Annotated in this window: 49 protein-coding genes and 6 pseudogenes (2 of these 55 running past the window's edge); 12 read left to right on the forward strand and 43 right to left on the reverse strand. The window is 33.7% G+C overall.

Annotation, left to right across the window (positions count from 1 at the left end):
• On the forward strand, positions 1 to 750 hold the 3' portion of the coding sequence (locus tag ILS93_RS04510; protein WP_064475903.1) for an FAD-dependent oxidoreductase. The gene continues 702 nt to the left of window position 1, outside the view; the window shows 750 of its 1,452 coding nt (coding positions 703–1,452); its start codon lies beyond the left edge, outside the window; the stop codon is at positions 748 to 750.
• A 230-nt stretch (positions 751 to 980) separates the two neighbouring features.
• Here ILS93_RS04510 and ILS93_RS04515 read toward each other — a convergent pair.
• The 5 genes and pseudogenes from ILS93_RS04515 to sigI all read right to left on the reverse strand — a co-directional run bounded on the left by ILS93_RS04515 (position 981) and on the right by sigI (position 7,806).
• Positions 981 to 1,360: pseudogene (locus ILS93_RS04515) on the reverse strand (hypothetical protein).
• Positions 1,361 to 1,744: 384 nt separating this feature from the next.
• On the reverse strand, positions 1,745 to 2,011 hold the full coding sequence (locus ILS93_RS04520; protein ID WP_048560064.1) for an ArsR/SmtB family transcription factor: 267 nt from the start codon (positions 2,009 to 2,011) through the stop codon (positions 1,745 to 1,747).
• A 241-nt stretch (positions 2,012 to 2,252) separates the two neighbouring features.
• Entirely contained in the window at positions 2,253 to 5,600 is a 3,348-nt protein-coding gene (locus ILS93_RS04525; RefSeq protein WP_149173737.1) for a trifunctional glycoside hydrolase family 18/polysaccharide deacetylase/glycosyltransferase family 2 protein, read from the reverse strand.
• Between the two features lie 204 nt (positions 5,601 to 5,804).
• Positions 5,805 to 7,094 (reverse strand): anti-sigma-I factor RsgI family protein, encoded by a 1,290-nt coding sequence (locus ILS93_RS04530; RefSeq protein ID WP_149173734.1) that lies wholly within the window; start codon positions 7,092 to 7,094, stop codon positions 5,805 to 5,807.
• Positions 7,084 to 7,806, reverse strand: a complete 723-nt coding sequence (sigI, locus tag ILS93_RS04535) for an RNA polymerase sigma factor SigI (protein WP_064475907.1) — start codon at positions 7,804 to 7,806, stop codon at positions 7,084 to 7,086. Before sigI ends, ILS93_RS04530 begins: the two co-directional genes overlap by 11 nt.
• Positions 7,807 to 8,315: 509 nt before the next feature.
• On the opposite strand from sigI, the gene ILS93_RS04540 reads away from it, so the two are divergent.
• Entirely contained in the window at positions 8,316 to 8,522 is a 207-nt protein-coding gene (locus tag ILS93_RS04540) for a hypothetical protein (protein ID WP_088047108.1), read from the forward strand.
• A gap of 68 nt (positions 8,523 to 8,590) precedes the next feature.
• On the opposite strand, the gene ILS93_RS04545 is transcribed toward ILS93_RS04540, so the two are convergent.
• Entirely contained in the window at positions 8,591 to 8,860 is a 270-nt protein-coding gene (locus ILS93_RS04545; protein WP_257133803.1) for a hypothetical protein, read from the reverse strand.
• 558 nt (positions 8,861 to 9,418) lie between these two features.
• On the opposite strand from ILS93_RS04545, the gene ILS93_RS28640 reads away from it, so the two are divergent.
• Positions 9,419 to 9,715 (forward strand): hypothetical protein, encoded by a 297-nt coding sequence (locus ILS93_RS28640; RefSeq protein ID WP_002142559.1) that lies wholly within the window; start codon positions 9,419 to 9,421, stop codon positions 9,713 to 9,715.
• A 1,049-nt stretch (positions 9,716 to 10,764) separates the two neighbouring features.
• Here the strand turns inward: ILS93_RS28640 and ILS93_RS04550 are convergent.
• Positions 10,765 to 10,911 carry a hypothetical protein gene (locus ILS93_RS04550; RefSeq protein WP_179194442.1) on the reverse strand — a complete coding sequence of 49 codons (147 nt, stop codon included), beginning with the start codon at positions 10,909 to 10,911 and terminating at the stop codon, positions 10,765 to 10,767.
• Between the two features lie 205 nt (positions 10,912 to 11,116).
• Entirely contained in the window at positions 11,117 to 11,860 is a 744-nt protein-coding gene (locus ILS93_RS04555) for a M15 family metallopeptidase (RefSeq protein ID WP_088047176.1), read from the reverse strand.
• A 280-nt stretch (positions 11,861 to 12,140) separates the two neighbouring features.
• Between ILS93_RS04555 and ILS93_RS04560 the strand changes: the two genes are divergently transcribed.
• Complete coding sequence (locus tag ILS93_RS04560; RefSeq protein WP_088047107.1) at positions 12,141 to 12,395, forward strand: SunI/YnzG family protein; 255 nt, start codon at positions 12,141 to 12,143, stop codon at positions 12,393 to 12,395.
• A 177-nt stretch (positions 12,396 to 12,572) separates the two neighbouring features.
• Here ILS93_RS04560 and ILS93_RS04565 read toward each other — a convergent pair whose 3' ends face one another.
• The 6 genes from ILS93_RS04565 to ILS93_RS04590 all read right to left on the reverse strand — a co-directional run bounded on the left by ILS93_RS04565 (position 12,573) and on the right by ILS93_RS04590 (position 22,620).
• Positions 12,573 to 13,205, reverse strand: a complete 633-nt coding sequence (locus ILS93_RS04565; RefSeq protein WP_064475910.1) for an ATP F0F1 synthase subunit alpha — start codon at positions 13,203 to 13,205, stop codon at positions 12,573 to 12,575.
• Between the two features lie 834 nt (positions 13,206 to 14,039).
• On the reverse strand, positions 14,040 to 15,062 hold the full coding sequence (locus ILS93_RS04570; RefSeq protein ID WP_064475911.1) for a sensor histidine kinase: 1,023 nt from the start codon (positions 15,060 to 15,062) through the stop codon (positions 14,040 to 14,042).
• On the reverse strand, positions 15,059 to 15,730 hold the full coding sequence (locus ILS93_RS04575) for a response regulator transcription factor (protein WP_000720526.1): 672 nt from the start codon (positions 15,728 to 15,730) through the stop codon (positions 15,059 to 15,061). Before ILS93_RS04575 ends, ILS93_RS04570 begins: the two co-directional genes overlap by 4 nt.
• Positions 15,731 to 15,811: 81 nt before the next feature.
• A complete protein-coding gene (locus tag ILS93_RS04580) occupies positions 15,812 to 17,794 on the reverse strand; it encodes an FtsX-like permease family protein (protein WP_098102792.1) in 1,983 nt (660 codons plus the stop codon).
• Positions 17,784 to 18,551: an ABC transporter ATP-binding protein gene (locus tag ILS93_RS04585; protein WP_064475912.1), complete on the reverse strand. Its 768-nt coding sequence runs from the start codon at positions 18,549 to 18,551 to the stop codon at positions 17,784 to 17,786. Before ILS93_RS04585 ends, ILS93_RS04580 begins: the two co-directional genes overlap by 11 nt.
• 799 nt (positions 18,552 to 19,350) lie before the next feature.
• Positions 19,351 to 22,620, reverse strand: a complete 3,270-nt coding sequence (locus ILS93_RS04590; RefSeq protein ID WP_098102791.1) for a VaFE repeat-containing surface-anchored protein — start codon at positions 22,618 to 22,620, stop codon at positions 19,351 to 19,353.
• A 1,032-nt stretch (positions 22,621 to 23,652) separates the two neighbouring features.
• On the opposite strand from ILS93_RS04590, the gene ILS93_RS04595 reads away from it, so the two are divergent.
• A complete protein-coding gene (locus ILS93_RS04595; RefSeq protein ID WP_064475914.1) occupies positions 23,653 to 24,909 on the forward strand; it encodes an ATP-binding protein in 1,257 nt (418 codons plus the stop codon).
• 1,343 nt (positions 24,910 to 26,252) lie between these two features.
• Here the strand turns inward: ILS93_RS04595 and ILS93_RS04600 are convergent.
• A complete protein-coding gene (locus ILS93_RS04600) occupies positions 26,253 to 26,420 on the reverse strand; it encodes a hypothetical protein (protein WP_002137499.1) in 168 nt (55 codons plus the stop codon).
• A gap of 267 nt (positions 26,421 to 26,687) precedes the next feature.
• Between ILS93_RS04600 and ILS93_RS04605 the strand changes: the two genes are divergently transcribed.
• On the forward strand, positions 26,688 to 27,320 hold the full coding sequence (locus ILS93_RS04605) for a lysozyme family protein (RefSeq protein ID WP_048565956.1): 633 nt from the start codon (positions 26,688 to 26,690) through the stop codon (positions 27,318 to 27,320).
• An 832-nt stretch (positions 27,321 to 28,152) separates the two neighbouring features.
• Here ILS93_RS04605 and ILS93_RS04610 read toward each other — a convergent pair.
• From ILS93_RS04610 to ILS93_RS28645, 9 genes and pseudogenes are all read right to left on the reverse strand, one after another.
• Complete coding sequence (locus ILS93_RS04610) at positions 28,153 to 28,539, reverse strand: NUDIX hydrolase (protein ID WP_098103463.1); 387 nt, start codon at positions 28,537 to 28,539, stop codon at positions 28,153 to 28,155.
• Between the two features lie 798 nt (positions 28,540 to 29,337).
• Complete coding sequence (locus tag ILS93_RS04615) at positions 29,338 to 30,315, reverse strand: DUF4179 domain-containing protein (RefSeq protein WP_098103464.1); 978 nt, start codon at positions 30,313 to 30,315, stop codon at positions 29,338 to 29,340.
• A gap of 3 nt (positions 30,316 to 30,318) precedes the next feature.
• On the reverse strand, positions 30,319 to 30,849 hold the full coding sequence (locus ILS93_RS04620; protein WP_098103465.1) for an RNA polymerase sigma factor SigX: 531 nt from the start codon (positions 30,847 to 30,849) through the stop codon (positions 30,319 to 30,321).
• 403 nt (positions 30,850 to 31,252) lie between these two features.
• Positions 31,253 to 31,597, reverse strand: a complete 345-nt coding sequence (locus ILS93_RS04625) for a hypothetical protein (RefSeq protein ID WP_064475918.1) — start codon at positions 31,595 to 31,597, stop codon at positions 31,253 to 31,255.
• A gap of 765 nt (positions 31,598 to 32,362) precedes the next feature.
• A pseudogene (locus ILS93_RS04630) lies at positions 32,363 to 32,458 on the reverse strand (YjcZ family sporulation protein); the annotation flags it as partial.
• A gap of 293 nt (positions 32,459 to 32,751) precedes the next feature.
• Positions 32,752 to 33,732 carry an alpha/beta hydrolase gene (locus ILS93_RS04635; RefSeq protein ID WP_064475919.1) on the reverse strand — a complete coding sequence of 327 codons (981 nt, stop codon included), beginning with the start codon at positions 33,730 to 33,732 and terminating at the stop codon, positions 32,752 to 32,754.
• A gap of 182 nt (positions 33,733 to 33,914) precedes the next feature.
• Positions 33,915 to 35,282 (reverse strand): sensor histidine kinase, encoded by a 1,368-nt coding sequence (locus tag ILS93_RS04640; RefSeq protein ID WP_064475920.1) that lies wholly within the window; start codon positions 35,280 to 35,282, stop codon positions 33,915 to 33,917.
• Positions 35,279 to 35,953 (reverse strand): response regulator transcription factor, encoded by a 675-nt coding sequence (locus tag ILS93_RS04645; RefSeq protein ID WP_001142154.1) that lies wholly within the window; start codon positions 35,951 to 35,953, stop codon positions 35,279 to 35,281. The genes ILS93_RS04640 and ILS93_RS04645 overlap by 4 nt, the downstream gene beginning before the upstream one ends.
• 386 nt (positions 35,954 to 36,339) lie before the next feature.
• Positions 36,340 to 36,543, reverse strand: a pseudogene (locus ILS93_RS28645) (hypothetical protein); the annotation flags it as partial.
• A 114-nt stretch (positions 36,544 to 36,657) separates the two neighbouring features.
• Between ILS93_RS28645 and ILS93_RS04650 the strand changes: the two are divergent.
• Positions 36,658 to 37,400 (forward strand): annotated as a pseudogene (locus ILS93_RS04650) (NAD-dependent epimerase/dehydratase family protein).
• 1,049 nt (positions 37,401 to 38,449) lie between these two features.
• Here the strand turns inward: ILS93_RS04650 and ILS93_RS04655 are convergent.
• The 3 genes from ILS93_RS04655 to ILS93_RS04665 all read right to left on the reverse strand — a co-directional run bounded on the left by ILS93_RS04655 (position 38,450) and on the right by ILS93_RS04665 (position 41,873).
• Positions 38,450 to 39,388 carry an alpha/beta hydrolase gene (locus ILS93_RS04655; protein ID WP_064475922.1) on the reverse strand — a complete coding sequence of 313 codons (939 nt, stop codon included), beginning with the start codon at positions 39,386 to 39,388 and terminating at the stop codon, positions 38,450 to 38,452.
• A gap of 51 nt (positions 39,389 to 39,439) precedes the next feature.
• Positions 39,440 to 40,513: an LLM class flavin-dependent oxidoreductase gene (locus ILS93_RS04660; RefSeq protein ID WP_064475923.1), complete on the reverse strand. Its 1,074-nt coding sequence runs from the start codon at positions 40,511 to 40,513 to the stop codon at positions 39,440 to 39,442.
• A 100-nt stretch (positions 40,514 to 40,613) separates the two neighbouring features.
• Complete coding sequence (locus ILS93_RS04665) at positions 40,614 to 41,873, reverse strand: MFS transporter (RefSeq protein ID WP_064475924.1); 1,260 nt, start codon at positions 41,871 to 41,873, stop codon at positions 40,614 to 40,616.
• 274 nt (positions 41,874 to 42,147) lie between these two features.
• Between ILS93_RS04665 and ILS93_RS04670 the strand changes: the two genes are divergently transcribed.
• A complete protein-coding gene (locus ILS93_RS04670; RefSeq protein ID WP_002066413.1) occupies positions 42,148 to 42,729 on the forward strand; it encodes a TetR/AcrR family transcriptional regulator in 582 nt (193 codons plus the stop codon).
• 353 nt (positions 42,730 to 43,082) lie between these two features.
• Here the strand turns inward: ILS93_RS04670 and ILS93_RS04675 are convergent, their stop codons facing one another.
• The 5 genes and pseudogenes from ILS93_RS04675 to ILS93_RS04695 all read right to left on the reverse strand — a co-directional run bounded on the left by ILS93_RS04675 (position 43,083) and on the right by ILS93_RS04695 (position 45,945).
• Complete coding sequence (locus ILS93_RS04675) at positions 43,083 to 43,241, reverse strand: hypothetical protein (protein ID WP_002137521.1); 159 nt, start codon at positions 43,239 to 43,241, stop codon at positions 43,083 to 43,085.
• 582 nt (positions 43,242 to 43,823) lie between these two features.
• Positions 43,824 to 44,102, reverse strand: a pseudogene (locus ILS93_RS04680) (hypothetical protein); the annotation flags it as partial.
• Positions 44,103 to 44,611: 509 nt separating this feature from the next.
• A pseudogene (locus tag ILS93_RS04685) lies at positions 44,612 to 44,818 on the reverse strand (isocitrate lyase); the annotation flags it as partial.
• 243 nt (positions 44,819 to 45,061) lie between these two features.
• Positions 45,062 to 45,319, reverse strand: coding sequence for a DUF3963 domain-containing protein (locus ILS93_RS04690; RefSeq protein WP_098101905.1), 258 nt, complete (start codon positions 45,317 to 45,319; stop codon positions 45,062 to 45,064).
• A 146-nt stretch (positions 45,320 to 45,465) separates the two neighbouring features.
• Complete coding sequence (locus ILS93_RS04695; protein WP_098101903.1) at positions 45,466 to 45,945, reverse strand: GyrI-like domain-containing protein; 480 nt, start codon at positions 45,943 to 45,945, stop codon at positions 45,466 to 45,468.
• Positions 45,946 to 46,054: 109 nt separating this feature from the next.
• On the opposite strand from ILS93_RS04695, the gene ILS93_RS04700 reads away from it, so the two are divergent.
• Positions 46,055 to 47,017: a helix-turn-helix transcriptional regulator gene (locus ILS93_RS04700; protein WP_098101902.1), complete on the forward strand. Its 963-nt coding sequence runs from the start codon at positions 46,055 to 46,057 to the stop codon at positions 47,015 to 47,017.
• Positions 47,018 to 47,166: 149 nt separating this feature from the next.
• On the opposite strand, the gene ILS93_RS04705 is transcribed toward ILS93_RS04700, so the two are convergent.
• From ILS93_RS04705 to bla2, 6 genes are all read right to left on the reverse strand, one after another.
• Positions 47,167 to 47,916, reverse strand: a complete 750-nt coding sequence (locus tag ILS93_RS04705; RefSeq protein ID WP_064475929.1) for an ABC transporter permease — start codon at positions 47,914 to 47,916, stop codon at positions 47,167 to 47,169.
• Positions 47,917 to 48,678 (reverse strand): ABC transporter ATP-binding protein, encoded by a 762-nt coding sequence (locus ILS93_RS04710; protein ID WP_064475930.1) that lies wholly within the window; start codon positions 48,676 to 48,678, stop codon positions 47,917 to 47,919.
• Positions 48,679 to 48,833: 155 nt separating this feature from the next.
• Complete coding sequence (locus tag ILS93_RS04715; RefSeq protein WP_000891990.1) at positions 48,834 to 49,175, reverse strand: DUF1048 domain-containing protein; 342 nt, start codon at positions 49,173 to 49,175, stop codon at positions 48,834 to 48,836.
• A 75-nt stretch (positions 49,176 to 49,250) separates the two neighbouring features.
• Positions 49,251 to 49,571: a PadR family transcriptional regulator gene (locus ILS93_RS04720; RefSeq protein WP_064475931.1), complete on the reverse strand. Its 321-nt coding sequence runs from the start codon at positions 49,569 to 49,571 to the stop codon at positions 49,251 to 49,253.
• Positions 49,572 to 50,037: 466 nt separating this feature from the next.
• Positions 50,038 to 51,324, reverse strand: coding sequence for a hydroxylamine reductase (gene hcp / locus ILS93_RS04725; protein WP_222660056.1), 1,287 nt, complete (start codon positions 51,322 to 51,324; stop codon positions 50,038 to 50,040).
• A gap of 690 nt (positions 51,325 to 52,014) precedes the next feature.
• A complete protein-coding gene (gene bla2 / locus ILS93_RS04730) occupies positions 52,015 to 52,785 on the reverse strand; it encodes a BcII family subclass B1 metallo-beta-lactamase (protein WP_222660058.1) in 771 nt (256 codons plus the stop codon).
• 201 nt (positions 52,786 to 52,986) lie between these two features.
• On the opposite strand from bla2, the gene ILS93_RS04735 reads away from it, so the two are divergent.
• Complete coding sequence (locus tag ILS93_RS04735) at positions 52,987 to 53,277, forward strand: DUF3784 domain-containing protein (RefSeq protein WP_064475933.1); 291 nt, start codon at positions 52,987 to 52,989, stop codon at positions 53,275 to 53,277.
• A 29-nt stretch (positions 53,278 to 53,306) separates the two neighbouring features.
• Here ILS93_RS04735 and ILS93_RS04740 read toward each other — a convergent pair whose 3' ends face one another.
• On the reverse strand, positions 53,307 to 53,588 hold the full coding sequence (locus ILS93_RS04740; RefSeq protein ID WP_064475934.1) for a hypothetical protein: 282 nt from the start codon (positions 53,586 to 53,588) through the stop codon (positions 53,307 to 53,309).
• 132 nt (positions 53,589 to 53,720) lie between these two features.
• Between ILS93_RS04740 and ILS93_RS04745 the strand changes: the two genes are divergently transcribed.
• Positions 53,721 to 53,915 (forward strand): hypothetical protein, encoded by a 195-nt coding sequence (locus ILS93_RS04745; protein ID WP_064475935.1) that lies wholly within the window; start codon positions 53,721 to 53,723, stop codon positions 53,913 to 53,915.
• A gap of 111 nt (positions 53,916 to 54,026) precedes the next feature.
• The gene (locus tag ILS93_RS04750) at positions 54,027 to 55,064 is read left to right on the forward strand and encodes a serine hydrolase domain-containing protein (protein ID WP_064475936.1); all 1,038 of its coding nucleotides are present in this window, start codon (positions 54,027 to 54,029) and stop codon (positions 55,062 to 55,064) included.
• A 36-nt stretch (positions 55,065 to 55,100) separates the two neighbouring features.
• On the opposite strand, the gene ILS93_RS04755 is transcribed toward ILS93_RS04750, so the two are convergent.
• From ILS93_RS04755 to yeiL, 4 genes are all read right to left on the reverse strand, one after another.
• A complete protein-coding gene (locus tag ILS93_RS04755) occupies positions 55,101 to 55,349 on the reverse strand; it encodes a hypothetical protein (protein ID WP_000666939.1) in 249 nt (82 codons plus the stop codon).
• Between the two features lie 264 nt (positions 55,350 to 55,613).
• Positions 55,614 to 56,657, reverse strand: a complete 1,044-nt coding sequence (locus ILS93_RS04760; protein ID WP_088047453.1) for a flavin-containing monooxygenase — start codon at positions 56,655 to 56,657, stop codon at positions 55,614 to 55,616.
• 208 nt (positions 56,658 to 56,865) lie between these two features.
• Positions 56,866 to 57,216 carry a glyoxalase superfamily protein gene (locus tag ILS93_RS04765; RefSeq protein ID WP_000632414.1) on the reverse strand — a complete coding sequence of 117 codons (351 nt, stop codon included), beginning with the start codon at positions 57,214 to 57,216 and terminating at the stop codon, positions 56,866 to 56,868.
• Between the two features lie 13 nt (positions 57,217 to 57,229).
• On the reverse strand, positions 57,230 to 57,671 hold the 3' portion of the coding sequence (gene yeiL / locus ILS93_RS04770; protein ID WP_064475987.1) for a transcriptional regulator YeiL. It continues 251 nt past the right edge of the window; only the last 442 of its 693 coding nucleotides appear in the window; its start codon lies off the right edge, out of view — the gene reads right to left on this strand; its stop codon occupies positions 57,230 to 57,232.

A 57,671-nucleotide genomic window follows, 5' to 3' on the forward strand; every position in this document is an offset into this window, starting at 1 on the left:
AAAAAAGAGTTTATAGATAGTATTTATAGTATTACAGGTGAACATCTTCAAATTAAGAGCACAATATGGCTTTCTCGTTTTGGTAATGCAACCAAACTAGCAAATACTTATCAACATAAGCGTGTATTCTTAGCAGGGGATGCAGCACATATTCATTTCCCTGCTGGAGGACAAGGTTTAAATGTAGGTCTACAAGATGCTTTTAATATAGGCTGGAAATTAGGACTCGCAATAAAACAAAAAAAATATGAAAGCCTATTAGAAAGTTATCATATTGAAAGACATGCTGTGGGAAAACAATTTTTCAAGGAAGTACAAGCGCAAGAACAATTAATGATAAACTTTTCAAACGCAGGAATGGAATTAAGGGATTTATTTTCGCACCTACTTACATACCCCGAGATAAATCACGATTTATCTGAAAGAGTAAGTGGCTTAGGGATAATGTATTCGTCGATGCACGATACAGAAAGGCATCCATTGATAGGAAAAAGATGTACAAATCTCACTATTTCTTCTCTAAATAAGAAAAGTTATAGACTCTTTGAATTAATGCAGGATGGTAAATTTATCTTATTAATACACCCTTCTTATATAGATAAGATAAATAAAATAAATATTGATTCACACATAAAGGTGATAGTAGGAGAAATACAAGATCCCAAGTTAAAAAATATAGATACCGTTTTGATTCGACCGGATGGTCACATAGCCGACATTGAGTATAACAAGGTAGATAATTGCGAATAGTCCAGAAAAATGATTATCAATTGTATTAGTGATATAAGATAAATTCACTTTTATAAAACGAAGAGAATCCTATTTATTTAGGACTCTCTTCGTTTTGCCCATCTCACTATTTATAAAAACATATCTACAGGGGAAGAAACACTACATTTACAGTTAACTATAAAATCCCGTTCCAAAGGACTACCCAAAACTCCCCACCTATATACTCTCATGATCATAAATATTTGTCTCTATTTCATATAAAGTATTATAAGCATCCATAAAGATAAAGCACCAAGGATAGCAAGCACTATACGAGTAGATAGTACCCTTACTTCGAAATCGGTTTTCTTGGATGGTTCAGGATATGCAATTACATAAATCCCTTTTAATAGTGCGAGCCATGCAATCAGTGTAATGAGTCCCTGCCAATTAAGTGTCCAAACATTATGCAGGATAACAGTACCTAATCCTAGGAAAATTGATAGAAAGCCATACATAATTCCAAATCCTCTGTCTTCTACCACTAATTTTTTCAGTTCACGTAGTACAGATGGTCGCACAAAAAGTATTCCTGTGATGATAACCGTTACCCATCCCCAAAAAAACCTAAAAAAAGGCTTACCTCCATTGTTATTCCACTCCTTTCAATTACATTTATATTTCAGTTATTTTCCCTTTAGTATTAGATCTATAGATGAAAAAACTAAAAATGTAACTTTGGAGTAAAGTCGTACTCTTTATAAAATATTTCATGTGTACATAAATAATCCTTCACCTTACTAATTTTTAATAAAATAATATTAAATTTAACAAGGTGAAGATCATACAATATTATTAAATAAATAAAATAAGCTAATTAAGAAGTATAACAAATTAATAACCAGTCTACATACAACTTATGTTAGTAAGAAAATCACATACACTTATACATATTACTTTTGTATAAAATCTTAAAAATTGTAGTCATAAACTTACTTTAGCATCCTCTTCTTAATGTCTAGACAATCAGTATTTAAACTAAACATGCTAGTATTGATTTTGTGCGATTGTCAGTTACCTCATAATAAATTTCTAACCCTTTCCGAGTACCTGTAACGACTTTCGTAGCTTTTAGTTTAGATAAATGTTGACTAATTGTACTTTGAGGCATTTGTAACATTTCATACATTGTCGTTACGTTAATAGGACCTTTTGCAAGCATTATTTTTACTAATGATAAACGGACAGGATGTGCTAATACCTTCAATATTTCAGTGATTTCTTCATACATTTCTTTCATGTTTTTTCTCCCCTTTTATATACATATTTATGTTATCCATATATATAATTCGAAGGCATATACGATTTTATGTCCGTCATTTTAAAAAAAAATAAAAAACTTTAGTCCGAAACTAAAGGTGTATCTTAGCAGAGTGTCTCACTATCAGTAATCATTAGAAATTTCGTTATAGAAGCGAAAGCTTTATATTACATATAACTTACTAAAAACAATGAAAAAAGAGAGCAGGTAAACTGCCCTCTTATGATGCCTCCTTATGTTCGGTAGAATGCTTAACACTCCCCATTCTCTTTAATTTATTCCATCCTACCGCTACTCCTCGAATAGATGAGAATATAGATTTAATTACAACATAAGTCATAAATTGACGATAAATAAAGCGTTGTAAAATTAACCACATTAACGGTTTAGGGTCCTCTTTCTCTAATTTAAATGCAAACAGAGATGCGAGAAGGTCTAATAAAAAGAATACAAGATAAAATCCTAAAACTTTTAGCGGATCGCTACCAAATAGCCCCATGATCATTAATATATCCGCTAAAGGAGCAATGAATTGCAGAACATATTGGAATAACCACATGTTAGGCAATGCAATAAATCCTAACGTTTTATGTTTTGTATTAAACAATGCCTTTCGATGTTTCCAAAGACATTGGAGTGTACCATATGACCAACGATATCGCTGTTTAATGAGACTTTTCACATCTTCAGGTGATTCCGTATAAGCATACGCCTTTTCTTCATATACAATTCTATATCCTTGACGTACAAATGTAATAGTAAGATCCGTATCTTCTGCCAATGTATCTTCACTTAAATAACCAGATTCCACTACATTTTTTTTACGCCATGCCCCAATAGCTCCTGGAACTACTGTAATACAATTTAACTCATCAAAAGCTCTACGTTCTAAATTAAACCCTGTAATATACTCAACATGTTGCCAAGTAGTTAACAAGTTTCGTCTATTCCCCACTTTGACATTACCTGAAACTGCCGCTACATTCTGATCTTCAAAGTGTCTAATCATGAGAGAAATAGCGTCTTGCGCAATAATAGTATCCGCATCTAAAGTGACAATGATCTCTCCTCGCGATTGTTGAAACGCTAGGTTCATTGCCGATGATTTCCCGCCGTTTTCTTTCTGAATGAAACGAACTTTAGGGTGTTTATAAAATGTTTCTTGCATTACTTTTAATGTACCATCTGTCGATCCGTCATCCACAACAATAACTTCAAACTCCCTATAATTACTATCCAAAATTGAGCGAATCGTCTTGGCTATCACCTTTTCTTCATTATATGCTGCTATGACAACACTTACAAAAGGTTGATAGGACGAATTAATGCAACGAGATAGCGTTTTTCTTTTCTGCTTCCATGCAAAATAAATTAAGAATAAGAATCGAAAAATACCTAATCCAATGGCAATATAAAAAATAGTTGTTACTATATGTTTAAAGTATCCCACTCCTGAAAAGACAGCTTTATTGTAAAGTAAATATTGCTTTCCTTCAGAAGAAACAGGAGGCATAATTTCATCTCGTTCTTTATTCATTAAATCTGAAATTGTTACAAAACTATATCCATGTTTTTTAAGTTCTTTAATAATAATCGGAAGCGCTTCTACCGTATGGGTACGATTCCCTCCCGCATCATGTAGTAGAACAATATTTCCCTCTCCCTTATAAACGGGAGTAAGAGCACGATTTACTAATTCATTTGTTGATGGCGTTGCCCAGTCTTCAGGATCAACTTTTTCCGCTACCATTGTATAGTTCATATTTTGTGCACGCAAAATAGGCAATATTTCATTTGATGAATCTGGGTTAGCATCCGCTTCATATGGTGGCCTAAATAAAACCGTAGAATGTCCAGTTATTTCCTGAATTAAACGTTGCGTCGTATTAAGCTCTAATTTTGTTCGTAGTAAAGACGTATCAGCGACGTTAGGATGCTTGAAAGTATGATTGCCAATTTCATGCCCTTCATCGTATATTCTTTTCACAATACTAGGATTTAGTTGCGCGTTTTCACCAAGTACAAAAAACGCTGCATTTATTTTATTCTCTTTTAATATATTTAAAATTTCCGGCGTATATTTCGGATCTGGTCCATCATCAAATGTTAATACTACTTGTTTCCCATTTGGTTTGCCATATCGTTGCACTTCGTATGCAGATGGTAAGGATTCATATACTTCATCTGTAAGATAACCATCTTTTCCCACTTTAAAATCTCTCATACCATTTTTTCTTTCATTCTCAATCTGTAAAATTTCACCTTGTCCAGAATAATTCACTTCATCTAAACTAGTAATTTTATGTAATGCATCAAGATTTTTTTGTGCCTCAATCGGATTTTTTAAAACCTTCCATATTGTAGGGTCTTCTGCTCCTAATCTCCATAGTGCAAACCCCTTTGCATTGTTGTCCAGTGCGATTTTCACTTGATTATAGAGAGTAACACTGTCTAAGAACCAAGCAGTATGTTCTTTCTCTCCTTTTTTATATCTAAAATAAGGATTTCCACTAATCTTATCCCATTGAATTTTCATATTTGAATTATGAGCCATTGCCATAACTTCTGAAAAAGTTAAAGACTTCGCAGGTTCTTTACTATTCACTTTCCAATCATATCCATAGTTACCGAAAGCAACTACAAGTTTATTAGACGGAATATTCAGTTCTTTCAATGTATGTTGGAACCATTTATTCGAAGCAATTGGCCCTGGTTCCCCCGCTCCATAGTGCTCATCGTACATCATTACAATCATTCGATCTATTACCTTCGCTAACGCACTATAATCAAAAGCCTTATCGTTAGCTGGAACATCTTGTGTAACGAGCAAACCATGTTTATGAAAGACCGTAGTAAGTTCTTTCATAAAATTTGTTAAGTTTTCTCTATCACTTTCAGGTATCGCCTCAAAGTCAATATTAATACCCGCAAATCGATTCTTTTCAACTTGCTTTACTAAATCATTTATAAACTTTGTCTTTACATCATTTGGGGAGTTCAGTAACTTATGAATTAGCCCACTATCAGGACCAGAAGCTTCCTCTGTATAGTTAGTAAGTAACGGCATAATTTTCACTTGATTTTTTTCTGCTAGTTTTACAATCTCAGGTTTTATCTCACTTCTAATCGTTAAATCTTCTTTTAAATGATACCATTCTGGTACTAACGTGGTTAATGAATTGATATTTTCTTTTAAAGACGCTGTACTATTTTCATCCCAATTTACATAAAAACCATACACTTCTTTAGGTTGTTTACTATCGCTCGTCGAACTCACCAAATTTTTATTATCCCTCATTTCGGTATTCGGTTTGAATTCTTCCTTTTTTAACTGCTCGTCACTAAGTTTTTGATTAATTGGTACAAGTTTCGTATCTTGTTTTACAGTAGGATTCATATTTGGAATTTCTGGTGTTGAAAAAATACTTTGAAAGAAAAAATATAATACAATACTTACGCTAACTATTGAGATACATAGAAACGAGATAAAAGCTATATTTCTCCTTCCTTTAGGATCATAAAAAATAGGTTTTGATTTATCTTTCTCTTGTTGAATGTTTTTCTCCATTATATTTTTCACATACTCCTTCTTAATAAAACTATAGAATAATAAAATGCAACTTTAACCAGCCCTCACCAATTGGGCATTTACAAGCAGCCCAACTCCCATCTAACTTCTTTGCCCCAGCCAAAATTAGAGATGGGAGTTTTACTGTCCACAATAGCGAGATAAATCCTTTTAGCTTTGAATTGAATCTCTTACTTCCATATTCTATTGATTCTTCTTTTCATTTCCTTGTTGGTGGCCTCTATTTTCTTGTTGAGACCCCCTCCCATTGTTCCCTTGTTGATTTCCATTATTTCCTTGTTGCGATTCTCTACCGTTGTTCCCTTCCTGTTTTCCATTATTTCCTTGTTGCGATTCTCTACCGTTGTTCCCTTCCTGTTTTCCATTATTTCCTTGTTGCGATTCTCTACCGTTGTTCCCTTCCTGATTCCCATTATTTCCTTGTTGCGATTCTCTACCGTTGTTCCCTTCCTGTTTTCCATTATTCCCTTGTTGGGATCCCTTACCGTTGTTCCCTTGCTGATTCCCATTATTTCCTTGTTGGGATCCTCTACCGTTATTCTCCTGCTGATTCCCTCTATTTTCTTGTTGGGATCCTCTACCGTTATTCTCCTGCTGATTCCCTCTATTTTCTTGCTGAGATCCTCTACCATTGTTTTCTTTTATTTGCCTCGATGGCTGTTCCTCTGTTTTCTTTTGTTCTTCATGCTCTGGCTTCTCATATTTTTTTTCTTTTACAGGAGACAAATCTGGTGATGCATCAGAAGCTGACTCCTGCTGCGATTGCACCTCTTCTTCGTTTTCCACCGGATTAGACGGCGTGGCAGGTGGAGTAAGCGAATTGTTCTTCTCATTCTCTTGCTTTATATAGACTCCTGTGCCAATTCCAGCTTTTCTAGCATCCTCTCGTACTTGCATCGTGCTACTTTGATATTCGACTGTAATATGTTTTAGCTCATATTCTTTCGTTAATTCTTTCATTTCCTTTATCAACTGTGGTGCTAGTGACTTATCCTTTGCAACAGCCGTTAGCATAACTTGCTTATCATTCGTTAAATACTTATCCTCTTGACTTTGCTTTATAATCGTACGTATTACGTCTTGCAGATGTTTATTTTCCCATCTTTTCATTTCTTGTAAAATACGCCTTCCATCATCATTACGAGCCCGCAAATCTATAACACGAAGATCCTCCGTTACGCTCGCCTCTAAACTTGGATTTATATCAACTGAGACATAAGCAAACACTTTTTCTTCTGGTTGATTGTAAAAAAACAGCAATACGCATAGAAAACCAGCAACAATTACTGTTGTAGGCTTTAAGAAAGGTAGTATGGAAAAACGCGACGCTCTTTGTTCTTGTTTGTTAAACGAGATTTCCTCTCCTATCATGTATGGGTGCGCTTTTCTTTTAAATGTAATAAACTCTCCATTTGGAGTCAAAACAACTACGTTATGCTTTTTTATATCCATCACAATTCCTTTATTCATCATGCTTTTCCCCTCTTATATAATCAAGAATGTATGTATAGTTGTTTGCAAAAATAATACTCATCGCAATAATGTATTTTCTATGTCGTTCCAACGTTTTACGACTTACCCTAACAAGTGGTTCAATATGTTTTAGGGGTAATCTTTTCTTACGGAACAGCTCTTCCATCATTTCCTCTTCTTTTATAATAATCTTCACAATTTCTATTAGGTGCTCACGCGTATCACGATGCTTAGGAGATTCTTTAGCAAGCTCTGAAAATGTAATTTTAAACTCAGCTAACACACTTTGAAAATGAAGAATTTCCTCCTTACGGTTACTATTTTCGATTTCTTTCATATACTCCGTAAGCGATACTTGCCTTTCTAACATTTCCTCTTGCTCATCTTCTTTTAAAAAGACAAAGTTATGCTTAGACTCCTTGCGTATATAGTCAATTACATCTCTTTTTATAAGAAGATCAGCAAACGCTAGAAAAGATTTCCCTCTTTTATATGAATACTGTTCAATTGCTTCGTTAAACGCAAACAGTCCAATACTATATTCATCATCCTGTTCTGTAATATATCGGCGACAGACAGACGATATGGATTTTCTAATAAAAGGCTGATACTGTACGATAAATGCTTCCTTATCTCCTCCGTTGTTTTGTATGTTATATACGATATCTTCTATTTTCGGTTTTCTTAGGATCTTCATTACTAAACTCAACACTAGTAATCTTCCAGCCTCCTTCTGCTTCAAATAGCAAAATGACCACTAAACAAGTGACCATTTAACCACATTTTCTTAGTACTTTTCTTTGGGCTTGTCTACTTGCTATTACTCATATTTTTCGAGGCCGATTTTTTATATGACTATTTTTTCCACTTGTACTAAAGTGAAGTCTGTATTTTGTACTGCTTTCTTGTTTTCTTTTGCAATACCACTTGCTCTTTTCTATTTTAGCCGCAATCTTTGAATAACTCTTCGCTATATTTTTGGTAATTTTAGCTTTTTCTTTCATTTATTTTCTTCTACTTTACATATATTCGAAGGAACAAATAATTTTATGGGGGTCAAAAAAAATTTTTTTATAAAATAGTTATTTTTTCAAAAATAAAAACCATCAATTGGAAGAAAATCGTTATAACTCCTCCTTATGGTAATTCCTTTGTAAACCTTTTTATTTAAATGTATAATTGTATCAAAAGTCTAAATTTTCAGAATCAGAGGACGGCGTCATGAAAAGTTTTGGTACGTTAGTAATCTCTACCGTCATTTCAGCAGGCTTAGTGTATTATAATATCGATTCCTTTTATAATACATTTACATCCGGGAATACATATTACTGGGTAAACGGTATCCTAGCTGCTGGATTCCTTATATCCTTAATTATCAACATAAAAGATATCATCAAGAAAAACTACACAACTTCTGAATCAAATTAAGGGGCCTATTATGGTTCCTTTTTCTATGCAAAATAAAAAAGCAGCTGTTAAGCTACTTTGAATTCTTCTTATCCCCAAATGAAATGATATATATATTCTCCCGTTACACGTTCATTAATTCTAGCGAATCTCATTAAGTCCGCCCCTTGAAGAAAATACACCGAGATCGTAACTGGTACTTGTGACCACATGAATTGATAAAGCTCATTCATTCTCTGATTCGTCGAAACGATTAAATCATTTACAGGTCCATGATTCCATGCAGAGGTTTGAACTGAAGTGAACGGAAGGTCTTTCCCATTAACCACTATTCTTACCACACTTTGAGTTATGTCCATAACAATCCCCTCCACCATTACAGAATTTAGACCTGTTTCTATACTCATATTCTTGATTAATAATAAATGTTTAAGGCAACCCCCTATTTTCATTTCTACTCAAGAACAATGTATTTGATAAAATAAAAAAGCAGCGCATTCGCTACTTTAAAATGTCCATTTTGTTCAAATTCACGTTTAATGTGTACTAATTTATGTTTTTTCTTCTAAATAGACCAACGATATATTATAATCCTCTATATACCCAAAGAGGTTTACCATGCTTAATTTTCATAAAACATTCCCCATCTTAGGATTCTTTTGGTTTTTATACGGTTTCATTGGCCTCATCTTTTTATTACTATTCCTTAGCCTGTCGTAACAGCGCTTATAAATATATGTTTAATGTATAATTTCTATATAACAAAGAAAAAAGCATTCATGTCCCATTGTTATTCCTCGCTTTTTATTAAAAGGATTATTTTGTTAAAAAATTGATTCTAATTTATAACCTCTATCTTTTTCTTTTATTTCCCATTAATATTGAGTAAAACTATTTTGAAAACATAGGAGAAAGCTATGAAGCATAACCTCAATCTATGGTCCTTTATATGCTCTTTGATTTGCGTTGGACTATTCCGTTTATATTTTGAAATTCCACTTGAATTATTCAAATTTTTCACGGATTCATTACACATTCACCCTTTATTTATATTACTAGTTTTAACAATAGGAACTTTTTTTGCTGGCATTATAGGATTTTCTAAGATGAATAATTGGATTGCGATGCTTAGGAGTGTAGCAACAGTCTTACTAACATTGTTATTATCAGTGTTTTTAACACTAACTTTGATTGTGGGTTATGCATTAAGTTAAACGTAGTTTTTTATGAGTAAAACTCAATATTCCGTCAATAATATAGATGACATTAGATTTTTCTCCTTGTTCCCCCTTGGAGATGAGCAGTTAGTTTTTGCTAACTGCTCTTATATTTATAACAAAGATAAGATTCTTTAGAATGATTCTTCTTTATTTCTCAATATAAGGAGCCTTGGATTTTCATTAAAACTCCTGTAGTATATGAACAAAGAGTAAGGTAAGAGTTACTCTTTGCCATTTTAGGAAAGGTTCTGTTGGAAACAACAGGGCCTTTTTTTTGTAAAGAGATGGTTTTGTTAAATTTCTCACCACTAACCACAAAAAAATATCTTATAATCGTTATATAATAAATTAAAATAATTGATTAGGAGTAGATCAAATGCCAGTTACACTAGAACTTATTCTTTTCATTCTTCTAGCAATTAGCGCTATTGGCTATTTAGTAAAAGAATTTCAAAAAACTAGGAAAAGAACACTTGGAATTTCACTAGAATTCTTGGTTCTTTTCTGGTCAATATGGAGAATATCGACTATCATAATCTGATTTGTAAAACATGAATTCCTTCGAATAAAAATCAATATTATGTCCATAATGTTGATAGGCTGTATGCCAAAATCCATTTAGTTTTCTCTGTATCTCCTTGTATTGAGCAGTTAGTTTTTGCTAGCTGCTCTTTTATTTATGAAAAAAGATAAAATTTTTTATAATGATTCTTCTTTATTTTTCAATATAAGGAGCCTTGGATTTTCATTAACACTCCTGTAGTATATGAACAAAGAGTAAGGTAAGAGTTACTCTTTGCCACTTTAGGAAAGGTTCTGTTGGAAACAGCGGAACCTTTTTTCGTGATTTAAAGGCACTAAGGCAAAATGAAATATTTACCACGAAGGTAATTGTTAAATATTTTACGCTTATACAGTATAATGGGATAGTTATTGTGTATTGGCATTAAGAGGAGCGTCCTGATTAAGCGCTTCTCTTTTTTTATAAAATAGCTCCAAATTACTTGGACACATTTACCAGTTTATTCAACACAAATATCATGTTAAAATCCCTTTTGAATACGACATAACTCAACTTGGTGAAGCCCTGTAATATTTCCTGTAGGGCTTCTTTTTTTACAAGCAGTTATTTCATTAAGCTGGCTACCTTGTTGTGCAAAATAACGATTTTGTTCACTTTTTTGATACATTTATAAAACATTCATATGTTATCTTCAGTAAGTTCTATTTCCTTTATAATATTGTGTGAAGTATACCAACGAACGAAGCCTAAAAAACTCTAATAAAGTGATGAAAAAAACTAATTTCTCTACAAAACATTGAGAAATTAGGCTTTTTAATAGAAAAAGTAGCATTCATAAACAATGAATACAGTTTAACTCTTCAATTCTATTTTCACAGATTCATATATTCTTCTAAAGTTAGTTTTTCTTTATATATATTTTTAGCAATATCTCCTACGTAGCGTACATGCCAAGGCTCATAAGCATATCCAGTAATATTCTCTTTACCTTTTGGATAACGGATGATAAATCCTGCACGATGTGCGTTATCTTTTAGCCATTTTCCTTCCTTCGTATTTGCAAAGGCTAGCTCTAGTTCATTGTTTGCACTTTTAGAAGAAACATCCATCGTTAATCCTGTTTGATGTTCACTATGCCCTGGCTTTGCAGAGAAGCGATCCGTATGCTCTTGCCCTTTCTTTTTAACATTGTTGGCATACAGGCCTTTTTGATACTCATAGGAACGAAATCCTGAAACAGCATTCAACTGGATCTCATCTTGCTTAGCTAAAAGGAATAGTTTTTCTAACGCTTCTGCTGCTTCTTTACGAAGATGACTCTTTTCTACCGTTCCACTAAATGAGAACGGTACATTTGGTACAACTAAATCCTCTGGCATATAGTCTTCGGGTAAACCATATTCCTTATTTACTACAGCCTGTACACTAGCAAAAGAACTTGCTATCTTATTTGAAGTCCTATTTTGCTTACTATTTTTTTCTTTATTTATGGAGTTTTCACTAGTTTCATAGTTTGTCTTATATGGTTCTTTACCAATAGATATATTGGTATAAATGATAAAGATACCTAACATTACTACTATACAAGTTAAGGTTCCTACTAATTTAAGTCTCATCATTCATTTCCTTCCTGCAACTCCTACTGTTACTGTTACTGTTACTGTTACTGTTACTGTTACTGTTACTCATTCATCATACTTCAACCATATCAAATCCATATTAATTCCCTGTGAACTTTTCTTCATAACGTATTCCTTAATAGATTGATAGTATATCTTCCCGTTCTTTTGGCACCCTTAAAATATCCGCTCTATTCATACATGTAGAAATATAATCTAAAAATTTGTATAATAAGATAAGAAGTGTAGCATTCTATTATAGAAAGGTCTTGGTATAATGCTAGGTATTGATGTCAAAAAAACAAAAGAAGAGTTAATTATTTCATGGCAGTTTGCGGAGGTCACGATTCCATTACGTGATGTAATCGAGGTTACCGAAGATGATACCTATGCGGGTGTTGAAGAACCAAGTGCAATCCGTATCGGAACAGCATATGGGACAACTGATCGTATATTAATTAGAACTGTAAAACAAAATTATGTATTATTTACTACAAACAAAGTGTCAATTTTAAAAGCTATTCTTGCTTAAATATGGTCATATAAATAGACTCAAACAAAGTTCGAATAAAGCAAAAGAGAGAAGTCATAGAATAGACTCCTCTCTTTTGCTTTATTCGAAATAAATTTTATAATCCATACTCACTTCAGTATAGATTTTACAACATAAGTACGTCTTACTGTTTCGATTCTAATATTACTAATCTTATTAAGACCAAATCCACACATCATCATTATTTTGAGTGCTATTGTTTATCTCATGCACTTTTTCGATATGATCAACTGTGTTGTAATTAATAGAAATGCCGCCCCAACCTACATACTTCATATCAATTTTCACTTTCTCACCTGTTTTAAATACTTGCCCCTTTGTTAAGAACACGTCAATAACATCTTTCTCCCCATTTTGTGATGGATACTCAACTACGACATATGTAGTCGCACTGTCTTCCATCGTACCTACTTCTGATACTTCACCAATCACATAATCAGGTGAGCCATTTTCTTTTAAATGCATACCTAATTTGTTTGTCGTATTCTCAACTTCTGTTGCAACCATATATTCCGTGAAGTTACGCATCATAGATCCAGTTGCTTTTACTTCGTCTCCTACTTTCACATTTGAAAGATTTTCTATATACACACTAACTGGTTCTTCGTATTGTTTAGATTTCACAACAATCACACCATGGTCCACTTCTACTACGCGTCCTTCTAACGTCGAGAAATTCGTTTCAATAGAAGCTGCACTCGCTTTTGTTGCTTCTAATCCTGGTAGATTTGTTCCTGATAATGCTGCGAATCCTAAAGCACCTGCTAAAATTAATTTTTTCATACCCATTCTATAACATCTCCATTCATGATAATTGTATTTGTTTGATTGGTATCGTCCAACCCGTAACTATTATAGTTACAGGTTGGCCAGAATTGCAACCATTTTATTGATGCAATCTTACATACTACATTTTCGCAATATATCTATGTAATTTTCTTATGCCTGCTTCTAACTAACAAAAAATAACTTGATAAGGTAATTAAAAGACCTTCTATTTACAATATAATCCTCGTTAGAACACAATAATGCAAACAAAAATATGCCCCCCAGATTTGTCCTCAGGTTTTGTTGAGTTTAAATTAAAGCCTACTTCTCCCTGATGTTTCCCCTTTTTATTAAGTACTTCAAATCTACCATGTTGTGTATCTAAAGCATAAAGATATTACATTGTCTAAAAAGGGCGTAGTACTGGTGTATTCAAAGGAAAGTTAATTAAAAACAGATGGATTCTAATGAATTGTGTACAGTTTAGCAGTATATTCTGAACATTATCTTAAGGATAATGGTATCACTTTATTCAGTATGTTGTTTCTTGTTTTTTCGTTGGTAGGTTTACAATAAAGAGACGATAGACATGTCTCACCTGCATATGAACATAATCGGACCCTGTTTTACTGTAGAAGTTTAAACAGGCGAAGTAACACCCTCGAACAATCGCGGGTGTTTTTTTATATTGTATGAAATGGATAAAGAGCATAGCCTTTAATTAAATATACCAATACATTAATTGGCTAAATAATACAAACGGTATGAAAAGAATAGAATTTCTACTCTTTTCATACCGTTTTACATTTGTTCATAAGTATCATATGAAATTCGTGGGAAGATGGCAGCATTTCTTTATAAATAAGACTCAAAAGTTACCATACCTGATAAAGGAAATATTAATGTAACTCTAGTTCCTTTATTCATTTCAGATTCAATGCCAATTTTCAATCCTAATTTTGAACACAGTTTTTCGCATAGATACAAGCCCATTCCTGTACTTTTGCTAAATCTCCTTCCATTCTCTCCAGTAAATCCTTTTTCGAAAACTCTATTTATATCTTTAGGTATTATCCCTACTCCATTGTCCTCTATGGTTACTATTACTGAGTTAGCTTTCTTAATTGAATATATACGTATCATTGATTTTTTGTTATTTGAGTACTTTATGGAATTTCCTATTATTTGATTAATAATAAATTCAATCCATTTCCCATCACTATATACAATCTCATCAATATCCTGTATATCTAATTTTATTCTCTTATGAATAAAATCTCTATAATTTCTTTTAATTACAGTTCTTACTACATCATCAAGGTTGATTGGTTTTATAATATAGTCCTTACCGACATTATTGCTTCGAGAATAATACAGCACCTGTTCTACAAACCCTTCGATTCGATCCAATTGGGAGTCTATTTTATTAGTTACTTCATTTTGATTATTTTCAATTATTAGCTTTGTAGAAGCTATCGGCGTCTTAATTTCATGTACCCATGTTTCTATATATTCCCTATAATCCGATTGCATATCTCTATAATATTTTACATTTTCATGCATATCTCTACTTACTTCTTTCAGTATAGCGTTAAGCTTTTCCCCATGTATAAAGTTTGATTCCTTTACTACCTCTGGAAGTAGGTATTTTTTCTCCAACTTTTCTAATATGCCATTAATCTCATTATAATAATTTTTACATTTTATAAATTCTATAGCCATATATATAATCAATGGAAAAAACCAAATACAAAAGACAAAGAATATTATAATGAACTGAACATTCACAGTCAGCAATATACCTGCTAGTATAATAAATAACAGTACATTAAATAGTATTACTACCATTTTATCTTTAATAAATTCACCTATATTCATGGCATTATATACCCTAAGCTTCTTCTTGTTGCAATTGGATTTTCTATACCTATCTCTTCAAGCTTTTTTCTTAATCTATTTATATTAACAGTTAAGGTGCTATCATCCACAAAATAATCAGATTTCCATAAGGTTTCTATGAGTGAATCTCTTTTTACAATATATCCGCGATTATTTATTAAGCATGAGAGTATTTTAACTTCATTTTTAGTTAACTCTACAGACTTGTCTTGATAAGTAACTGTTGCATTTGAGAGATTTAAATTAAAATCTCTATAAATTAAGATATGATTCGTCTTTAAATCTCCAGATGTTCTTCTTAAAATGTTTGTTACTCTTGCTAATAGTATTTCTGTATTATAAGGCTTTGTTATAAAATCATCTGCTCCTAAATTCATACTTATTAGTTCATCTACATCACTATCTCTGCTTGTAACCATGATGATTGGAACATCTGAAGTTTTACGTATTTCTCTGCATATATAATAGCCATCGAACACAGGAAGATTTATGTCTAGTAATATAAGGTCTACATTCTCACTTTCTATATGTTTGATAATATGATTAAAATCTGTGGGAGCCTTTACTTCATATCCATACTTTATAAAAAAATGTTGTAATTCTTCTCTGATGATTTCGTCATCTTCAATCAGAATGATTTTTTTCATGACTTTTCCCTCCCTATACAGAATATAAGGCTATTACATCTTGAGAAACAAAGTGTAATAGCCCTAATAAGCATTATAAAATCAAGTATTACTTTTTACAATATTTTTATAACCGACATATGTCGTGTAGAAATATACTACATAAACTACAAGAAATACTAAGCCCGTCATCAATGCTGGTAAAATAATGTCTGTTTGTTGAAATCTGTTAATATAATAATTGACTACATAAATTCCAACTATAGAATGAATTATGGCAAGAAAAACTGGAAGACTAAAGTATACGAACGTTTGAATGAAAATCGCTTTGTCGATCATTGTTCCGTTTGAACCAATTCTCTTCAAAGATTTATATCGATCTATGCTATCACTGGCTTCTGATAATTGTTGAAGAGCTAATACAGCCATACTCGTTATTAAAAATACAATACCTATATATATCCCAATAAACAGTACGATAGTTTTCAATCCCTTACTTCCTGCACAAACTTCATCCTTTGATTTGCCTGCTATACGATTAATATTTAATTTCGGGCCATTTTCGTCATAAAAGCCCCGTGCAACGTTATCATATTTTTTATTATATTCTTCTCTATTTCCATCTAAATAATTTACATTAAGTACGGATTCAGTAATTTTGTAGCCTGATAAAAACTCATCATTTATAACGATTGTGAAGTAATTAGTTCGCACATCATAAGTGTAAAGATTCTCTTGTATAACTTTAGCGTTTTTTACCAAATATTCTTTTTCTTTAATATTCACCTTATTGCTATTTTTTAATCTTTCATTTGTCGAATTAGCCAACCGGCTTTCATTTGATAAAAGTAAAATTTCATTGTTATTTAAAGTGATTTCCTTTTCACCTTTAAGATTTAAAATTTTATTATAATCAGATACTTTAATGAAATCTATATCGTTATTATAATCTTTACCTTCTGGTACAAAGTCCACCACTTCCATCCCTGTTCGATATACATTATAAGATACATATTTTTCGTTATTACTTATTTTAAAATTAGCTTTATTTAATACTTCTTCTATAGTGTAACTTTCATCCTTATTCTCCAACGTAATACTGGCATCAAATGGTGTTATTTCTTTCGTTGTGGCGTCCATCATTCTGTTAAAGCTGATTCCTGTAGATAAAGCCACCATTGTAAGGAATAACATTAAACAAATTACAGACATGGATATAAAATTTGTATTAACCTTACTATTTATTTGTTTGATGATAAATATATTTAAACCTTTAAAATAGACTTTTTTATTCTTCTTTACAACATATAATATAAATCCAGATAAACTAAAGAAAAACAGCAATGTACCTAATATGCCAAGAATGATTGATACCACGAGCATAGGATTAGTAAAATTCAATCCGATTTTTAGTACAGTCACATATGCATATCCAAGTGATGCTACACACATAATAAATGTGATTACATAGATAAGAGGATTTCTAAATTTTACATCTTCGTTTTTTCTACCTGCTGTTAACAAATCAATTATTTTGTATTTAGAAACAACATATACATTAAATAACATAACAAGTAAAAACATGATTCCAAAGTATAATACGCTTTTACCTATAGCACCTGTTGAAATTGCAAATTTATATTTATTGATGGGCAAGTCAAATAGCTTTAATGCAAATGTAGATAACCCCTGCGATACTCCAATACCTATTATAAGTCCACTCACTAAAGATATAACGCCAACTAGAAATGTCTCTGTTACTAATATTCTGGATATGTTTCTTCTTCCCATACCTAAAGTCATGTATATTCCTAATTCTTTTTTACGTTTTTTAATTAAGAAATTATTTGCATACAATATTAAACCACCTAATATTACGGATACAAATACTGACACATTTGAGATAGCGTTCATTACTGTAGGCACATACTTTCTATCTGAAGCGTTAATTTCCATAAGTGCCTTTTGTGATTCTATTGAGTTAAAGCTATAAAATATACAAACAGCCAGTGTTAGTGTTAAGAAATATATTGCATAATCTTTAAAACTTTTCTTTACATTCCCAATAGCAATCTTAGAGTACATTATTATCGTCACCTCCAAGAAGGGTTATAACTTCGATAATTTTAGTAAAGAATTCTTTTCTAGAATCATTCCCTCTTACCAACTCAATAAATATTTTTCCATCTTTAATAAAAAGAATTCTACGAGCATAGCTTGCTGTAAATGCATCATGAGTAACCATAAGTATTGTAGCTTTTAAATCCCTATTAAGACTTTCAAATCTTTCGAGTAATAATCTAGCTGATTTAGAATCTAGCGATCCTGTTGGTTCATCTGCAAGTACTAAAGATGGATCTGTTACGATAGCTCTTGCCGAAGCAACCCTTTGTTTTTGTCCGCCTGATATTTGATAAGGGTATTTGCTTAATACTTGTTCAATGTCTAAATATTTTGCAACAGCTTGTATTTTGCCATCAATTTTTGAACTTTCCTCACCTTTTATAGTTAACGCTAGGGCAATATTTTCATAAGCAGTAAGGGTATCTAATAAATTAAAGTCCTGAAATACAAACCCTAATTCATTTTGTCTAAACTTATCTAGTGACTTTGATTTTAACCGAGTAATGTCACTATTATTGATTATTATTTTTCCCGTAGTAACATTATCAATAGTTGATATACAGTTAAGTAATGTAGTTTTTCCGCTTCCTGAGGGGCCCATTATCCCAACAAATTCTCCCTCATCTACCTTAAAACTAATATTATCTATAGCCTTTGTAACATTATCTTTATTACCATAATATTTTTCGATTTTTTCTACATTTAATATATTTCGCATTAATACTTCTCCTTTTTCATTATAAAAATTCTTTAACTCTCCTTCATTTTATATAATTTCATTAATAGTATCGGTGGAATTACATTTCATTAACATTACATTTTTGTTATATTGAGTGATACCTCTATATGTAAGTTATCAGGAATCGCAGTGGTATACATAAGGTTTATTCGATGCCTTACCAAATGGACAGATAAATATAGGGATATCGGTTCTGGTGCAAAAACGATAATCTTTATGTATGTCGAACAATTAAGATGGCTTCCTGCCATCCCTTGTTCGAAGCCAATTCATCTCCCACCTACTCACTGGGCTGTAACCCTTCACGCTCATTGAGAAAGGAGTTTTCTTGGCTAAAATGATAAAAAATAGTTACTAAAACATCTTTTTAAAATGTGTTTGCTCAATATAACATATAAGCTTTATGTATCCTTAAGTTCAATCATATCGAGAATTCAACTAGTCCTTTATAGAATAGAATGTTATGGAAGTTTTCCAAGTAATTTTGAAATCCCTGTCATTGCCATGTATTTCTGTAGCTTTGAAATAAAGTCTTATCAAAAATATTGAACAAGATCATATTTTACAGCATGAAAAAGGAATCTATTTTGACAAAAGATTAATCAAAACTCAATTGTTTTTTTGAAGTAATGCAATATCGCCACTTTTTTCAAAACCTCGCGTCTTTCTTAAAAACATCGTGACTTTATTTCAAACCCACAAATACTGTAAATAAGACTAAATTACTAACATAAAAAAGCACATCTTGTAAAAAACAGATGTGCTTTTTTTAAAATTTTTATGCGTTTTTACGTTTTAAGAAAATAACTCCACCAACAATTAACAGTAATGCGCCTGCAGCCATAGAGATCCAACTTGTAAGGTCTGCACCTGTTTGCGGTAACCATCCAATTTTAGATTGAACTTCTTTCTTAGGTTGTGGTTGTTCTTTTGGTTGTTCTGTAGTTGGAGTATTTTTATCTTGATGCGGCTGTTCTGGTTTTGGTTGCTCCGGTTTTACTTCTTTAAATTTCACTGTCTGACCCTTATCTTCGATGTCAACGTGAATAGCTACCAAGACATTATCTTGATACAATTCTTCAAACACTACCACTTCTTTACCTTGTAATGTAGAAGCATTGAATGTGAAATCGAGTGTGATAGAACTATTCTTCTCTTTAGCAGTAAACTTAGATTCTACTGTTACTTCTTTACCACTTACTAATAATGGTTTTTTTGTTGCTTTATCCATTAGTTTACCTTTTACTACGTACTCTTTACCCACGATTAAGTCTTTGTATTCAACTTTATCTTGGATAGTTACTGTTTTAGAAGCGTCTAACTCTTTAGAACCATCAGCTTTATTTGTAGCTGTCGTTTTAATTGAAGGCTCTACAAATCGAACTGTTTGACCTACATCGTTAATGTCAGCGTGAGTTGCAATTACTTGCCCTTCATGCAATAAATCTTCGAACACAACTACTTCTCTTCCTTGCTGTTCAGCACCAACGAAAGTAAAATCTAATATTACAAAACCATTCTTTTCTTTTGCAATAAATTTAGTCTCAGCTGTTACTTCTTTACCATCAATTAATAATGGTTCGTTAATAGCTTTGTTCATTAATTTTCCTTTTACAGTGTACTCTTTACCAACAACTAAGTTAGTGTACTCCACTTTATCCTGGATTGTGATAGAATCCTTTGAATGTATCTCTTTTCCACTATCAGCTTTGTTTGTAGCTGTTGTTTTTACTGATGGCTTAACGAACTTAACTGTTTGACCTTTATCATTGATATCAGCATGTGTAGTAACAACTTTTCCGTCTTTCAGTAACTCTTCGAATACTACTACTTCTTTTTCTTCTAAACCAGTTGCATCAAAAGTGAAATCTAGTGTAATAGAACCGTTTGCTTCTTTTGGTGTAAACTTAGTTTCAGCAGTTACTTCTATACCATTTACAACTAATGGTTTATTAGTCTCTTTATCCATTAATTTACCTTTTAAAGTGTACTCTTTACCTACTTGTAGGTCTTTGTATTCCACTTTATCTTGGATTGTTACAGACTTAGAAGTGTGCATTTCTTTTGTACCATCGGTTTTATCAGTAGCTGTTGTTTTTACTGATGGAATCTTTTCATCTTTGACAATATGTTTAATGATTTGACCATTCTCTTTGATCTCAAAAGAGAATATTTCTTCATTCAATACATAACCTTTTGGTGCAACAGTTTCTTTATATGTGTATTTTCCAAATGGTAACTTTTCAAACTTCGCGATACCTTTATCGTCTGTTTTCCCTTTAACTACTTCTTTTCCTGCTTCATTATAAATAGTAAACTCTGCATTCGGAAGCTTATTGTTTCCATCAGCTACATCAACTTTTGTAATTTCTAGATCACCTTTGATAAGATGATTAACTGCTAATAGCTCAATAATTTTTCCGTGTTCCTTTATTTCGAATACAATTGGTTCTGTAATAAGAACGTAACCATTTGGAGAAGCCTTTTCTACAAATGAATATTTACCATACGCTAAATCTTTGACGTTAACTTCACCATTTTTATCTGTCTTATATTCCCCAATTACTTTCCCGCTTGCATCTTTTAGCTCGAATACTGCACCTTCTAATTTTTTACTGATATCTTCATTATCTACTTTTAGTAATTTCACACTACCTTTCACTTCTGTATTTTCCACTGTAAAAGTAAGTGTTTTATTGTGCTCTTTAATTTCAAAAGGATACTTTGTTTTATTTCCAATATATCCATTAGGTGTTTTTGTCTCTAAGAAATAATATTTACCATACGTAAGACCATCAACATTTGCAATTCCATTTTCTTTTGTTACTACTTTTTTCACTTCTGTTCCATCTTCAGTAAAGACCGTGAATTCAACATTAGGTAACATCTTACCTGAATCACTAAGTTTTTTTATTTCGATGTTACCTTTTACTTTGTTGTTTACTACTTGAACAGCTCCTATTTCCCCTGTCTTAACTTCAATAGTTTGTGGTTTATCACCTGAAACATAACCTGTTGGTGCTTTAATTTCTTTTACTGTGTAGGTACCAATTGGTAGGTTATTTAATTCTGCAGTACCATCAGCACCCGTCGTGATTTTTCCAACTGATTCATTATTTGCATTAAAGACTTCAAATATTGCACCAGCTAATATTTCTCCATTTTCCCCAACCTTTTTAATTTTTAAAGAACCAGCAGCTTCCCAATTTACTGCAAGGTCACTACTAAGCTTTTCCTCATTTCTTTCTAGTAGCACTGTAGCATTCTGAACAGTATCAGTACCGCGATAAGCAATTGCTTGAACTTTAGTTAAATTTGCAGCAACACTTAGATTAAATTCACCTGTTTTTGTATCTTTAGGAATTTGGATACGGAATTTTTCCCCAAGTGAAAGCTGATCTTTCACTTCTCCATTTTCACTAACAATTTTAACTCCATTAGGTGCATTTTTCGCTACTACTTTATAAGAACCACTCTTAGCATTTGTTTGTACTGTGTATAGGTTTGTTTCAAAAAACTCACCCTTTAATTCTGCCTTTTGCTTTTCAGCAGGAATCACATTCATAAAAATATCCTGAGTATCTTCACTTGTATTTGCAGCATTAATAATTGTCTTAGCCGCTTTTTCAACATTTTTATTTTCATGCTTTAATTCATTTACATCAAGTTGACCTAATGCATTCCAAACCGCAAGCTGAGTTGCATAATGTGCTTCATTCTTATTAGCTACTCCCAGTTGTTCTATACTTTTTTGTGGGAAACCATTTAATAGAACCCTATATACTACATTATCTGTTTTCCCCATTTCAGGAAGATCTTCACCATTTGGTGATTTTAAGCCAAGAGTTAAACAATAAGCAATTTGACCGCTTGAATTTTTAATAATTTCAGTTCGGATATCCTTTCCTAAACTGTTGCTATAACTCCAGTTCATTGAATACTTTTCATGCGTCATAACCTCCGCATTTGCCTTCGGTAGAAACACATTAAAGAATAATGCTAGTACTGATAATAATGCAAAAACTCTTTTAACAACTCTTCTCCCCAATTTTAAAACCTCCCTAGATAAAATGAATCTGATGTATTATTCAAATATTTAAAATAATCACAACGAAGATATTTCATATTATAAGACATAAAGTTACAAATATTATATTATTTTTACAAATTATTTATTTTCTCAACACCCACTATAAATTATAATATTTAAATATTATAATTTCACAAAAGTAACGATATTAGGATACCTTAACAAAATAAGAAACTTGGTAAAATACTAGAATAACGGTAGTGGGAGTACGGAAACGATTCTTGGCATGAAGGACCACTACAAAGATATTTTAATATGTAAACAGATATTTTCAGATTGAATATATGTATTAATAATGAAATTTTATTGCATTTACACCTGCAATGTTTATATAAAAGATTGTAAATTATGTTTTTATAGGATTTTTTCTATTAGTTTACTGGAAATTTGCATTATTATGTGACAATAAATATCATTGTATTTAATATAAAATGATATAAAAAAAAGGGTATGTAAATAATTATCAGAACTTTCGATTAATTAATTATACTAAAATTAGTATTAAGAATATTAGCAAAAAAAGTAACAACGTTATTACAAAGTTCGAATATTGGTCTAAGTACCCTAGCATCTCAATGGTAACCTCTTGAATACTTTTACGTCTTTAAATAAATTAAAATAACAAAAAAATAATAATTTTTAATTTTTTCTTTGTAATTTAATAAGTTGCATGTTAATATGACGAAGGTTATAAAATGGATTTCGCCATATACAATGTTTTTTCGGAATATTCACTCCAGAGAAATGTAGCTATTTCAGTAATTTGCTTCATCTTTTACCTATACACGGGCTACTTTCAATTTTTTTGTTCATAAGTAAAAGTAACTTTTTATTCTATCTTCCTCATCAATTTTAATATAAATGGTAAAAAAGCACTTTTTCAAGTGCCCTTCCTTTTCTTTTTTTAAAGATAGAAAATCTAATAAAATCAAACACCTAGATTAAACACAGACATAATCCTACTTACAAACTCTCAGAGAGGTATAAACTATGGGAATTCCTACACTATTATTAAATACATTTATTATTATTATTTGTATCCTTAGTTACCAAGTATTTTGGCTAGAACATAAAGAAAAAATGGCATGTAATAATATATTAATTTCTGTACTTTCCTCCATTGCAATTATTTTTTGTATGACTTTTCCTTTTCATTTACACGCTGGGTTCATTTATGATTTACGTTTTATTCCCATTATATTAGTTTTTCTATATGGAAATACAAAGAGCATTATTTGTATTGGAGTTTTATATCTTTCTTATAGATTTTACTTAGGTGGAAGCGGAGTCTTCCCATCATTTATTATCTTTACTATTATTTCTGTTATTACAATCATGTTTCGTTACTTGTCACCTACTTATTTCAAGGAAAAGAAGATATTATTAAGTATTCTACTTATTTTGATATGTACAACTTCCCTTTCTATCTGCGGTATTGTAACGCAAATAGATACAGGTGGTAAAATTGACTCTACTCTCATTGAATTTTTATTCAATTATATAATCATAAATATTTTCACAGTATTATTATCAGTTTATTTAATAGAAGGAATGATCAAGAAATATAAAATAAAAGAAAGAATGCAAAGAGCAGAAAAATTTTATATAGCTAGCGAACTAGCTGCATCGATCGCGCATGAAATTCATAATCCACTGACCACGGTACGTGGATTCACTCAATTACTAAATGAAGATGAGAGTGCTAAGATGTCTCAAGATAAGTACTTAGAAATTATGTTACTTGAAATGCAGCAAATACAATCTACTATTAATAACTATTTATCTTTAACCAAACCACAAAATATTATAAAAGAGGAACTAGATATTAATTACATATTAAATCAAGTGAAAGATAATATTTCACCACTCGCTCTTTCATATAATGTTGAAATAAAACAGCATATTACAACAGATTCCCTTTACATAAATGCTAATCCTGAAAAATTAAAAATATGTCTAACCAACATCATACAAAATGGAATTGAGGCTATGAAAAATGGTGGCGTATTACAAATAAATATACAAAAAATAAAAGATAATATTGTAATTGATATCATTGATACAGGAATAGGAATGTCTTCCCAACAAATAAAACGTATTGCCTTGCCATTTTATTCAACAACAGAAAAAGGTACTGGGCTTGGTACTATGATTGCGTACAGTATTATTAAAGAATTAAACGGAGATATAGAGATAGAAAGTGAACTAGGAAAAGGAACACACTTTTCTATCACTATCCCCTGCTAATATAATAGAAGATTTATTTAAATGATATTATTTTGTGGCTAATATACCCATATAAAAAGAGGACGTAACTATTCGTCCTCTTTTTGTATGGTTCTGGTGCAAAAATGTTAGTTAGAAACATAGAGTAGCAATTTCACAATTTATTCACAAGTACCGTTAAGCGCAAGTTTACGTTAAGTATGCTATTTGCATAATAATGTTTTCAAGAAAAAAGTAGCTGTACTTTTGTACAGCTACTTTTTTATGCAATAAATGCCCCTTTTATACTTTGAAATGTAATTTACAAACTACAATTTGACATAATTCTAATAGTATGGGATGTATATTTCTCCATAAAGCAACTTATTTTTATCTCTTTTAAATAATTTATTATATTATTTTCATCTACTTAGGCACAGAAACGTTTTGCAAAATCTTACTACTTTTTAGGAAAAACGTTTTTAGGGTACATTTTAAAATAGCTCTTTTTCTTTGAAATGTTTCTGTGCTTAATATTTAAATTATCTTATGACAAAATTTTCCGCAACTAATATGTTAAATGATTCATAATTATATATAATATGGAATATTTAAGTTAAATATTTCGTATTATACTCTATTAAATATAGCTTATTTAATTTATTAGTAATTAATTTATTAGTCTAAGTATGAATTATAAAGTATGTTCGTTTAAAATTGTCACAATATAATTTTATATTCGACGTTTTTAATTACTCGTGAAACATTTGCAAATGTTTTAACCGTTATGTATAAGGTAAATATCCCCTCTAAATATAAGATTTACTTAATTTAGATTCTTTCTCTCATAGTCGTAATGTCGAAAAAAGTCGAATTTTTATATTTTTTCTTTATTTTCTAGTTGTAAACGTTTTATTTTCATGTTACCATCTTAATCAAACATTAGATGGTAATAAAACTTAAAGTATTTCTTTCCCTTAGAGACATATAAACGTTCGGTAATACCATGAAAATAAGGCCAAAGAAATATGAGTTACCTGATAAAAGATTTAATAGGATTTTTACCACATTAATTTTCTGTTAATTCAGAATGTAACATTTTGTCCCTAAACAAAATTTAAATTTTAGTGTGGTAAACTCAAAAAGCTAAATCACCCACCCAAATTAACAAATGATATATCCTGTTATATCTAGCGATCAGTCATGAGAAATAGATTTCTTCCTAAGAAAACTTAGCCCATTAATAAAAAGTGTCTAAATTTCTATCTTTATTACCATCTATTGTTGATAACGTATTTACCAACTATAAAAAAGAACCTATTGAAGGTTCTTTTTTATTATAATCATTAGCACTTCAATTATTGATAATCATTGGTGTTGAACCTTTATTCTCTCACCTTATATAGTTTTCTTTTATTAACACTTGAAGACTTATTGAGGTACGGTTCTGATTTTAATTTTTTTTTTATTTTTAAGCGACTAATTTCCGAATGATGGGCCATCCACAGTTTTATATCTAATAAAGAAAGAATTATGTCTGTTTCAAGTGACATTTTGCTTACCTCCTTCTCTCTTATGGGTTATGTAGATAATATATCACTTGAATCTGAAGCCTTTAGAACACATAATGGATACCCTAAAAAATAGACTTTATTTTATCTTTATCTTATCTTTACCTTATCTTTAAATTTTTCTATTAAACTTAGCATTTAGAAAAAAATTTTCGAGTCTAAAAAAGCTGGGAAATAGAGAATTATTGAATTTTTTTAATAACCAGCCACCATTGAAAATAGGGTTTCTTGTAAAAGGAGGAGTAATATTTGAAGAATAAGAGAAAAGTACAAACTATTATATTATTCTTTATTAGTATTTTAGGGTTAGGAACAATAATCGGGATACTATATTTTAATGACAAAACCAATACTCAAAAAAATAAAGCGTTTGCTACCGAGGAACGTTTATTGCAATATGAGCCCATCATGAAAAAAGAATTAGAAAAATATAATTTGGGAGAAAAAACAGCAATTTTACTAGGAATTATGTACCACGAGAGTAGGGGTGAGGGCAACGACCCTATGCAATCTTCCGAATCACTTGGATTAAAGCCAAATGAAATCCAAGAGATAAACTTGAGCATTAAACAAGGGGTAAAGCACTTTGTTCAAATGTATAGATATGGAGAAGAAAAAGGTGTTAGTATGGAGACAATTATTCAAAGCTATAATATGGGGCCAGGCTATATTGATTTTATTGCCAATCAAGAAGCTAAACAACACTCGGAAGATACAGCTAAACAGTTTTCTAAGTTGAAAGTTGATCAGAATCCAGCTACATACACTTGTGGTGGAAATAAACAAAATTTTAGATATCCATATTGTTACGGTGATTTCACATATACAACAAAAGTGAATGAAAAAGCAAAACTTATTGAAAAACGCCTCCAAAAAAATTAAAATTGTATATATTTGTTTGAAGGAGTTTTCCATTTACTTTTATATGGTTTTTCATCAACTTTTATCCCCTCTTACCATCTAAATGTATATATACAACTATCGTATCATATTTCAATTTAAATACGGCTCTAGTTACATATTTCGCAAAAAATCTATCCAAAATATAAATAAAATCACCATTTTACATGAAATAGTATCCACTTAGCGAATTCATTAGGCATAAAAATAAATGTAGATTCAATAAAAAGAGAGCACCCTCTCTATTGGTGCTCTCAATGTGAATTGGGGTTGATCCTGAGCATTGAATAGGACACGAAGAACTCGTCCTGTTACATAATATTATGCTTGTCCATATTATAAATGTGCAATAAAAAAAGCACCCTCGCCCAGGCGCCAAGAGATACATATACGTTGAGGTAACTAACACGTTAGAAAAGGCCCTTCCATATCATTGTATGATTATCAATTATCTTTATACCTAGCAGACTCATTAAATACGTTTAATGTATCATTTCTATTAGTTTAACCATGCCTAATGCCATCCAATTCATGGTTAGTATTTTAAATAGACCAACGATGTATTATAATCCTTTATATACCCAAGGAGGTTTACTATGCTTAATTTTCATAAAACATTCCCCATCTTAGGATTCTTTTGGTTTTTATATAGTTTTATCGGCATCATCTTTTTATTACTATTCCTTAGCGTGTAGTAACAAAGCGTATAAATATATGTTTAATGTGTGATTTCTATTATCGGCTTTGTTAACTAACACTTAAATTATTTTAACAGCCTTTTGTTTAATTCCCACAAAGCTGTTTTGTTACTATCCTATTTTAAAAGCGTTACAGCTTCCTCAAAGCACAACCATTTATACTTGAAGTGTTCTTTAGATAATTTAATATTTTTTGTAGGAACTTTAACTCCAAAAGAAAATTCTTTTATTACATAAACATCTTCTCCCCAAAGAAATTCACCGACTACATACTCTACTGTTAGTGAAGACACAGAATCTAGTTTTATATAGGGACATTCTCTTATAATACCAGCCTCTTCAAACGTTTCCCGTTTTGCTGATTCAATAGGAGTCTCACCATCTTCTCCACCACCAGCTATTCCTTGCCAATAACCATAATCACTTCGATTAAAAATGCCATATTGAATGGAATCATCAGTTTTTATATAAGGAAATATCAATACTTGATACGGCGCTCTCATTGTTTAACCTCCTCTCGAAAAAATATGAACAATTTATTCACTAACTTGCTATTTTAGTAAATAAAGAGCCAACATCGAAATTCTACATTAATAATGCAGGTTTATGGTATCGGCTCTCCATTTTTTAAGAATTTTATTTTTCATAAATCGGTTTACTCTTAACGTGATAAAAACCTGCTTATTTCTTATTTAATTTGCTTAGCATGTTTTTTTCGAAATGCTGGCGGTATCACATGTTGACTAACCAGTCCAAATAGTCCCTAAAACGGTCATTTAAGGAACTTTATTTATATCTATCAAAACTGACTGAAATATGTTTAAAATTCAGTTCAAAAACTCATGAACAAAAACAAAGTTTTATATCAAACATCAAATATCGTTTATGGAACAATCTTAATGTACGGAAAACCAAGTTTTTCAAATAAAAAGTTCCTTAGCATACGAAATTCGCGTTATGTTGGCGGGACCCCATTGCCATCAAGTTAAGGTTTTGAAGTACCCCCTAAACGAAAAAATTCTTTCTCTATAGGGGAACCATATCAAAAAAGAAAATTGTAAGTTTAGACACATTTCAGATACAAAATAACCGATTCCTTATACGTTAAGGGACCGGTTATTTTTTTTCCTACTTTTTAGGAAGGTTTTTCTTGTAATGGTCTTAAATGATTGATTTAAGGTTATAAACTTAAATCATAAATAAAAGATACAGTAAAAACTATATAAGAAATAAATGTAACGAAAACAAGAAAACATATAAACTGAGCATTAGATACATATTGTTCTATTCTTTTTTTCATTTTAATTAGTATTATTTTTCAGATGTGAAGTATCAATTTGAATTTCACCTTTCCAAGATCCAATTACTTTTCCAATTCTATTTATATTTACATCTAAAGTAAGGGGCTGTTTAAAATCGTCTTTTCCTCCAGTAACTATAACAAATGTAGCAACACCTTCGGGTTTATCATTATCACGAATGCCTACATCATTTAATTTTTTACCTGCTGCCATAAGTTCAAAAGGAAGACGGTCATCTGAATCATGGATAAATGATAGTCTCCCTTCATGTTTAATCTCAGGGTTTTCCTCTTGTTGCCCATTAATTTTACCATCACTTTCGAGCTCTAATCCTGATGTATCAAATTCAAATGGTACTAAACTTCCGTCAGCTTTTTCCATTCTATAATGAACTGATATACGTGAATCTGCGATATATAATTCTTTGAAATGTACAGTAATACCTTGATCTGTAATTTTTTCATCAATAGGAATATATTTACCATTCTTCATCATATCTTGTGTGACACCATTTTCATCTTGTATTCCTTCATTTACAACTTTATCATTTGTAATTGCATCAGAAAAATATGAGGCAACATTTGTAGCCGCTACTTGTACTTGTGGAATCATTGCAGTTGTGAAAAGTGCTGCTGCAGCTACTGCTGTATACATGAAACGTTTTGATTTTTTACTCATGTTTGTAAAGAGTCCCTTCTTCTGTTGTTTTTTGTGATTTATATTAGAAACATTGTCTAGCTTGGAACGACTTTCAAATGTTTTCCATGCTTGTTCTATATCAATTTTGATTTCTTGTGGTGAATTTGCAGATTCTTCATCTAGCATTACGCTTTCCCATTGATTTAATTTGCTGATTTCTACTAATAAATCTTGGCATGCTTCACATGTATCTAGATGCTTTGTGAATTCCTTTCTTATATCATGAGGAAGTTCTCCATCAATATATGTTTGAATAAATCCGATATCATAACATTTCATTTGTTATGCCTCCTCCATTTGTTTATAAATCTTGCGAAATTTCATTTTGGCTCGGACCAATAATGTTCCAATAGAAGATATTTCAATTTGAAGTATTTCTGCAATTTCTTTATATTGAAAACCAGAGAATTTCATTAGTAAAAGGGTTCGTTCTCGATCATTCATTTTATTTAGTATCGTTTGTACCTTTGTAATTTCCTCTTTTCTTATCCAATCATCGTCTAATGATGAAACATTTTGTACTTCATGGTATTGTATTTCTTTATCAATCTTCGCTTGTTGCCTTTTTTCAGATCGCAAATGGTTATAAGCTACATAAGTAGAAGATTTAATCAACCATCCAGGTATGTTTTCAATTACTTTCCAGTCATTACGATATAATTGTAAAAATACTTCTTGTGCTAACTCTTCAGCGATAGATTGATCTTTAACAATCCATATAATCTGTTTCACAGCATAAGCATAGTACTGCTTAAATAAACCTTCAAAAGGCATATCAGAAGCATGACTTTCTTCATTTTTTATGGTTAACATGTTAGTTTAAACCTCACTTTCAATTTGATGCCTGTATTATAGAGAAACCAGAAAAACGGATTTTGTGACAGTTTTTCTGGTTATTTTTTTATTATGTACTAAAAAAACATTCATCTGATTAAAAGATAAATGCCAAAAGGGAAATAAAAACATAAAACTATAACTCTTGCAGTAGTTTTCTATTAATGGGGTACCGCCACATCGCTATCAAGCTAATAAAAAGAAATGCCCCCTAGAATGAAAAAAACGCCATCCTTTCCTATGATTCTACAGAAAGAATAACGTATTTTTTCATTTTAGTGGAACAATTAACCTCTTAAGTTGATGAGCATGCAGCAAGCCCCTTTAAAGGTAATATTGCGGTACCAGGCTGCCCTCTATACTGAAAAGGTAATATCACAACTCAAACTGCTATATTTATTTCCTGCCAAATACACTCTTTTTTATTAGCACGTTTCCATAAATATATGGTGTAGAAGAATAAAATTGCAATAATAACATATGCAAAAAGCGACGAGGCTTGAACATTCCCCATAAAATTAAAGAAATTATTAAAAGTGTGGAAAGTAATGTTCATAATAATTGATTGCTTATTTACGATAAGTAAGGACAGAACAAGTCCAATAAATTGTAATACCGGACTGGATGGCTTAGTAATAGTTTGATAGGCCCCGTTAAGCGTGTAAAAAATCATTAATAAAAATTCTAACCCAATAATTTTTAAAACAATATTCTGATTTACCTTCATCTAGAATTCTCTCCTATTTATCGATTTGAGCATTTTTCTTTTGGATTACTGCACTGTTACTATTTATGGATTAATAGTAACTTATTAATTCATCGAATAACTTACTGATATTTCAAAAAATATAGTATAAAACACTTTATTGTCCTCATGATAAGGTAAACAAATACCTCAAACGAGAAAATTGATCTCTTCAAATTGAAAATATATAAAATTCCTTTTTAGGGGTTATATATATTTTTTTAGTTGATGGCGATGTGATGAGACCCCATAAAGAAAAGACACCCTAAGGTGCCTTCCTCCGACTTGAACCACTTTAATTTAATACTATGTATTGGACATTAAGTAAACACGTCCTATAAAACAGAATCATTTATTTTCAACAGATTGTTAGTGTACAAATACAAGAGAATCAAGATCGTTTGTTTGGCTAGATTAAAGCAACTCCACACCTATATGGTTGAGATGTGTTACGCCTTCTAATCGGAGAATCAGCTTTATAGAACGTGTCCACAATTTATATTTTACTACATGTAATATTTATTTTATGTAGTTTTTACAAATATGTATAATTACATAAAATTCACGAGAAAAAGAGAGTATACTTTGATATTGTGTAATAAAGATAAGGCCCACCTACGGAAATAGGTGGGTTTTTTATTGGGCATTACTATCTCATTGCACAAAAGGGAATTTGCATTAAAATAATATCATATTCTTAGGGTTCTTATATTGAGAAAAAAGACACTCTTATGAGTGCCCCTTTTTTTAGTAACCGAATCCGCCGCTACCGCCGCCCCAACAACTACATCCTATAATGATTAACAGGATGAATAGAACGATCAGTAAAGCAAATCCGCCACCTAACTGTTTACGCTTAAAGACTAAAGTTACCTTTAGCCCTCCAAGACTCGCTACGAGCGAATGGCTAGTTCTTACTCGACGGGAATCCCACCCGTTATATGATACGACCTAGGCTCGGCCGCACACCTGCCTCGTTAGTTAATATGAAAATGCAACCCAATATCTTTCAGGCGAAAGTATAATCTTGGTTTGGAAATATACAACTGTTTGGACATAAAAAAGACCATCGAAATGATGGTCTTGCAGACTGTAGACAAATGCATAAAATAACGAATGAACCTTTCTCTGAACACTTACTTTACTTCTTTTATAAATAGTCTAACGTTTTCAGCGATTTCTTTGAATTTGGTATGGTGTAAATAATGTGATCCATCCATGGTTACTACTTTTCCATGTACCGAGTCTTTGATCTGCCCTTCATGCAGAGGTATCCATCCTGCTACATCTTCATTATTCGCTTGTACAAAGAGAAGAAGTGGAAGATTTTTAGGGAAGATTAAACCTTGAGCCCCTTTAAAATTAGACGAAATATGGTCCATCTCATTCAAGGTTGTGTCATTATACATGTTTTTATTCGAAATCATTTTCATTTGCTCTACGGTTTTTTCATCAAATGCCAGTCCAGCATAGGGGTCAGCACTAATTTTCATAGCCAATCTTAAGAGACCTGATTTTTTGAGATATGCAAACGTTTTTAATGGGAAATTGATATCCATACCCGGTTGTGTTGCAACACTGCTATCGATTCCGACAAATGCAGTCACCTCGTTTGGATATTTGTTCACATAATCAATTCCATAAATACCTGTAATGGAGTGGCCCATGAGCATGTATCTGTTAATATTAAGCTGCTGTAGAGCTTCATGAACTTCACTTACCATATTCTCCGTGGTTCGCTCTTTTACAGTTTCATCACTTAATCCATAACCGAAAGGCTCTACCGCAACAACTTTGTAAAATGGAGATAATTCATCGATAAGAAGCTTAAAATCAAGCCCTGGAGTAGCTGTTCCATAACCAGGCAGGAGCACGATTGTTTCCTCGCCCTCGCCTTGAATTAATACATTCATGTTTTTCCCGTCTACAGATACGTGCTGCCCGTAGGGCACTATTCGTTTTTGCTCCGAATGACTACTCATCACATTTACGATATAAACAATACCTAAAAAAAGTACAATGGCTAGAACGATTGCTCCTATGGTTTTAAGTAAGATGCTTCGCACTTTCTTTATTTTCATTCCACTCAGCGTTTTCTTTTCCTCTTGTTGTGTCACTGTCATCTTCTCCTGTCCTGATCTGTTTGCCTTCCTTTATGTGCCTGTAATGAAAACTTAATCAATGAAGATGTACTCACCATGACGACAATATGAACTGAATATGAACTGCAAAAAAAAAATGCTACGACTCATATGCAAGTAAGCTTGCATATGAGTCGTAGCATAGAGAATGAATCTAACTAATCTGTTGGTGTAGTGATTGGCAAAGTGACAATGAAGGTCGTTCCTTGACCAAGTTCACTTTTCACTCGGATGTCACCTTGATGAAGCGACACGATCTGTTTAACGATAGCAAGTCCCATACCACTTCCGTCATACTTGCGACTGTGGGAACGATCAGCCTTAAAAAAACGCTCGAATATACGCTTCTGGTCGTCAAGGTGAATACCAATACCAGTGTCGGATATTAGGATTGTCACGTTTTTGGTATCTTGTTTGATGCTTACGTTAATCACGCCGGCATCCTCGGAAAATTTGATGCTATTTCTGAGGATATTCGTCCAAACCTGATTTAACAGGTCATGATCAGCCGTTACTTTAACTGTCTGTAAATCAAGCTCGAAATGTATATCGCGAGCAGACCATTGTGGCTGGAGCGCCACAATTATCCGTCGGATTTGTTCATCGAGGCTGAGCGTGACGAGCCGCAGTTGCTTTGACTGCGATTCAAGAAAACTCAGCTTTAGCAGGTTATCGCTCATTTTGGACATCCTTTTCGCTTCAGCGATGATAATATCAAGATAACGGCTTCGTTCGTATTCTGAGAGGTCAACTTGCTTAAGCACTAGAGCATAACCGGATATCGAAGTGAGCGGAGACTGAACCTCGTGCGACACGTTCGTTACGAATTCCCTGCGCATCTGCTCAAGTTGCTGCAGATCGTGCATCATTTCTTCGAAGCTGCGAGCCAAAGTACCCAGCTCACTCGTTTGCTTAATATTCAACTTGACGTTGAAATCTCCAGATGCTATCCGCCTGGTCGCTTTTGTCAGCTTTTTTATCGGTCTTACCAGGAATACAGAGGCAACTAGAATCAATAAGCTTCCTGCAATCAACGAACATGTTGCAAAGACCACTGCCCACTTTGTGACAAAAGAGGCTGAAGGAGGGGCGAGCGCTTCCAAAAATATCGCTTTCGTTCCCATTTCCGTTTTCAACGGTAGCCCTAAGAGGACCGTGGCAATACCATTAGGAGTGTCCTGAACAACACCTCCATCTAATACTTTCTTTAGTTGCTCCATCGTCACAGGCGCAGGTTTGTGTCCGTGAAGTTTACCGTAAGACTTGAACTGACCCGTTGCTTCGTAAATTCGAATATAATAAGAATCGAGCTGCTTCATTTCACTTACGAACAAGTCCGCTTCACGTAACGGAAAGGTCTTGTAAATCCGGACGATGTCTTGGCCAAAGTTACGTAAGTTGATTTGAGCGTTTTCGTTCAATTTATCCTCGAATATCCAAGTTGACACCAAAAAAGAAATGATCGTGCCCCCGATGATGGAGACTAAAAATGTCAGGACAACACGTATATATAAGGATCTGATCATTCATAAACCTCAAGCCGATACCCAAGCCCGCGCACCGTTTCGATCCGAAAATCGGGTGTTGTCGCGAACCGTTCACGCAGCCGTTTAATATGTACGTCTACCGTTCGATCATCTCCGGCGTAATCGATACCCCAAATCTGATCGATCAACTGCACGCGCGTATAGACTTGTCCGGGTGTTCCAGCGAGCTTATACAGCAATTCGAACTCCTTTAGCGGCAACGTAAGCGACTCCGTCCCTTTCATCACCTTATAGGTCTGTCGATCAAGGATGACGTTCCCTAAATGGATCGTCTGCGTGGAGCCAATCTTGTATCGTTTGAGTAGTGCCCTAACACGAACCGTCAACTCTAACGGATCGAATGGTTTGGTTAAATAATCGTCCGTCCCAAGTTCGAAACCTTTCACTTTCTCCCATGTTTCTCCTCTCGCAGTCAGCATAAGTAAAGGTAGATCAGGATTGGCTCTTCGGAGCTCCTTGCTTAACGTCCAACCATCCATAATCGGCATCATAATGTCAAGTACGACAAGATCGACATTCGTTGAGATGTAGACAGCCAGTGCTTCCTTGCCATCCGCTGCTTCAGCTGTTGCGAATCCGTCGTTGCGTAGAAATAAACAGACGAGTTCGCGAATGTTCGCATCGTCGTCAGCAACTAGTATAGTAGGCATCGTTTCCCTCTTTTCCCTGTTTTCCACCGCATTATTTCAAGCAATCATTATACTATAAATTAACACGTATGTTGATTAACCAAAGTAATACAGTTTCTTGATTTATCGACCTGTAGAATTCAAGTGTTTCTTTCAAACTAATTTTCCACTCAATTGACAAGGCTTCACAAAAAAACAGGCGTGTGAAACCTGCAAATGACAAGCGTTTATTTTGTCTTTTGGCCTTATGCACGAAGAAATTTCAGCAAAGCATAGGCAATTATAGCTGTGAATAACTGATTGAACAACGCATTGGATGTTGTGCCAAACAATACGAAAACGTTCAAATTCAGCTAAATCCAGCGGAAAAATGATTCAATTTCCCAGCGCTATTTGTACATGGCGGCGATTCCTTCGGACAGATAGATTGGTAGAACACATATTCCCCAAACTACTCCAGTAATTACACCATCTGAAATAACACGTCCCATACCCACTAATTATTTTTCATCAAATGCGTAAATGCCGTGTCAACTTTGATTGCACATTCGTTCCAAATCATTATTTGTTAATTTAAGTGAACTATGGTCCTCCTCATGAATTTTATTCATGCCTCCATTATATTTCTTCGTTTTATTTAATGCCATTACCAACATACAATAAGTGCATGCTCTATTATATGACCCTTGACAAGGGATATATTTTTTATGGAAGGATAAAGTGAAATGCAAAAAATTTTAGTTACAGGTGCTGCAGGTAAGATTGGCCAAGATGTTACAAGATTCCTAGATAAGCAAGGGAATTACTAGTTACGGCTAGCAGATATTAACTTATCTGCTTTAGAAACTTTTAAAGATATAAATCATGAAATCATATATTTAGATATTTCTGATTTAGCTGCTTGTCAAGAATTTACGAAAGGGATAGATATAGTTATACACTTGGCAGGTAATCCTTCGCCAAATGCTGATTTTTATGGCTCCTTATTAGAAAATCATATAAAGGGAACCTATAATATTTTTAGAGCTGCTAGTGATAATAATGTATCCAAAGTGATAGTTGCTCCCAGTGCTCAAACAATTGAAGGCTATCCTTTGGATTATCAACCACATGCTTATTCACCCACGAGACCCAAAAATATGTACGGGATAAGTAAGTGTTTCGCATAGGCTGTTGCTTCTTACTTTGCTTATGAAGAAGGGTTACAAAGTCTTGCTATTCGTATAATAATCCATACGGTAAACCACTAACAGCTAGAGATATGAGTACATACTTAAACCCAGAAGATTTTATGGACCTTCTCTTAAAGTCGATGACGGCAAAGAACTTACCTCCATTTTCAATTTTACATGGTGTATCTAACAACAGGTTTAAACGAATTGATATTGAAGGAACAAGAAAGTTAGTTGGTTATAGCCCTAGTTCTGATGCTTTTGTACTAAGTGGTATTAAGTTCTTTGATTCTTGATAAATGCATATCTAGAAAAGAGATTATATTATTGTTATTTAGCTTTTATTTGTTCTATTTTCAATAGATACAGTTTATACAATCGTAATATCACAATTCCTTTATATAGGGCACACTATTCTTCTGTCTCATTTGTGGAACAACTCTATTGTCACCACTAGTTCCACAGATGTTCTTTTCCGTTTCAGCATAATGGGGTAGCACCATCAAAACGCGAATTTCGTACGCTAAGCAAAATTTCATAAGAAAAAGCCGATTTCCGGTACTCTAAGAGAATAATTGGCTTTTTACTGTTAAGTCGTTTGTAGTGATTGTAGGGAGTCTAATGATGCAATTTCTTTTATACTAAATCGGTATTTTCCTAGAATATTAATGTGTTCCCATTCTAATGGAGAAATATATTTCAATAATTCTTCATTAAGATGGGAATTAAATAACTCAACTTTCGCACCTATAAAATAAGCTGGGAGATTTAGCAATATTGAATTTAGAGTCTATCAATTGTGTACTGTACAACTTGAGTAAAATGAAAAGCACCTCGATTCTTGTTATAGTGAGATTACCTAGAAATCACTACCACCGAAGAGGTGCCTTAACTACAATAGCTCAAAATAACCAATATCATCAACTACCAAAAGAACTTAATTCTATTTTTTCCGAGCTTGAAATGAAGATCCAGCTAAGGATGCAGTCTATCGCTTCTTATAAACGGTGCCAATGTTCAATTGGCGCCCTTTCCTGCTGCTGTTTAGTATGAATGCGATTAAAAAAGTAACTCGACTTACGAAAAAAAACGCTCCAAAGTGTTGATTGTGCTTATCATCGTAACTGCAGTAAAAAAGTTGAATTGCTAGCACACTATTTTGACACCTTGGTTAACTATTCCACCTTTGCAGTATTTCCTGTTTTTAATCAATGAGTAAGGGGCAAAATTTAAAGTATATGGTGGCACTATTTGTACTTCTTTCTGTAATCTCTACTCATCGAATAAATTTAGAGCTATCACTCATGCCTTCAGTTGAACACCCCGATGACTGAACTAAGATAAGTTATGGATGAAGCGCCCGTGCCATCGCATCAAAATAATTCTGACTGGCACGCTGACTCACTTCGGCTTCAGGCACAAGTACTTCAAAGCAATGGAAGCAGCCGGGGTAGAGATGAAATTCAACATCTACTCCTGCTTGTGCAAGTCGTGTTACATATTCAATAATTTCATCTCGGAATAAATCGAGTTGACCTACACATGTATAAGTTGGCGGTAGTCCTGCTAAGTTGTCTGCTCTCGAAGGTACGGCATAGGGAGATTGTTCGTTAGTATCGTTCTTCTTTCCTAAGTACATATTCCAAGCCGTTAAATTGTTTGATCTATTCCATGTTGCATTTTCTTCTATAATCTCATAGCTTGATGGTGTTATGTTGTGGCTATCAAGCATCGGATACAGCGGCATCTGAAAAATAATAGATGGACCTCCTTTATCACGAGCCATTAATGCAAGCGCTGCTGTTAGCCCACCGCCTCCACTTGCGCCGGCGATCGCAACTCGATTTACATCAATTCCAAGCGAGTCTGCCTCATTTGTCATCCAAACCAAGCCTGCATAACAATCTTCAATAGCCGCTGGATAAGGGTTTTCGGGCGCAAGTCGATAATTGACAGACACAACAACGCATTCAGCAGTCTGAACAAAGCGTTCACACAAAACATCGTCCATATCAGGGTGGCCCATTACGTATCCACCACCGTGAATCCACAGCATAGCTGGAAGTTTATCAAGATTTTTCTCAACGGGTTCATAAATTTTAACTAACATCTCGCCGGCTGCGCCAGGAATCATTCGCTTGGTCATGTGTACAAGCTCTGATTTTTCCAAATGTGGATTCGACAAGAGACTTCGACTCACCTCTAAATCCCCCTCTAATTGAAAGCCTGGAAATTGTGAGAAAGCCTGTTTTAATTCTGGTAATACTCGACTGTCAATTTTCATATAAATTCCTCCAGTTAAATAATGAGACTTGATGCAATCCTTATCGAATAATTAGCGGAATAGATGTGTCTCCTGTTCTCCTTCAGCTTCCCATTTGGCAATTTCCTCTCTCACACGAGGGGCAACTTCTGTTCCAAGCAATTCTATGGCACGCATGACTTGATCATGTGGCATGGTACTTAATGGTACATACATCATAAAGCGTGTAATCCCTACATGCTTACGAAGATGGATGATTTTTTCGGCGACCGTATCTGGATCACCAACATACAACGCTCCTTCAAAACTTCGTGCAGTATCAAAGCTGGAACGATCATAATAAGGCCACCCCCGCTCTTTACCAAGTTTATTCATGCCTGCCTGAGTGGAAGGGAAAAATGTATCTGCTGCCAATTCCGTATTCTCTCCAACAAATCCAATCGAATGAGACCCCACCTGAAGTTTTGATACATCATGACCAGCGTGAGCCGCCGCTTTCTTATATAGTTGTACAATTCGTGCAAAGTGCATTGGGCTACCACCAATAATCGCCAGCATAAGTGGTAATCCCAGAAAACCGGCACGGATAGCAGATTCCTGATTCCCACCGCTACCAACCCATATCGGTAAAGGATTTTGAACAGGTCTTGGATACACACCTAAATTATTGATTGCCGGTCGATGTCTGCCTTCCCAAGTCACTTTTTCGGACTGACGTATTTTGAGCAGTAGGTCCAAATGTTCTTCAAACAGTTCATCATAGTCCTTCAATTCATAACCAAACAGTGGAAAAGATTCGATAAAGGAACCACGACCCGCCATAATCTCTGCACGTCCATTTGAAATGCCATCCAGTGTAGAGAAATCCTGAAAAACACGCACAGGATCAGCTGAAGAAAGCACGGTTACTGCACTCGCAAGCCTTATCTTTTTCGTTTGTGGTGCCGCCGCTGATAGAACCATCGCTGGAGAGGATGCTGCATAATCCTCCCTATGGTGCTCACCAACACCAAACACATCAAGTCCTACTTGATCAGCAAGAACGATTTCTTCAACAACTTCACGCAATCGCTGTGCGTGACTTATCACTTCACCACTATGAACATCTGGTTTCGTTTCTACAAAAGACGTAATACCTATTTCCATTTGTTATCTCTCCTAGTCTAATTAGATTTTAAGTCAAAAAAATTAATCATTTCCTTTATGGAAGTAACATGTTTCTCATATTGGCTAACACACGTTTATTTCATAAAATCTTAACTCGTCTGGTCATAGCCCAAAAAAGAAGAGCGAAAGCACTGACAGAGGCTCCGAGTAAGGAAACCCCTCCCCAGCCAAAGTGTGCGTATATTTGAGTCGAAGCAATTGAACCACCAGCACTGCCGATAGAATAAAAAACCATATATCCAGCAGTAAGTCGACTCCGTGCTTCTGTATGCAATGGAAGAATCATGGTTTGATTCGTGACATGTATTGCTTGTACGGCCAAATCAAGTAGAATTATCCCTATCACTAATGCGATTAATGACTGCTCCATATAGCTGATGAACAACCATGAAATCAATAATAGAGCTAAAGCAATGCCTGTCGTTCGTTGTCCGTAACCTTGATCGGCCAATTTCCCTGCCCGTGCCGCAGCTAAGGCTCCAGCCACACCTACAAGACCGAATGCACCAATTGCACTATGAGATAGAGCAATTGGCGGTGTACTAAGTGGCAGTACTAGTGAAGTCCACAAAATGCTGAAATCAGCAAAAATCAGCATGGCTAGAACGGAGCGAACGCGTAACGTTCGTTCTTGAATAAATAAAGTAAGCACCGATCTAATCAACTGAGGGTAGGATAGCGATTTTACCTCGCGCTCAACATTGGGCAACATCTTTATAAACATAAAAACCATCAAAAGCATGAGCGCAGCAGAAAATAGATATACAGAACGCCATCCCACAACATCTGTTAATATACCAGCAAAAGTACGTGCAAGAAGTATACCAATAACAATTCCACTTGTTACAATGCCAACGACACGTCCTCTTTCTCTAGGGGAAGCGATGGTCGCTGCAAACGCCACGAGAGTCTGTGTCACAACTGCAAGCAGACCCACCAAAGCCATACCTGCGAAAAGTACCATGCTGGAGGAAGCAGTACCAACTATAACCAGAGCTGTTGTAGATAATAGCATCTGACCGACAATTAGATGTCGCTGGTTTAGCAAATCTCCAAGTGGTACGAGTAGCAGTAAGCCCACTCCATAAAAAATTTGTGTAACGGTAATAACAACACCAATAATGGAATGGTTAATACCAAACTCATTAGATAGTTGATCAAGCAACGGCTGTGCAAAGTAAATATTGGCAACAGACATTCCACAGGCAGCCGCAAACAATAATGCCAAAGCGTGAGACATGGATGGCTGTTGATTCAAATTAGGTTTTGTTATGGAAGATTTATGACTTATCTTAGTGTAGAGTGGATCATCTTCTATATTTGTCTCTGTTTTGAACATACCTTGACCTCCAATCACATTAGATTTTTAATCATAACATACCGTTCGGTATAATATGATTACTGGTAAATATAACTTAGCCTTATTCATTCTGTCAACGATTTTTACACTAAAGTTAATGTTACATTAACTTAATGGAGCTTAATTTGACATGAAGAATGGCTAATTATATAATAATTACATACTGTCTGGTAATTAAAAAAATAATTGTAATTACCTACACACCTATCCTAAAACAATTAATAAAATCAAAGTTTGAAGAGGAGAATTCTTAATGGCAAGAACCCGTGAATTTGATGAGGATCAAGTTTTAGATGCAGCAATGCAGTTATTTTGGGAGAAAGGATATGAGGCTACCTCATTAAGTGATCTTACTTCCAGAATGGGCATTCAACGTCCTAGTATTTATTCGACTTTTGGAGATAAGAAAGAATTATTTGAAGCCGCACTTCGCAGGTATACAATGTCTCGGGCCTCTGATATACGAAATAGGCTTCAAAGTCACTCCTCTGTAAAAGAGGCATTTTCTATTTTCTTTGCCGATGTCGTCAATGAAGAATACGCAGGGGATCTTAGTAAAGGTTGTTTTTGTATCAATACAATGGTTGAACTAGCACCTCATGATGAGAGATTTGAAATTTTGACCAGAGAACATCAAATGTACCTCGCCGTCATTTTTCAGGAGACGATCGAACGAGGAATCCAATCAGGTGAGCTGGAATTCAACACAGATGCAAAGTCTTTGGCACAGGCACTGATTGTAGCGTTAATCGGTCTAACGGTTATGATGAAATCTCGCCCCCAACGTTCATTTGTGGACAATGTAATAGCAGCGACGCTCACATTACTTAAGTGACATAATTGTATTTAAAAGTACGAAAACCATACCTTTATAGGGGGAACATCAAATCTCCATCAAGCTACAATTTTATAGTACCCCCAGAACGAAATTTTGTGCTAACTTGTAACAAAAATGCTCATTTTTTCATTTCGGGGTAATTCTGAATTCTTAAGTTGATGGGTATGAGGGAGCACCACATGCCCATCAACTCAAAATCTCATACCACCTCCAGAACGAAAATTTTATTCATGTTGCTCGTATTTATTGTTTGGGGATAAATCGTTCTTTAAGCTTGATGGCGATTTGGTGCTATCCCTAAAACATCTGGACTTTAATAGCCAACTAAAAAAACGCAAACAAAAAGACCTTTAATCAGTCGTTTTGTTTGCATTTCCTTTTTCTAAAACCACAGAAAAGATAAGTACTATAGTTAACACCATAATAAACCCAACTTCACTTCCATCACTTACAAAAAATGAATACAAAGTATAAATTAAAATTAATATTCCATAAATAACTTTGTGCAATGAACTCCCCCCTTTTTACCATATATTTTAGTGTAAAAATTTAATTCAAGCCCTATATTAAAATGAAAATAAAAAGCACCTGTGATATACACGTGCTTTTCTCTTGTCAATTTATCTATTTTCTTTTTATAACTCAAATTTCTTCGAATCGTACTTTTCTAGAGTTTGTTACAATTCATTTTGTTCATACGGAATATGTTTTTCTGTCTGTACATCTTCAACATTTTCTCCACCTGTTAATAATCTCCTGTACTTAAAAGAGTGCCCTGTTAATACTGCTGTAATCATTTTGTATTGCCCTCCTTTTGTTTGATTACTTGTATCATAAAACAAGTATCTGAAGTTGATATGTAGTTTATCTAGAGTGTATGTAAATTTAAAAAATCTCTAATAAAATGTTTATGTTGTAACGTTACCATCAAAACTAGTGCTTCAAACACCCTGATTTGAAGAGACAGTAACCCATATTCTAGCTTAAATTTCCACTACAGTTCTATATTGAGTAAAACCAGTTGATCCCTATAATATAAAAAGAGCACCACTTTTTGGATGCTCTTCGTTATAACTATATAGTATTTAATTTCCTTCTTTTGTTGGTACCATTTTTCCTTCTTGAGAACCTGTACCTTCTGTTCTTTCAACAGTTTTTGCATCTCCATTAGGAGTTGCTGGCACTGCATCTTTAGGTACATCAAAGTTTTGTGAGAAAGACGTTGTTCCATCTGCACTCCATGTAATTACTTGATTTGAACTATCTTCATTTGATCTTAAATTGTTCATTTTCGCATCATCTGCACCTACTGCACCCCCAGCTACCAATCCTGTACTTAAAAGTGCTCCTGCTAATAATGTTTTAATCATTTTTCATTACCTCCTTGTTTTGTTTGGAACTACATTTAGCATAAGACAAGAATCTATAGTTGATATGGACTGTATCTGGAGATTATGTAAAGAAAAATAGATGATCAGTTGTATATCCTAATGGGTGCTTAGGCAAGATTGAAACTTAATATGAGTTTGATAATTGAGTTACCCTTCGTTTTTGGGTGTAAGGTTTTTGGCTGGGGTGAAGTGAGGAGCTAACCTTTTCTAATTTGAAACATTTACAAATAAAGCGTGATAAAAATATGATGATTATCCCTTATGTTACTCCTTGTACTAAAGATAAGATTGAATTCTCCGATCTTATCTTTTTTGTTTGTAGAAATTTAATGCAAAAAAACAGAATCCTTGTAATAAGGATTCTGTAACAAGAAATGACAGATATATATCAATAAAAAGAGTTACTTATATTATAATTTAAAATGCAACAAACACATGCAATTTTTGTTCAAAACGCCAATGTTTTTTAAGACTTTCTCCACATCTTTAAACTGCAATTCTTCCGTAGAACCTTTCAACGCTGTCGTAGATGAAGTTCCACCCGTAATCACTTGTGCCACTTCATCAAAGTAACCTGTTCCGACTTCGCGTTGATGACGCATAGCAAAATAACCATGCTCTTCTGCTGCAAATTCGGCCTGTTGTAATTCAGAATACGCTGCCATACCACGTTCTTTATAGCCGCGTGCTAATTTCTTGGTCCATAACATCTACTATTTAGTTGTAGGTAAAAAATTTCATTTTAATATGTGGTCTTCCATTATTATATTTAGTATCGTATTTATTCCGGGTTTCTCGTATATGTTGAAAAAGGGTCCAGATATACTTATTAATGATTAAACCAATAGTACTTATCGTAGGCGCTACCATGATCTGGTTGGCGTCTTGTTTGTTGTTAAGGAAAGATAACAAAACAAAATTTCCTTAATCACAAGGCTTTAAAAGTAACCTATCCATAGTGATACTACAGCAACTACTAACAAAGCAAAACAAATTGTGATATTTCGAACCCACTTTTGTATATCATCAAAATACCGTTCTATAAATATAGCGTAAATATAAACCATAAGAAATAGAACAACGAAAGTAAAGGAACCCAATTTATCGTTAAATTTTTCATTAGTAAATGTGCTTACATGAAGGAATAGAAAAACAAACACTACTATGAATAACTCAAATATCCTTTTTTTATTCACCCCGCCACTACCTTACATTAATTTCCTTTTATTCCATTTTATCAGAACATAATGTGTAGCAGCATATGAATAATTTATTTATGTCAAAAAGACCAACAATTTAATATTGTTAGCCTCTACTTTCCATATTCGTACCTTTTATCACTTTACTTCCTAACAACTGGAATCCACATTTCACCAAATACTAAACCGTCTCTCTGCCCCATCTCAACCGTTGTATTCGGTCCACCAACATAGGCAAAATCTTTTGCATCTGGTAAAGCTTGACCGAAGGCGATGCCAGTCAACTTATTACTTAGCTCTTCAGCCGTTTTGTCTTCCCCTTTCACTACTAAGTATTCTCCCTTCGGAAACTGGATCACTCTAGATTCTTCTTCTATTTGTGCTTCTGTCATGACACCAGCATAATACATCATCTTATTATTCACCGCTTCGCTCACAGAAAAAATATATTCGTTTGTAGCTAAAGCTTTTAATCTGTCCAACCTTCCATCTTCTTTAACAGCTGACCAAAAGTCTTCTTTTTCTTTATTTATTCCAGCAAAGTTTGTATAGTCACTCTTAATTTCAGTTCCAATACCTAACACAATAAAGCTATCTTTTTCTTCAATCGTATAATTTTTCATATTCAAAACCTTCCTTTTTTAAAATGAATCAAACGATTTATCTTTTCATCTGATACGTTTATAATATCCTTAAATCATGTCAAAAAATGATACTGTTTAGGAGACTCCAATGAAAAAAGTTGAACGGATTAATACAATTATGCGGTATATCAACAATCGCTCCCACTTTACGATTACTGAAATCATGCGAGAATTTAACATATCACGATCGACAGCTATTAGAGACATTAGAGACATTGAAGCTATGGGCATGCCACTTGTCGCTGAAGTTGGAAGAACTGGTGGATATTTTGTCATGCATAATTCTATCCTGCCCGTTGTTCGCTTTACTGACAATGAAGTCAAAGCTCTTTTTATTGCCTTTATGGCTACAAGAAATCAACAACTTCCCTATTTAAAAAGTCGTCAATCTTTAGCCGAAAAACTACTAGGACTCATCTCAGAAATCCAGCAAGATGACCTCGTTCTTTTAAATCAACTCTTGCTTTTTGAAGGGACTAACCCTCATAATCCCGATCTACTTGAGCTTTCTGACCTACCCCACCCTATGTTAGAAAAACTCATCCAAATCCTTCTTTTGGATAGACATTTATTGATTACCGTCAAAGAAGAAGAAGAAATCAAGTCTTACCCAATTTATCTATTACACCTTTATCAAGAAAAAAGCCATTGGATCATTGAAGGGTTCGACTTAAAAGAGGAAAAGAAGATGATGTTTCCTGTCGATGACCTCATCAATATCGAACCGTACACGACGAAAAAGAGGTTAAATAAGAAACAGATTTTAGAAAAACTCAATAAGAAGGACGAAGCAATTAACCTTGTACTTGAACTTGGTCCAAAAGCGATTGCCCAGTACAAAAAATACCATCCTTTAAAAATTTCAATTTCTTATACAAACCCTTACCAATCCACAGCCATTTTAAAAACATTTATCGATGTTAACAATTCCGATGAAGTGACAGAGATAACACATTGGCTACTTTTCCTAGGGAAAGATATTACAACCAGGGAAATGCCTGAAGAAATATTAAACGATTTACAAGAGCGGTTAGGTTTATATTCTCCATAAGCAGTGATCGGTTAAACCTCAAAATATTGAGTTTAATTCGTTACCTGTTGCCCATATTTTTTTACCATGAGAGCACAATACATAATAAAAGCACGGAAAATCTTCCCGTGCTTTTTCAAATATATATAATTTCGGATGACTTAATTCACTTACCCTAACTGACGTTTAAATGCTTTACTAGCGAAAAAGTAAGAGATGATCATGATACCTACGCACCAAGCGAGTGCAGTCCAAATATCGTTGCCAACAGTCCCTTCATATAATAGGGCACGAACCGCATTCACGATTGAAGTTACAGGCTGATTCTCAGCAAACACACGGACAATTTTAGGCATCGTTTCGGTAGGTACGAAGGCCGAACTAATAAATGGAAGAAAAACGAGTGGGTACGAGTACGCTGTCGCCCCTTCCATAGACTTCGCTTTCAGCCCTGGAATGATAGCTAGCCATGTTAGCGCTAACGTAAACATCCCCAGTATTCCCGCTACCGCAAGCCAATCTAGCATATTTGCACTAGAACGAAAGCCCATTAAGAGCGCAACAAGAATAACCACCACGATAGTAAGTACATTAGCAACAAGAGAAGTTAAAACGTGAGCCCACAATATTGATGAGCGCTTAATAGGCATCGTAATGAAACGTGCCATCAGCCCACTCTTTACATCCGTAAACAATCGTACTGAAGTGTAAGCCACGCCGGATGCGATAGCCATTAACAAAATTCCCGGCAATAAATAATTAACGTAGTTATCCGTTCCAGTCTTTATAGCCCCGCCAAACACGTAGACAAACAATAACATCATCATAATCGGTGTAATTGCTACTGTAATAATTGTATCCGGACTACGCATAATATTACGCATTAAGCGCCCTAGTAATACCCCTGTTTTGCTTTTCATTTACATCTCCTCCTTTTTACCGATAATCGCAAGAAAAATTTCTTCCAACGTCGGCTGCTTCTCGATATACTCTACTTTTGCTGGCGGGAACATCTCTTTCAGTTCTGTAAGAGTACCTGTCGTTATGATTTTTCCGCCATGCAAAATAGCGATACGGTCCGCCAGTTGTTCTGCTTCCTCCAAGTACTGAGTCGTAAGTAAGATCGTTGTGCCACTGCCGGCAAGTTCCTTGACTGTATCCCACACTTCGATCCGCGCTTCCGGATCAAGTCCAGTCGTTGGTTCGTCTAGAAAAATAACTGCTGGCGCCCCAATCAAACTCATCGCGATATCAAGTCGGCGCTTCATCCCGCCTGAATACTGGTCTGCCCTCTGGTTGGCCGCATCAGTCAGGCTAAATCTTACAAGTAGATTATCAGCAACTTGCGCGGGATTGGAAACACCACGTAACTTAGCAATCATTATCAAGTTTTCCCTTCCAGTAAGCATGCCGTCTAAAGCTGCGAACTGTCCTGTCAAACTGATGCTTTGACGAACATGATCTGATTGACGTTGGACGTCAAAACCGCAAATACTTACTTCACCATCATCTTGTTTCATTAGCGTTGAAAGGATGTTGACCGTTGTCGTCTTTCCCGCTCCATTTGAGCCTAGCAGCGCGAAAATTTCGCCACGCTGCACCTCAAAATCCACTCCCTTTAAGACTTCTTTATCTTTAAAAGATTTTTTTAACCCTTTTACAGAAATTGCTGCATTGCTCATACTTTTTCCCCCTTATTAAAATAGGTTACCTATAACCTCTATTTAGTATCACTGATAATCTGTATTACTTAGTAGCGGTTTAAAAATATAACTGAATAGCGATGGTGGCAATTTACATTTGTAACCAGCTAATCAGTCGGTATTACTAATTGCATTTATTTTTTTCTCAATTTCTTCATAATACTTTCATTCAAATCTTCACGATACTTAGAGACATACGTTTTAGCGTTTGCCACTAGTTCATCAGCAAAGGATGCTACGTCCTCCCCAGTAATGTCAAGCACTTGTCTACCTTCCGCTGCACCAGCTTCAAACAAATCGATTAATTCATACTGTATGTGCAGCATATCCATTCCATTACCCGCTGAGAAATTCCACATGTAGTTTTGAATTTTCTTAAACACAAACTGATAATCTTCCGGTAGTGCTCCAACACGTGCCATCATCATTTTGTACTCTTTTTTATCACCGATTAATTTTTTAAACATTTCCAACATCTTATTTTCCTCCTTTTTTATAAAGCAGAACAAGAAATTCTCCAAATATGAGCCGGAACATTTTATTTTATGAGGCTAGTTTGACTTCAAGACGTTAATTTTTGAAGAAACGAAATCCCATTTTTCCCAAAATAATTCAAGCTCCTGACGGCCATCATCATTTAATGAATAAAACTTACGAGGCGGTCCCATATCTGATGGTTTCTTTTCAATATTCACAAGCTTTTTCTTTTCTAATCGTACGAGGATAGTATAAACCGTCCCTTCCACAACCTCTGTAAACCCAAGATCATTCAGGTGGCGGGTAATCTCATAGCCATACGTTTCACGGCGACTAATGATTTCCAGCACACACCCTTCCAGTGAACCTTTTAGCATTTCAGTTAAATTTTCCATGTCCTGATCCTCCTTTACCCCCTATTCTGTCTGACTTATATTCAGTATCACAGAGTACTAAGGCGAATTTTTACTGAATAGCTTCTGAGTAAAACCATACTATTCAGTATTACTTATTACAACTACATTGTATGACTAAGTAGCTATAGATGTCAACTGATTTTCAAATTTTTTCTAAAATCCGCTATTACCTATTGTTTACTGAAAACATTTTGAGAAACAACACTACTCAGTATCACCTATTACTTCTACATTGTATGACTGAGTAGTTGTAAATGTCAACACGATTTTTATATTTTTCTAAAATCAACTATTGCCTATCAGATACAGCCGATTTTCTTTTTAAAGAAATTTCACCATATACCTATCCGGCCAAGAAAAGAAAATACCCCGAAACAAATATTCTACATTTTTGTTTTGGGGCGCTATAGGTTAGCTCTTCTTAATAAGACAGATCATCCTTTTGTTACGATAACATCATATCCATATCTTCCGCTGCAGTTGTAATTAGTTTTAAACCGAATGTTTCTTGTAATACATCAAGCACGCCAGGTGAAATAAATTCGGGTGCCTTTGGACCGATACGAATATCTTGAATTCCAAGACTAAATAGCCCAAATAAAATAGCAACCGCTTTTTGTTCAAACCATGATAAGACAATACTTACTGGCAATTCATTCACTTCACATTGGAAAGCATCTGCTAAAGCGGCCGCTATTTTCACTGTAGAAATTGAATTATTGCATTGTCCTAAATCAATGTAACGCGGAATCTCCGTACCAGGTACAACACCATAACTCACATCATTAAAACGGAATTTCCCGCAAGAAGTTGTTAAAATAACCGTTTCTGGCGGAAGCGACGTTGCTAATTCACGATAATATTCTCCGCCTTTTCCCGGAGCATCACAACCTGCGATGACAAAGAAACGCTTAATCTTTCCTTCTTTTACTGCATTAATAATTTCCGGAGCTAATGATAATACTGTATTATGATGAAACCCTGTTACTAACTGCTCATCCGACTCCATATGTACTTCTGGAAGTTCAAGCGCTTTTTGAATCAATGGTGCAAAATCATCATTTTCAATTTTTTGTACACCCTCTAAACCGGCAATATCATATGAAAAGAATCGATCAGAGTATGACCCTTTAATTGGCATAACACAGTTCGTTGTCGCTAATATAGCACCTGTAAATTTTTCGAAAAGACGTCGTTGATCATACCATGCCTTACCGATGTTTCCTTTTAAATGTTTATATTTTTTTAGCTGCGGATAACCGTGTGCTGGTAACATTTCAGAATGCGTATAAATATTAATTTCTTTTCCTTCTGTTTGCTTTAATAACTCTTCTAACGCAAATAAATTATGACCAGTAACTACAATTGCTTTACCTTCTACATGGTTTTGTGTAATTTGAACGGGCTCTGGAACACCAAAGTGATTCGTATGCGCCCCATCTAACAACTCCATTACTCGTAAAGCCGATTTCCCTACTTTCATAGCCATATCAATATGTTCTTGTTCATTAAAGTTGGAATTTGTTAATGTCATATACAGTGCTTCTTGCGTCGTAGCATCTACAAATGCATCAGTATACCCTAGCTGAGCAGCATGCGTACGATAAGCTGCAATTCCTTTTAGCCCAAACACAATCGTATCTTGTAAACTTGCTATTGTTTCATTTTTACCGCAAACACCTATTACTTTACATCCGCCTGTTGGCGTTTGTTCACATTGATAACAAAACATGATCATCCCACCCTCTCCCAATCATTCCTTACAAACTAAGCATAATATCCGGTGAGATAAAAGGATGTGATATCAATCACAATACTAAGTATAAATTTGTGACAGTTCATATTGTTGACATAATATTTTTATTGACACCAAAAAAATATTACATAATCATATTGTTCAGGTTTTCAAATATCTAAACTATTGCTGAATCACATATAAACTAGAAAGTTAACAGAAATAGACATACAAAAACGCTATTCTTTCTTTTTATTATTCAACTGAAAGAATAGCTTTTTTTCATTTTGAAGAACTATCAATTTTTTTATTAAAGATTTTATGAAAAATCACTTTATTTACAATACATTTACACTATCTTTACAATGTTTACATTATTTATATGATATATTTATATAGAATCTACTTAAGAAATTTCATGTACATTGTAATCTTTATAATCTCTTATCTAATTAATAAGAGATTATGTTTATATTTTTATACCAGGGGTGAATGAGGATGACTGAAACTTTAAAAACACTTATAATGCTTGATGCTACTTACGTTGTTATAGCAATTATGACGGTACTGGTATTTGTATACTTGGAATTAAAATCTCAGTAACGTATGCAGACTTCGCATTTAAATATAGTTAGAAAAAAGCGAGGAGAAAATTGTTTCTCCTCGCTTTTATATTCCCACAGTTTCTTATTTCAACAAATCCAATGTATGTAAAAGTAATCCTCTGTCCCCTACTTCTCCATGACCAGGCACTACTGCATTTATATTTCCATATCGCTTCAGCACATTTTCAATCGATGTAGACCATTCATTTACATAGGCATCAGCGACATTCCCTAAATTTTTAGCTTCCGCAGATTTCACTAAACAACCTCCAGCTAAAATGTTATATTGCGGTAACCATACGACAATATTATCTTCTATATGTCCTTTCCCTGGATAGAACATTTCTACTTTCATATTTCCAAACTTTAATTTCGTAATGGTTTGTAAGTCTCCAAGTGGTTCTTCATATCCATATCTCTTTGCTAGTTCTGCTGTCAATGCCGTACTATGCGCTTTAATGCCTCTTTCTTTCAACGTTTTTATTCCGCCTATTCGATCAGCGTGCGCATGTGTAATAATAACATCCGTTACGCGCTTCTTAAATTTTTTTTCTACCATCTCTATTAATTCCTTCGTTAACTTATCATCCCAAGAAGAATCGACTAGTACTAACCCTTTAGAAGTAGTAAGAACTAGACCGTTCGAAGGAACTGCTTCTCCGTTAAAGTAACCTAACTCCGTATGAACCCATACATTTTTGTTTAACTGAGAAATTGAAATAGTTCCTGTCTCATTTTTTATTACTTTTTGCTCTAGCTTTTGTTCCGCTTTCACAGAAGAAATTGTACTAACAAATTGAGTTATTCCTAGTAAACTAACACATACCCCTAATTTTAATAATGTATTTTTCATTTTCTCCACCCTTTCTTTCAAACGAAATAGTTATTACCTATATTAGACAATTCATTTCAAATGTTTGTTCCATCTTTTCTTACATATTTTTCATACCATTAATAAAAAGCGCACAAAATTTTGTGCGCTTTAATTATATTTTGTTAAATTATAACATTCATACTATAATTTATTTATAACCCTTTAACGGAGGTGTTTTCAATGACTCTCTTCGCTTCCCCATCATTATTCATACTAGCAATCATTTCATTCGCACTAGCCTATTTCATCGGAGTTAAACAATACACTTGGCTCTTATCAGGATTCAATGAACGCCGTGTGTCAGATAAAATAAAGTTATCAAAAATAGTTGGTCTTTATAATTTAATTGCTGGTGTTATCGCTACAATTGGTAGCATCTTCCTTACTCCTAATGTAAAAATCGTATTTCCTATCATTATAATTGGACACTTTATAATCGCTGCCTATGTAAATACACGCATGGTGCAGTAAAAAAAGATCACCCAAATGGATGATCTTTTTTATAATTTATCAACATATTGCTTCGCTTCTAATAAGGAAAATCCAAAAGCTTCTCTTACTCTCTTAACTGCTGTAACTGTTTTTCCTTCTTCTAAGAGCTGACGCAACTCTTTATTAATTTCAGGTTCCCTATCTACAATTCCCATTTCTTTCGTAATTAGCTGTAATCTATCTTCCATCCTCTTTAAACGTGCATCCGTTTTCTTTTCGATTCTATTTAATTTTTCAACGATATAAATAAACCCAAAGACCGCTATCGGTATGATCATCCAAAATTCCATGACTATTCCTCCTCATTAGCTTTCATTTGTTTTATTTCACTAATTTATGTAAATTTTACCACAAAACACATTTAATGTATAATAGTAATATACAACACTGTTGATAAAACCTTTTATTTTAGGAGGCACTTCATGAAACGATTTTTTAAGACGTTACTACTATTTGTAGTTCTTTCAATTGCACTACATTTATTATTTGATATCGTTGGCTGGCTTGTTTTCAATGCGCCAATTCAAAACAAACAAAGTATTATTTCCTTACTAACAGCCTCATGGTTAATGTACATGTACCGAGATAAATTTTTTAAAGCATTCACTTCGAATTAACTAAAAGAACTTCATCGATAAAAGATGAAGTTTTTTCTTTTTCTCTCATTCTCTCTATTAACTACCGTATAATAGAACTAACATTCTGTCTTTTATAAGAAAGGAGTCACTATGAACTTAAAAAATCACATTATATACGAGAAAATGAACCAATATTCCGTTGCAGGTTTAAGCCTTGCCGTTATACGTGATGGCAAACTAGACGAAACGATTGCTTTCGGAACACTTGAATCTGGAACAACTAGAACTGTCACTACGAATTCCATATTCAATTCTTGTTCTATCAGCAAGTTCATCACTGCAATGCTCGTACTAACGCTATCAGATCAGGAAATCGTGCCTTTAGATGAAGACGTAAATGATAGACTCACATCTTGGAACATACCTACCAATCTATTTACCTCACAGAACAAAGTCACGTTGCGAAATTTATTAAGCCACCAATCTGGAATTATTGACCCTCCTAATAGTTTTGAACATTATACACTTGCACAAGGACGACCAAACTTGTCTGAACTCCTTGCCGGCAAAACATCATATTGTCCAGTACCGATTGAAGTGACTTATAAACCAAAAAGCGAATTTCACTACTCAGATGCAAACTTTTGTATTATTGAACTACTACTTGAAGATATAACTGGAAAACCATTCAATCTTTTACTTGAAGAATATATCTTTCAGCCACTACAACTGAAAAATAGCATACTATTCTCTACTAAAGATATAAATAAAATGGAGGCCTTTGCTTGTGGGCATAATAAAGATGGCACCATTACAAATGAGAAGTATCCATTTTATCCATTCGCAGCTTCTTCAGGTATTTGGACAACACCAACTGACTTATCAACTTTAGTTATTGAAATCATTCATTCCTTGCAAGGAATGAGCAAACTAAAACTTTCTCAAAAATTAGTACAAGACATGATTTCTCCTCAAGGTTGCTCAAAATGGACTGGGTTAGGTGTGTTTCTAGATGATTCGAATAAAGACTTACAAATGTATTCACTTGGATGGGGCGTTGGGTTTCAATGTATGATGGTATGCTATCCATACCGAGGTAATGGTGCTGTTATTATGACGAATGCTGACTTAGGTGTTCATCAAATGAAAGGGATTATTGGTGACGTTTTAAAAACGTTATCCTTATAATGAAAAGAAAGAAGCTGTTCCTTCCAGCTTCTTTCTTTATATTACATTTTTCGCAACAATTTTTATATGTTCTGGTGCGATAATCTCCGTTATACTTTCTTGGAAATCTTCCTGCAACATTTCTTCAATATGTTCTAGCTGCACTTCAACATGTGTGCATTCTAAATTATGTATATTTAATAATGCATAATGATCTTTTTTCTTTACTACTAAATATTGATTTTCCTCTGTTACAAGTATAGAACCTAATCGTACTCCTAGTAGGCGTTGATCATCAAACTTCACAACAATTTCCCCCTTCATCACTATGTAATAAAATAACATTTTATGTAATCTATTCTTCATAAACTATATCACAATTTATTAAAATATAAATATCATATCTCTTTTACTAAAAACCCTATTCTTTTATATATTTCGATACAAAAAACTTTCTCAACATAAAATTAGAATTTTCAGTTTTTATTCTTATGAAAATCTATTATAATAAAGTTAATAAATGTTTGACCTCTCCTAATTCATGTACATATGGATGATCAGTAGTCGTTGCTACTGATCTATTTTTTTGATTTCAGAAAGTATATACGCTGCATCCTTTCCTACACCACAAATAAGTGCAGATCCCCTTTGAGATTGCCACGGCAAACCGATATAATATAATCCTTTTACTGGACTTATTCCTCTTACATGATTAGGAAATCCATTCTCATTCACTGCCTTTTCTAGTTCAATCCATTTATAGTTCTGAATAAAACCAGTTGACCATATAATGCTTTCTGCACTATACGTGCCACCATTTTGAAACATAATATTATTTTCTGATGCACTAACCACTTTTTCCTCTAGTTTAATTGCTCTATTACGAATAAGTTCTTTGCCTTCAAAACCAAAAATAGGATCCTTTCTCTTCTGAAACCATTTTCCCCTCTTAGTATTTACTTCGGCGTACAATAAACCCAATTTTTCTAACCAACTAAAAATGCTTTTTCTAAAAAGATGTAACGGTAAAAATGTTAAAGGATGACTGATAGACATTGTAACTTCATGAGTTTTTGCAAGTTCTACTGCAATTTGCATTCCGGAATTCCCGCCACCTACTACTAGTACTTTTCCCTTAGGAATTTGTGATGGTGATTTATATTGTGATGAATGTATTTGAAAAACATGCGATGAAAGATGTTGTGAAAATGAGGGAATGTATGGTTGCTGAAAACCACCTGTTGCGATAACAACCTTTTTTGCTTGTAAAACTTCTGTAGGAGTATGTAATTCGAATATCTCTTTTTCTTTCTTTATTTTTAAAACTTTGGTTTGCAATTGGATTGGTAATGTAAAGTACCTTGCATATTCTTCTAAATATGTTGCCATTTCATCTTTACACGGAAATCCCTTTCCTTCTCCTTTTACTATCATACCTGGTAAACTACTATATTCCCTCGGTGTGAAGAGCTGTAAAGAATCATATCGATTTCTCCATGAATCCCCAATTCGGTTTCCTGCCTCAAGTAATAAAAAATTATAACCTTCTTGCTTCAAGTAATATCCCATTGTTAATCCAGCTTGACCAGCTCCAACGATAATTGCATCTAACATCCTTTTCCTCCTTCCTATTTCACATGAATATATGCTCATTTGTTCATATGTTTTATCATACGATTTATTTTTCAATAATTCAATCTGTTTAACAAAATGAAAAAGAGCAGTTCACTGCTTTATGAACTACTCTTCATTACATTTATTTAATACGCAATTACACTGCACTCTCTCTAAAAAATTTATATATTAATCCCTTCCTGCTCTATCATCTCTCCTCATAAAATACGATTCTATTTGAAAACGGATCAATTACAGTTAATTCGATTGTATCCCAAGGTGTTTTTTCTATATTTGGCTTCGAATAAGCATATTCTTTACTTAATAATATAGAATGATAATCCTTTACATTATCTATTTTGACCCGAATCGCACCGCCTGGCGAAGCATCCCCATGATGTTCTGATAAATGTATTACAGCATCATGTAACGAAATTTGTATATATAATGGCATATGTTCCTCATACCGATGTTCCCAATCCATTTTAAACCCTAAAAAATCTATGTAAAATAGCTTTGCTTTTTCAACATCAAAAATTCTAAATATAGGTGTAATCATTTATTATCTCCTCCTATTTATAAACATCTGCCGCCAATTCCCTCAAAACTTCAACATTCACTACTTCAAAGCAACCATTGTTCTTTTTTATAATCTCTTTATCACAAAAAACATTTAATGTACGTAATAGGTGTCGATAACTCGTTCCTAACAATTCAGCTGTCTCTGTTAAATTCCCACTAAATACAATTCGATTTCCGTGCTGCACCGCTCGTTCCCCTGCTGCTAACATGTAACTCGCAAGTCTATTTTCAAGTGGATATAGTAAATTAATTGTACTATTTTTTGAAAGTCGATTTAACTTATGTGCTAACGATCCACAAATACATCGTAAAAATTTCGCATCATGAAATAGTTGATTTCTCACTTTTCCTAAAGGTAAACCAACACAATATGAATCTGCCATTACTTGTACGTTTGAAGCAGTCTTTTGAGAATGAATTAACTCCACATCT

This window comes from Bacillus sp. 16GRE42, from assembly GCF_019837435.1.
GTDB lineage: Bacteria > Bacillota > Bacilli > Bacillales > Bacillaceae_G > Bacillus_A > Bacillus_A wiedmannii.

Excerpts from the sequence above, each read along its gene's own strand:
- ILS93_RS04520 (WP_048560064.1), bottom strand. The coding sequence starts at position 2,011 with ATGAAAGAAATGTATGAAGAAATCACTGAAATATTGAAGGTATTAGCA.
- ILS93_RS04525 (WP_149173737.1), bottom strand. The coding sequence starts at position 5,600 with ATGGAGAAAAACATTCAACAAGAGAAAGATAAATCAAAACCTATTTTT.
- ILS93_RS04530 (WP_149173734.1), bottom strand. The coding sequence starts at position 7,094 with ATGATGAATAAAGGAATTGTGATGGATATAAAAAAGCATAACGTAGTT.
- ILS93_RS04540 (WP_088047108.1), top strand. The coding sequence starts at position 8,316 with ATGAAAAGTTTTGGTACGTTAGTAATCTCTACCGTCATTTCAGCAGGC.
- ILS93_RS04545 (WP_257133803.1), bottom strand. The coding sequence starts at position 8,860 with ATGGACATAACTCAAAGTGTGGTAAGAATAGTGGTTAATGGGAAAGAC.
- ILS93_RS28640 (WP_002142559.1), top strand. The coding sequence starts at position 9,419 with ATGAAGCATAACCTCAATCTATGGTCCTTTATATGCTCTTTGATTTGC.
- ILS93_RS04550 (WP_179194442.1), bottom strand. The coding sequence starts at position 10,911 with ATGTATCAAAAAAGTGAACAAAATCGTTATTTTGCACAACAAGGTAGC.
- ILS93_RS04555 (WP_088047176.1), bottom strand. The coding sequence starts at position 11,860 with ATGAGACTTAAATTAGTAGGAACCTTAACTTGTATAGTAGTAATGTTA.
- ILS93_RS04560 (WP_088047107.1), top strand. The coding sequence starts at position 12,141 with ATGCTAGGTATTGATGTCAAAAAAACAAAAGAAGAGTTAATTATTTCA.
- ILS93_RS04565 (WP_064475910.1), bottom strand. The coding sequence starts at position 13,205 with ATGGGTATGAAAAAATTAATTTTAGCAGGTGCTTTAGGATTCGCAGCA.
- ILS93_RS04570 (WP_064475911.1), bottom strand. The coding sequence starts at position 15,062 with ATGAATATAGGTGAATTTATTAAAGATAAAATGGTAGTAATACTATTT.
- ILS93_RS04575 (WP_000720526.1), bottom strand. The coding sequence starts at position 15,730 with ATGAAAAAAATCATTCTGATTGAAGATGACGAAATCATCAGAGAAGAA.
- ILS93_RS04580 (WP_098102792.1), bottom strand. The coding sequence starts at position 17,794 with ATGTACTCTAAGATTGCTATTGGGAATGTAAAGAAAAGTTTTAAAGAT.
- ILS93_RS04585 (WP_064475912.1), bottom strand. The coding sequence starts at position 18,551 with ATGCGAAATATATTAAATGTAGAAAAAATCGAAAAATATTATGGTAAT.
- ILS93_RS04595 (WP_064475914.1), top strand. The coding sequence starts at position 23,653 with ATGGGAATTCCTACACTATTATTAAATACATTTATTATTATTATTTGT.
- ILS93_RS04600 (WP_002137499.1), bottom strand. The coding sequence starts at position 26,420 with ATGTCACTTGAAACAGACATAATTCTTTCTTTATTAGATATAAAACTG.
- ILS93_RS04610 (WP_098103463.1), bottom strand. The coding sequence starts at position 28,539 with ATGAGAGCGCCGTATCAAGTATTGATATTTCCTTATATAAAAACTGAT.
- ILS93_RS04615 (WP_098103464.1), bottom strand. The coding sequence starts at position 30,315 with ATGAAATGTTATGATATCGGATTTATTCAAACATATATTGATGGAGAA.
- ILS93_RS04620 (WP_098103465.1), bottom strand. The coding sequence starts at position 30,849 with ATGTTAACCATAAAAAATGAAGAAAGTCATGCTTCTGATATGCCTTTT.
- ILS93_RS04625 (WP_064475918.1), bottom strand. The coding sequence starts at position 31,597 with ATGAAGGTAAATCAGAATATTGTTTTAAAAATTATTGGGTTAGAATTT.
- ILS93_RS04640 (WP_064475920.1), bottom strand. The coding sequence starts at position 35,282 with ATGATCAGATCCTTATATATACGTGTTGTCCTGACATTTTTAGTCTCC.
- ILS93_RS04645 (WP_001142154.1), bottom strand. The coding sequence starts at position 35,953 with ATGCCTACTATACTAGTTGCTGACGACGATGCGAACATTCGCGAACTC.
- ILS93_RS04655 (WP_064475922.1), bottom strand. The coding sequence starts at position 39,388 with ATGAAAATTGACAGTCGAGTATTACCAGAATTAAAACAGGCTTTCTCA.
- ILS93_RS04660 (WP_064475923.1), bottom strand. The coding sequence starts at position 40,513 with ATGGAAATAGGTATTACGTCTTTTGTAGAAACGAAACCAGATGTTCAT.
- ILS93_RS04665 (WP_064475924.1), bottom strand. The coding sequence starts at position 41,873 with ATGTTCAAAACAGAGACAAATATAGAAGATGATCCACTCTACACTAAG.
- ILS93_RS04670 (WP_002066413.1), top strand. The coding sequence starts at position 42,148 with ATGGCAAGAACCCGTGAATTTGATGAGGATCAAGTTTTAGATGCAGCA.
- ILS93_RS04695 (WP_098101903.1), bottom strand. The coding sequence starts at position 45,945 with ATGAAAAATTATACGATTGAAGAAAAAGATAGCTTTATTGTGTTAGGT.
- ILS93_RS04700 (WP_098101902.1), top strand. The coding sequence starts at position 46,055 with ATGAAAAAAGTTGAACGGATTAATACAATTATGCGGTATATCAACAAT.
- ILS93_RS04705 (WP_064475929.1), bottom strand. The coding sequence starts at position 47,916 with ATGAAAAGCAAAACAGGGGTATTACTAGGGCGCTTAATGCGTAATATT.
- ILS93_RS04710 (WP_064475930.1), bottom strand. The coding sequence starts at position 48,678 with ATGAGCAATGCAGCAATTTCTGTAAAAGGGTTAAAAAAATCTTTTAAA.
- ILS93_RS04715 (WP_000891990.1), bottom strand. The coding sequence starts at position 49,175 with ATGTTGGAAATGTTTAAAAAATTAATCGGTGATAAAAAAGAGTACAAA.
- ILS93_RS04720 (WP_064475931.1), bottom strand. The coding sequence starts at position 49,571 with ATGGAAAATTTAACTGAAATGCTAAAAGGTTCACTGGAAGGGTGTGTG.
- hcp (WP_222660056.1), bottom strand. The coding sequence starts at position 51,324 with ATGTTTTGTTATCAATGTGAACAAACGCCAACAGGCGGATGTAAAGTA.
- bla2 (WP_222660058.1), bottom strand. The coding sequence starts at position 52,785 with ATGAAAAATACATTATTAAAATTAGGGGTATGTGTTAGTTTACTAGGA.
- ILS93_RS04735 (WP_064475933.1), top strand. The coding sequence starts at position 52,987 with ATGACTCTCTTCGCTTCCCCATCATTATTCATACTAGCAATCATTTCA.
- ILS93_RS04740 (WP_064475934.1), bottom strand. The coding sequence starts at position 53,588 with ATGGAATTTTGGATGATCATACCGATAGCGGTCTTTGGGTTTATTTAT.
- ILS93_RS04745 (WP_064475935.1), top strand. The coding sequence starts at position 53,721 with ATGAAACGATTTTTTAAGACGTTACTACTATTTGTAGTTCTTTCAATT.
- ILS93_RS04750 (WP_064475936.1), top strand. The coding sequence starts at position 54,027 with ATGAACTTAAAAAATCACATTATATACGAGAAAATGAACCAATATTCC.
- ILS93_RS04760 (WP_088047453.1), bottom strand. The coding sequence starts at position 56,657 with ATGTTAGATGCAATTATCGTTGGAGCTGGTCAAGCTGGATTAACAATG.
- ILS93_RS04765 (WP_000632414.1), bottom strand. The coding sequence starts at position 57,216 with ATGATTACACCTATATTTAGAATTTTTGATGTTGAAAAAGCAAAGCTA.